Source organism: Providencia sp. PROV201, assembly GCF_028479545.1.
Classification (GTDB): Bacteria; Pseudomonadota; Gammaproteobacteria; order Enterobacterales; family Enterobacteriaceae; genus Providencia; species Providencia huaxiensis.
In genome coordinates, this window is the sequence record NZ_JAMPNW010000005.1 from 115,343 (window position 1) to 173,013 (window position 57,671).

51 protein-coding genes, 1 tRNA gene and 3 pseudogenes (2 of these 55 running past the window's edge) are annotated in these 57,671 nt (G+C 38.7%); 20 read left to right on the forward strand and 35 right to left on the reverse strand.

Annotated elements, in window-relative coordinates; all coding sequences use genetic code 11:
* The 6 genes in view from PR809_RS06060 to xyeA are tightly spaced (at most 46 nt apart) and all read right to left on the reverse strand, a layout consistent with a single transcriptional unit that may run on beyond the window.
* Positions 1 to 1,376, reverse strand: the 5' portion of a protein-coding gene (locus PR809_RS06060; protein ID WP_272524487.1) for a cysteine peptidase family C39 domain-containing protein. 31 nt of this gene lie to the left of the window's left edge; the window shows 1,376 of its 1,407 coding nt (coding positions 1-1,376); the start codon lies at positions 1,374 to 1,376; its stop codon lies beyond the left edge, outside the window.
* A 3-nt stretch (positions 1,377 to 1,379) separates the two neighbouring features.
* Positions 1,380 to 2,597: an HlyD family secretion protein gene (locus tag PR809_RS06065; protein WP_206277112.1), complete on the reverse strand. Its 1,218-nt coding sequence runs from the start codon at positions 2,595 to 2,597 to the stop codon at positions 1,380 to 1,382.
* Between the two features lie 4 nt (positions 2,598 to 2,601).
* Positions 2,602 to 3,009 carry a hypothetical protein gene (locus PR809_RS06070; protein ID WP_206277113.1) on the reverse strand — a complete coding sequence of 136 codons (408 nt, stop codon included), beginning with the start codon at positions 3,007 to 3,009 and terminating at the stop codon, positions 2,602 to 2,604.
* Between the two features lie 23 nt (positions 3,010 to 3,032).
* Positions 3,033 to 3,461: a hypothetical protein gene (locus PR809_RS06075; protein ID WP_272524488.1), complete on the reverse strand. Its 429-nt coding sequence runs from the start codon at positions 3,459 to 3,461 to the stop codon at positions 3,033 to 3,035.
* On the reverse strand, positions 3,458 to 4,627 hold the full coding sequence (gene xyeB, locus PR809_RS06080) for a cyclophane-forming radical SAM/SPASM peptide maturase XyeB (protein ID WP_206277115.1): 1,170 nt from the start codon (positions 4,625 to 4,627) through the stop codon (positions 3,458 to 3,460). The genes PR809_RS06075 and xyeB overlap by 4 nt, the downstream gene beginning before the upstream one ends.
* Positions 4,628 to 4,673: 46 nt before the next feature.
* Positions 4,674 to 4,829 carry a XyeA family cyclophane-containing RiPP triceptide gene (gene xyeA, locus PR809_RS06085; protein ID WP_206277116.1) on the reverse strand — a complete coding sequence of 52 codons (156 nt, stop codon included), beginning with the start codon at positions 4,827 to 4,829 and terminating at the stop codon, positions 4,674 to 4,676.
* A gap of 273 nt (positions 4,830 to 5,102) precedes the next feature.
* Between xyeA and PR809_RS06090 the strand changes: the two are divergent.
* Positions 5,103 to 5,348: pseudogene (locus tag PR809_RS06090) on the forward strand (esterase-like activity of phytase family protein); the annotation flags it as partial.
* Between the two features lie 126 nt (positions 5,349 to 5,474).
* On the opposite strand, the gene PR809_RS06095 reads toward PR809_RS06090, so the two are convergent.
* The 5 genes from PR809_RS06095 to ppiB all read right to left on the reverse strand — a co-directional run bounded on the left by PR809_RS06095 (position 5,475) and on the right by ppiB (position 9,813).
* Positions 5,475 to 6,713, reverse strand: a complete 1,239-nt coding sequence (locus PR809_RS06095; RefSeq protein ID WP_166265625.1) for an MFS transporter — start codon at positions 6,711 to 6,713, stop codon at positions 5,475 to 5,477.
* Positions 6,714 to 6,829: 116 nt separating this feature from the next.
* The gene (purK, locus tag PR809_RS06100; RefSeq protein WP_102139370.1) at positions 6,830 to 7,912 is read right to left on the reverse strand and encodes a 5-(carboxyamino)imidazole ribonucleotide synthase; all 1,083 of its coding nucleotides are present in this window, start codon (positions 7,910 to 7,912) and stop codon (positions 6,830 to 6,832) included.
* Entirely contained in the window at positions 7,912 to 8,427 is a 516-nt protein-coding gene (purE, locus tag PR809_RS06105; RefSeq protein ID WP_166265622.1) for a 5-(carboxyamino)imidazole ribonucleotide mutase, read from the reverse strand. Before purE ends, purK begins: the two co-directional genes overlap by 1 nt.
* A gap of 155 nt (positions 8,428 to 8,582) precedes the next feature.
* Complete coding sequence (gene lpxH, locus PR809_RS06110; RefSeq protein ID WP_166265619.1) at positions 8,583 to 9,308, reverse strand: UDP-2,3-diacylglucosamine diphosphatase; 726 nt, start codon at positions 9,306 to 9,308, stop codon at positions 8,583 to 8,585.
* 10 nt (positions 9,309 to 9,318) lie between these two features.
* Positions 9,319 to 9,813: a peptidylprolyl isomerase B gene (gene ppiB, locus PR809_RS06115; protein WP_166265616.1), complete on the reverse strand. Its 495-nt coding sequence runs from the start codon at positions 9,811 to 9,813 to the stop codon at positions 9,319 to 9,321.
* 267 nt (positions 9,814 to 10,080) lie between these two features.
* Between ppiB and cysS the strand changes: the two genes are divergently transcribed.
* Together cysS and PR809_RS06125 are read left to right on the forward strand one after the other, a co-directional pair.
* Positions 10,081 to 11,469 (forward strand): cysteine--tRNA ligase, encoded by a 1,389-nt coding sequence (cysS, locus tag PR809_RS06120; RefSeq protein ID WP_181490078.1) that lies wholly within the window; start codon positions 10,081 to 10,083, stop codon positions 11,467 to 11,469.
* A 309-nt stretch (positions 11,470 to 11,778) separates the two neighbouring features.
* Complete coding sequence (locus PR809_RS06125) at positions 11,779 to 12,558, forward strand: hypothetical protein (RefSeq protein ID WP_272524489.1); 780 nt, start codon at positions 11,779 to 11,781, stop codon at positions 12,556 to 12,558.
* A 54-nt stretch (positions 12,559 to 12,612) separates the two neighbouring features.
* Here PR809_RS06125 and fruA read toward each other — a convergent pair whose 3' ends face one another.
* The 5 genes from fruA to folD form a co-directional block, all read right to left on the reverse strand.
* On the reverse strand, positions 12,613 to 14,307 hold the full coding sequence (gene fruA, locus PR809_RS06130) for a PTS fructose transporter subunit IIBC (protein WP_102139364.1): 1,695 nt from the start codon (positions 14,305 to 14,307) through the stop codon (positions 12,613 to 12,615).
* 11 nt (positions 14,308 to 14,318) lie between these two features.
* Positions 14,319 to 15,263, reverse strand: a complete 945-nt coding sequence (fruK, locus tag PR809_RS06135) for a 1-phosphofructokinase (protein WP_206275951.1) — start codon at positions 15,261 to 15,263, stop codon at positions 14,319 to 14,321.
* On the reverse strand, positions 15,260 to 16,420 hold the full coding sequence (gene fruB / locus PR809_RS06140; protein ID WP_206275950.1) for a fused PTS fructose transporter subunit IIA/HPr protein: 1,161 nt from the start codon (positions 16,418 to 16,420) through the stop codon (positions 15,260 to 15,262). Before fruB ends, fruK begins: the two co-directional genes overlap by 4 nt.
* Before the next feature lie 434 nt (positions 16,421 to 16,854).
* A complete protein-coding gene (gene ybcJ, locus PR809_RS06145; protein WP_195697592.1) occupies positions 16,855 to 17,067 on the reverse strand; it encodes a ribosome-associated protein YbcJ in 213 nt (70 codons plus the stop codon).
* An 18-nt stretch (positions 17,068 to 17,085) separates the two neighbouring features.
* Positions 17,086 to 17,943 (reverse strand): bifunctional methylenetetrahydrofolate dehydrogenase/methenyltetrahydrofolate cyclohydrolase FolD, encoded by an 858-nt coding sequence (folD, locus tag PR809_RS06150; RefSeq protein WP_102139361.1) that lies wholly within the window; start codon positions 17,941 to 17,943, stop codon positions 17,086 to 17,088.
* A 187-nt stretch (positions 17,944 to 18,130) separates the two neighbouring features.
* Here folD and PR809_RS06155 point away from each other — a divergent pair.
* A tRNA-Arg gene (locus PR809_RS06155) sits at positions 18,131 to 18,207 on the forward strand.
* Positions 18,208 to 18,228: 21 nt separating this feature from the next.
* Here PR809_RS06155 and PR809_RS06160 read toward each other — a convergent pair.
* A pseudogene (locus PR809_RS06160) lies at positions 18,229 to 18,537 on the reverse strand (tyrosine-type recombinase/integrase); the annotation flags it as partial.
* Between the two features lie 371 nt (positions 18,538 to 18,908).
* Between PR809_RS06160 and PR809_RS06165 the strand changes: the two are divergent.
* The gene (locus PR809_RS06165; protein ID WP_102139339.1) at positions 18,909 to 19,247 is read left to right on the forward strand and encodes a hypothetical protein; all 339 of its coding nucleotides are present in this window, start codon (positions 18,909 to 18,911) and stop codon (positions 19,245 to 19,247) included.
* A gap of 210 nt (positions 19,248 to 19,457) precedes the next feature.
* Here the strand turns inward: PR809_RS06165 and PR809_RS06170 are convergent, their stop codons facing one another.
* From PR809_RS06170 to PR809_RS06185, 4 genes are all read right to left on the reverse strand, one after another.
* Positions 19,458 to 19,946, reverse strand: coding sequence for an isochorismatase family protein (locus tag PR809_RS06170; RefSeq protein WP_166265601.1), 489 nt, complete (start codon positions 19,944 to 19,946; stop codon positions 19,458 to 19,460).
* A 323-nt stretch (positions 19,947 to 20,269) separates the two neighbouring features.
* Positions 20,270 to 20,719: a GNAT family N-acetyltransferase gene (locus PR809_RS06175; RefSeq protein ID WP_195697591.1), complete on the reverse strand. Its 450-nt coding sequence runs from the start codon at positions 20,717 to 20,719 to the stop codon at positions 20,270 to 20,272.
* Between the two features lie 25 nt (positions 20,720 to 20,744).
* Complete coding sequence (locus PR809_RS06180; protein WP_206275949.1) at positions 20,745 to 21,476, reverse strand: GNAT family N-acetyltransferase; 732 nt, start codon at positions 21,474 to 21,476, stop codon at positions 20,745 to 20,747.
* Entirely contained in the window at positions 21,457 to 22,542 is a 1,086-nt protein-coding gene (locus tag PR809_RS06185) for a serine hydrolase domain-containing protein (protein ID WP_206275948.1), read from the reverse strand. The genes PR809_RS06180 and PR809_RS06185 overlap by 20 nt, the downstream gene beginning before the upstream one ends.
* Before the next feature lie 298 nt (positions 22,543 to 22,840).
* Between PR809_RS06185 and PR809_RS06190 the strand changes: the two genes are divergently transcribed.
* Positions 22,841 to 23,344, forward strand: a complete 504-nt coding sequence (locus PR809_RS06190; protein ID WP_206275947.1) for a DUF2938 domain-containing protein — start codon at positions 22,841 to 22,843, stop codon at positions 23,342 to 23,344.
* A 306-nt stretch (positions 23,345 to 23,650) separates the two neighbouring features.
* Here the strand turns inward: PR809_RS06190 and PR809_RS06195 are convergent, their stop codons facing one another.
* Together PR809_RS06195 and PR809_RS06200 are read right to left on the reverse strand one after the other, a co-directional pair.
* The gene (locus tag PR809_RS06195) at positions 23,651 to 27,268 is read right to left on the reverse strand and encodes a response regulator (RefSeq protein WP_206275946.1); all 3,618 of its coding nucleotides are present in this window, start codon (positions 27,266 to 27,268) and stop codon (positions 23,651 to 23,653) included.
* 7 nt (positions 27,269 to 27,275) lie between these two features.
* Positions 27,276 to 27,902 carry a response regulator gene (locus tag PR809_RS06200; RefSeq protein WP_102139331.1) on the reverse strand — a complete coding sequence of 209 codons (627 nt, stop codon included), beginning with the start codon at positions 27,900 to 27,902 and terminating at the stop codon, positions 27,276 to 27,278.
* Between the two features lie 578 nt (positions 27,903 to 28,480).
* Between PR809_RS06200 and PR809_RS06205 the strand changes: the two genes are divergently transcribed.
* From PR809_RS06205 to PR809_RS06250, 10 genes are all read left to right on the forward strand, one after another.
* On the forward strand, positions 28,481 to 28,999 hold the full coding sequence (locus PR809_RS06205) for a fimbrial protein (RefSeq protein ID WP_166265585.1): 519 nt from the start codon (positions 28,481 to 28,483) through the stop codon (positions 28,997 to 28,999).
* Between the two features lie 58 nt (positions 29,000 to 29,057).
* The gene (locus PR809_RS06210) at positions 29,058 to 29,765 is read left to right on the forward strand and encodes a fimbrial biogenesis chaperone (RefSeq protein WP_195697586.1); all 708 of its coding nucleotides are present in this window, start codon (positions 29,058 to 29,060) and stop codon (positions 29,763 to 29,765) included.
* Positions 29,766 to 29,862: 97 nt separating this feature from the next.
* Complete coding sequence (locus PR809_RS06215; RefSeq protein WP_206275945.1) at positions 29,863 to 32,442, forward strand: fimbria/pilus outer membrane usher protein; 2,580 nt, start codon at positions 29,863 to 29,865, stop codon at positions 32,440 to 32,442.
* A gap of 16 nt (positions 32,443 to 32,458) precedes the next feature.
* Positions 32,459 to 33,526 carry a fimbrial protein gene (locus PR809_RS06220; RefSeq protein ID WP_206275944.1) on the forward strand — a complete coding sequence of 356 codons (1,068 nt, stop codon included), beginning with the start codon at positions 32,459 to 32,461 and terminating at the stop codon, positions 33,524 to 33,526.
* A 24-nt stretch (positions 33,527 to 33,550) separates the two neighbouring features.
* The gene (locus tag PR809_RS06225) at positions 33,551 to 34,114 is read left to right on the forward strand and encodes a fimbrial protein (RefSeq protein ID WP_166265573.1); all 564 of its coding nucleotides are present in this window, start codon (positions 33,551 to 33,553) and stop codon (positions 34,112 to 34,114) included.
* A gap of 57 nt (positions 34,115 to 34,171) precedes the next feature.
* On the forward strand, positions 34,172 to 34,714 hold the full coding sequence (locus PR809_RS06230; protein WP_166265570.1) for a fimbrial protein: 543 nt from the start codon (positions 34,172 to 34,174) through the stop codon (positions 34,712 to 34,714).
* Between the two features lie 212 nt (positions 34,715 to 34,926).
* The gene (locus PR809_RS06235; protein ID WP_148241599.1) at positions 34,927 to 35,457 is read left to right on the forward strand and encodes a fimbrial protein; all 531 of its coding nucleotides are present in this window, start codon (positions 34,927 to 34,929) and stop codon (positions 35,455 to 35,457) included.
* A gap of 30 nt (positions 35,458 to 35,487) precedes the next feature.
* Complete coding sequence (locus PR809_RS06240) at positions 35,488 to 36,018, forward strand: fimbrial protein (protein WP_166265567.1); 531 nt, start codon at positions 35,488 to 35,490, stop codon at positions 36,016 to 36,018.
* Between the two features lie 213 nt (positions 36,019 to 36,231).
* Positions 36,232 to 36,480 (forward strand): helix-turn-helix domain-containing protein, encoded by a 249-nt coding sequence (locus tag PR809_RS06245; protein ID WP_102140022.1) that lies wholly within the window; start codon positions 36,232 to 36,234, stop codon positions 36,478 to 36,480.
* Between the two features lie 386 nt (positions 36,481 to 36,866).
* Positions 36,867 to 37,844 (forward strand): LysR substrate-binding domain-containing protein, encoded by a 978-nt coding sequence (locus PR809_RS06250; RefSeq protein ID WP_102140021.1) that lies wholly within the window; start codon positions 36,867 to 36,869, stop codon positions 37,842 to 37,844.
* 82 nt (positions 37,845 to 37,926) lie between these two features.
* Here PR809_RS06250 and PR809_RS06255 read toward each other — a convergent pair whose 3' ends face one another.
* From PR809_RS06255 to PR809_RS06270, 4 genes are all read right to left on the reverse strand, one after another.
* A complete protein-coding gene (locus PR809_RS06255) occupies positions 37,927 to 39,105 on the reverse strand; it encodes a M20 metallopeptidase family protein (RefSeq protein WP_195697583.1) in 1,179 nt (392 codons plus the stop codon).
* 572 nt (positions 39,106 to 39,677) lie between these two features.
* A complete protein-coding gene (locus tag PR809_RS06260) occupies positions 39,678 to 41,003 on the reverse strand; it encodes an amidohydrolase (RefSeq protein ID WP_206275943.1) in 1,326 nt (441 codons plus the stop codon).
* An 18-nt stretch (positions 41,004 to 41,021) separates the two neighbouring features.
* Positions 41,022 to 41,498: a hypothetical protein gene (locus PR809_RS06265; RefSeq protein WP_004262394.1), complete on the reverse strand. Its 477-nt coding sequence runs from the start codon at positions 41,496 to 41,498 to the stop codon at positions 41,022 to 41,024.
* A 12-nt stretch (positions 41,499 to 41,510) separates the two neighbouring features.
* A complete protein-coding gene (locus PR809_RS06270) occupies positions 41,511 to 42,299 on the reverse strand; it encodes a DUF3100 domain-containing protein (protein WP_036958500.1) in 789 nt (262 codons plus the stop codon).
* 811 nt (positions 42,300 to 43,110) lie between these two features.
* Here PR809_RS06270 and PR809_RS06275 point away from each other — a divergent pair.
* Positions 43,111 to 43,557: a GNAT family N-acetyltransferase gene (locus PR809_RS06275; RefSeq protein ID WP_166265558.1), complete on the forward strand. Its 447-nt coding sequence runs from the start codon at positions 43,111 to 43,113 to the stop codon at positions 43,555 to 43,557.
* A 76-nt stretch (positions 43,558 to 43,633) separates the two neighbouring features.
* Here PR809_RS06275 and PR809_RS06280 read toward each other — a convergent pair whose 3' ends face one another.
* The 3 genes from PR809_RS06280 to PR809_RS06290 form a co-directional block, all read right to left on the reverse strand.
* A complete protein-coding gene (locus tag PR809_RS06280; RefSeq protein WP_206275942.1) occupies positions 43,634 to 46,597 on the reverse strand; it encodes a TonB-dependent receptor domain-containing protein in 2,964 nt (987 codons plus the stop codon).
* Between the two features lie 25 nt (positions 46,598 to 46,622).
* A complete protein-coding gene (locus PR809_RS06285) occupies positions 46,623 to 48,077 on the reverse strand; it encodes a porin family protein (protein ID WP_102140016.1) in 1,455 nt (484 codons plus the stop codon).
* A 78-nt stretch (positions 48,078 to 48,155) separates the two neighbouring features.
* Positions 48,156 to 48,902: a Slam-dependent surface lipoprotein gene (locus tag PR809_RS06290; protein WP_206275941.1), complete on the reverse strand. Its 747-nt coding sequence runs from the start codon at positions 48,900 to 48,902 to the stop codon at positions 48,156 to 48,158.
* 481 nt (positions 48,903 to 49,383) lie between these two features.
* Between PR809_RS06290 and PR809_RS06295 the strand changes: the two genes are divergently transcribed.
* Positions 49,384 to 50,007 (forward strand): SDR family oxidoreductase, encoded by a 624-nt coding sequence (locus PR809_RS06295; protein ID WP_206275940.1) that lies wholly within the window; start codon positions 49,384 to 49,386, stop codon positions 50,005 to 50,007.
* A gap of 48 nt (positions 50,008 to 50,055) precedes the next feature.
* Here the strand turns inward: PR809_RS06295 and PR809_RS06300 are convergent, their stop codons facing one another.
* Positions 50,056 to 50,592, reverse strand: coding sequence for a GNAT family N-acetyltransferase (locus tag PR809_RS06300; protein WP_102140013.1), 537 nt, complete (start codon positions 50,590 to 50,592; stop codon positions 50,056 to 50,058).
* A gap of 314 nt (positions 50,593 to 50,906) precedes the next feature.
* Here PR809_RS06300 and PR809_RS06305 point away from each other — a divergent pair.
* Positions 50,907 to 51,821: pseudogene (locus PR809_RS06305) on the forward strand (Rpn family recombination-promoting nuclease/putative transposase).
* A gap of 101 nt (positions 51,822 to 51,922) precedes the next feature.
* Here the strand turns inward: PR809_RS06305 and torD are convergent.
* The 3 genes from torD to torC are packed head-to-tail and all read right to left on the reverse strand — an operon-like array spanning position 51,923 to position 56,248.
* A complete protein-coding gene (gene torD, locus PR809_RS06310) occupies positions 51,923 to 52,537 on the reverse strand; it encodes a molecular chaperone TorD (protein ID WP_206275939.1) in 615 nt (204 codons plus the stop codon).
* A complete protein-coding gene (gene torA / locus PR809_RS06315) occupies positions 52,534 to 55,080 on the reverse strand; it encodes a trimethylamine-N-oxide reductase TorA (protein WP_102140010.1) in 2,547 nt (848 codons plus the stop codon). The genes torD and torA overlap by 4 nt, the downstream gene beginning before the upstream one ends.
* Entirely contained in the window at positions 55,070 to 56,248 is a 1,179-nt protein-coding gene (torC, locus tag PR809_RS06320; protein WP_166265540.1) for a pentaheme c-type cytochrome TorC, read from the reverse strand. The genes torA and torC overlap by 11 nt, the downstream gene beginning before the upstream one ends.
* 136 nt (positions 56,249 to 56,384) lie before the next feature.
* Between torC and torR the strand changes: the two genes are divergently transcribed.
* Positions 56,385 to 57,086, forward strand: a complete 702-nt coding sequence (torR, locus tag PR809_RS06325) for a two-component system response regulator TorR (RefSeq protein ID WP_102140008.1) — start codon at positions 56,385 to 56,387, stop codon at positions 57,084 to 57,086.
* Here the strand turns inward: torR and torT are convergent.
* Positions 57,059 to 57,671: the 3' portion of a TMAO reductase system periplasmic protein TorT gene (gene torT, locus PR809_RS06330; RefSeq protein ID WP_442959984.1), read on the reverse strand. It continues 410 nt past the right edge of the window; 613 of the gene's 1,023 nt are visible here — the last part of the coding sequence; its start codon lies off the right edge, out of view — the gene reads right to left on this strand; the stop codon is at positions 57,059 to 57,061. The two genes, torR and torT, sit on opposite strands and share 28 nt — an antisense overlap.

The following is a 57,671-nucleotide window of genomic DNA, read 5'->3' on the forward strand; positions in this document are numbered from 1 at the left end:
GGCGAAATAATTATATCAGTAAGTCTATGACAATGCATAGATATTAAATAGAATTCAGCAATGGCATTAGTGATTTTTACTGTACGTGTACTAATCATATCTGAGTAAAGTATAGAGGCTAATAATATTCCTATTGTCATTTCTGGATCAAAATATAATGCGCCGATAATAAGAATATAAATATTTGAAAGGCCAATTAAAAGCGTGGATATTGTACTGGTTAATAGGTCAAATTTAAATAATTTATTTTTTGTATAAGTGTTTTTAATTACATTATTAATCCATTCTCTTCGACGAACCCCTTCTAAATTGAGTACTTTTATTGTGCTAATTGCCCTAATGGTTTCTAAAAAATGTGATGATTGTATTGAGTCAAATAAAATATTCTCTATTTTAGTTGATTGATAATTAGAAAATGAAATTAACCTTATGATTATGTATATGATACTAATTAATATTGGACCAACAGCTAATATTGGTGAATATAAAATAAGAATAATAGCAGATATAATTATTACAATTACATCCAAAAGAGACTCAACCATATTAGCAGTAAAAGAATCTTGTATTGTACTTAATGATTGAAATCTTGAGGCTATATCTCCGGTATGACGTTTTTCAAAGAAAGGTAGAGTTAGTTTTATTAATCGATTAAAAAAACCCTCTGACCATTTAATACTTAACCTGTAACGCATATTGAGTAATAGCGAAGCACGTAGAATAGAAAACATAGATTTAATTATTAATGCAAATATTACAATGATTCCAACTAGTAATATTCCATTGTGATCTGATGATCTCACTAATATATCAATGGTGAATTGTGTCGCTATTGGTACAGAGACTGATAATATTTCTATCAGTATAGATAAAATTAGTATACTTAAAAATGTAGATAGTAATTTTTTAACACCATGAAATAAATAGAATATGGTAATGTTTTGAGTAAGAGGTTCTTTGTTAAAAGTTTGCTCAGGCCAAGCTTCAATAATGAATCCTGTAAATTTATCTGATAACTCATGAAATGATATAATACGGCGACCTACACTTGGGTCATGTATAATGGATTTATGAGATGTTATTTTAATTAAAACAATAAAATGATTTAATTTCCAATGAAGAATGGTTGGGTTTCGTAATGATTTAAGTTCATCAATTTCTATTCTAGCAGCTCGAGCTGTCATGTTTATTTTTTCAAAAGCAGTAATAACTTCTTGCAGTGTCATGCCATTATTTGTTGTAGTATGGATATTTCTTGCTGATGTAATATCTATATTTTTACCGAAATAACCTGAAATCATTGCCAAACAAGCAAGCCCACATTCGCTGGACTCGGACTGTAAAATCAAAGGTGTTCTCTTTTTTAATGAAAACATAACTCAATTCCTATCATTAATATGGTTTACGTTAAATTTTAGTGGAATGAATAACCACTCCCAAATACGTCTCTTTAGGGTTAATATATCCGCATTTACGTGTACTCCTGCAGGTAGGTATAGTAATTTATTATCAGGAGTAACTAATACACGAAAGAAAACCTTATTTTCTGATAAGTTATTTGGTGTGGTACTTATAGAAATTATTTTTCCTGATATTTTTCCAAACCATTTCCATGGCTGAGAATCGACACGCATAATAACGGTTTGCCCTACATTTAAATATGATTTTGTAGAAGGTGGGGTTAATATTTCTATTAATGCAACCGAATTATTTGGAATTATTACTGCAATTATTTTATTTTCTTCTATTCTTTGTCCATTGACTATATTTAGAGAAGAAACAATACCATCAATAGGTGAGGTGATAATTGATTCAAGATTAGAAGCTGAATTTATAATCTGTTGTTGGAGGTTTGTTTTTTGTTGTTCTATATTTATTGATAATTGGTTTTTTTTTGATTTTATTTTTTTTATTTCATCTGCTATTTGGAGTTTTTCACCAATAGCTTTTTCTATGCTAATTTTATAATTATTTATTTTAAATAATGAGTTGAAATAATCGTTTTCTGCCCCTATACTCTCTTGAATGGTTGTTATACCTTTTTTTCGTGAAATCTTATAAAAATCCATTCTTTCTTTTAAATTAATATTACGTAATAACTCATCTTCTTTGGCTAATTTAATTACTATTATTTCTTTATCTTTGTGGGCGAATCTTTCATATAGATTTTTTTCTTCGTCATCGTGGTCTTTTTTTATTTTAGACTCCATTTCTGATAGTTCTTCAATTTTCATCTTCGAAATCTCAATGGTTTTTATGTCTTTCTCACTTCCGAAATATCTTGTATCGTGAGATACGAATGCTATTACATCTCCCTTACTTAATTTACTTCCTTGATTTATATTTATTTCTTTTATTATTCCGCTTTTTTTAATCGTTATTTCTATAGCAGAAGGTGAATATATTATCTTACCTTTTACTAATACTCTTTGGGAGTAGTTGGAAAAAAATATAAATACTATGAGGGTTAAAGTTGAAAGTAAACATAAAAATACTATTGGTAATATAGATGATGGAAATGCACTGTATCTCCCTATTAATGTTTTTTCTTTATATAATATAGATTCGCTCCTAAATATAGATTTGTTTTTTTTCATGGGATTAACTCTGTATATATAAAACTTTTGTGGCTAGGTCTATCAGTATTATTTTGTTTTTCATAAATGACATTCCAAGTAGCCCATCAAACTCTATGTTTTTAGGAGGAAGAGAGTTTATTGTGATAGCATATTCATTCTGTATGTTGCCTTTATTATCCCTTATTAAGATATTTTGTACATTGCAATCAGAGCTCAAAGCTTCAGAGGAAATTACATTACATCCTAGATGTTTGTTTCTATTTGGAAGCCTGCTGGAAAATATAATAGAGTGTGATGCTGCAGTATCAATAATAAAATTCAATGGTTTACTTTGAGCATATGCAATTATTTTCAATCCTGATTTAGTTTGTTCTATTGGATAGGATGACCAATTTTTAATATATTCTGGTGTGTCTTTTAAAATTATCAATTTGTTTTTTTTAAAATCTAAAATTATTTTTTTTCATAAAAAATACCAAGGCCAACAACTTCTGTTTGAATAATTTTCTCTCCTATGTTAAGCCCCCATGGTTGTAGTTCAACAATTTTAACATTGTTAGAAATTACATTTGAAATAGATAGTTTATCAACAGTCCATGATGTCACATTATTTTCATTTCCTAATATATCCATATATCTATATGGGACTTTATTTTTTACACCTAAACTTTCATTGTTAAATATTTTCTTTATATTGTCATTTTTTAAATGAAAGCCTTCACTGCTTCCCGTATCAAGCATTAATGATAGTTTTTCATTCTCTATTTCTAAATCAATGATAGGGATTCCAATTTTATTATAACTTAAAACCCCTAATTGACTACCTTCACTTGAAAATGATAAGTTAGTGAGTAAGTAAATTGAAAGTAAAGCTCTAATCATGATTTAATTCCTAAATTATCCATAATTAATTCTTCAGGCACCCCTGATTCTAATAAATGCGATGCAGCCCGACTTAATATTTTTTTTATTGAAGGGCAAAACACTGATTTTCTATTAAAATTATCAGCTTTAGAATATCGCTGTATATGTCTACCACCAGAGCATGTTTTTTTCCAAATACAATTAACGCAATCAGAAGGTAGTTGACTATTAATTTGCATATATTTTTCCATTTGCCATGAGCTTAATGTTTCTCTAAATTTGGTTTTTTTTATATTTCCAATAACAGAAAAAATATCGTCATTTGTCCCTCTAAGAGTATCATCTATATAAACATCTCCTTCTGAACTAATAGTTAAAGCAATTATATCATTACTAGTTTTGCTCACTCCCATTGTTGGTGTAAAATCAGATTTTAACATAGACTGAATATTTGTATGAAAATAACGAATATAAATATCATTATTTGAATCTAAAAAAAACTCATCTAAAGCAGAGCAATAAAATTCTGATAAATGTGTTGGATCAATGCATGTATCATGAGTTTCATCAGGTATGAGAAAATCAAATTTAGTACATTCTAATTCATCAACAAAATGCCTATATATATCTTTTCCGCTAACATTGGGATTGGCAACACATAAAATTCCAGGTTGATCTTTAAGTTTTCCTTCTCTCCAAGCATTTTGGAGTAATTTAAAGCCTTTTATAGTGTTATCGTAAGTGCTACGACCTTTTGTATCTAATCTATGTTTATCATTTATATGCTTAGGGCCATCAATAGATACACCTATGCTTATACTATATTTGGAAAATATATCTATCCAATCAGGGTCTATTAAAATAGCATTAGTTTGGCAAGCTAAATATAACTTAGTATTATTGTAATTTCCTGAAATTAATTTCTGACAGGCTGCTATAAATCTTTTTTTGCCCATCATTAATGGTTCCCCACCATGAAAATCAACTTGAATTGATTCAATATCATATTCTGTAGTTGCTTGTTCAAAAAATTCAACTAAATGATTAATAATTTCACTGGAAATAATTGGCTTGGAATTTATTGCAACTTCATTTCCAAGGTTAAATACATAGCAATATGTGCAATTAATATTGCATCTTTCACTGACTTTTAAGATGACTTCTAGATGCTTTATTTTATCCATAGTCTTTCCTTATCTACACGGTAGGGAAAGCCCTACCGTTGATTAGTTATATTTGCTTATCCCAACGTGCAAAAACGTTAACCCAACCTCCTGAAACACTTTCTAGCATAGACTTTACTAATGTTTCACGAGAGCTTCTTTCATTAGATGCCAACTTTACATTGGCATTATTTTCTTTAATCTCTTTACTTAACTTAGACATTGTTTTATCCCATTTTCGAGGCATCGAATTGATGCTTTTTGAATTTAATGTAAAATACAGCTTATGTGTAATTAAAGTTTTATTAAAATGTAGTTTGTTTTTATTTATTAGTGATGCATCACAATGAAATGTTAAAATATACCTCTAACAGGTAGGGTTTTATATGAGTGGTTTTAATATTAATAAAAGTATTTTTTATTATATTATTTATAATAAGTATGGTTGAATAATGAATTTTTGAGAATATTAATAGATATATAACACTGTAAAGTAATAGATAAACAAGCTTATATTGATTTAATGAATATCAAAGACCCAAGTAATATGGCAAGAAAACCATTAAATGATGGCGTGTTTACCTTCCCATTCTTCACCATTGAAAACGTTGATGTGGTTGATAGCGAACACATTATTGTTGGTAATGACAATAACTTTCCGTTCTCATCTAGCCGTGAACCAAATAAAGCGGATGATAATGAATTTATCTTATTAAAAGTCCCCGAGCTGTTAAAACCCTAATTAATTTTGCGCCTCTGTTTGATTTTTCGGAGGCGCAAATAAACGCTATGTTTTGATCCAATATCTGGTCTTAAGCTTATTTTCCCTTTGGTTTCAATTTTTCCCGAGCTAATCACTCGGGATTTTTTATTTGTGATTGAGGGCAGGGGGCTTCATCATCAAAGTAAGCAATAAAATGACGATAACAGGCGCGGCAATAACCAAAAATGCAGGGGTGAAACTGCCTGTTAAGTCTTTGATACCACCGGCAATGAAAGGCGCTAAACAGGCAACGGTTGAGATTAAATTTACCACAGAGAATAGCTCTAGGTATGGGCCTCGACCAAAATAATTTGACAGTAAAACACTGGATGCCAAAAAGGTCATGCCATAACCAATACCAACGCATAACACAAACAAAATTAACCATAGCCATGACGTGGCAATACTGAGGAAAATAACACCTAACACCATGATAATTAGGCTACCGATTAATAGTTTCTTCGGTTCTAACCATTCACCAGCGGCTCCACCAATAAATCTTGAGAATGCATTCACAAATGCCATTGTGCTTAATAATGAAACCGCCACGGTCATGCCAAATCCACGCTCTTCAATATGGGCAACAGCAAAACTGTTAACGGTAATGCCACACCATAAAAACGAGGTATAAGTCGCAGCAATCAAGTAGAACTGCCATGTACGTAGCGCTCTGCCGACTGTCCATACTTCAGCAGTGCGATAAATAGGCTTACTTGCGTCACTAACTTGTTTCTGCATCACCTTTTTTGCGTGCTCTTGCTCTTTTTTACCTTCACGTAGCATGAAAATCGTGATTAACGTGACGATGCTAAGATAAACAGCACATAGAACCCAATGCATGCGCCATGAGCCTAATTGGTTTGATGCGTAAAAGTAAATCCAAGGGCCTGCAACACCCCCCAAGCCCCCGATGGTGAAATATAACCCAAAGGCAAGGGATTGTTTTTCAAATAGCCGCGAAAGTACGTAAGTCCCCGGGACGGTGGCGAGTAAGGTGAAACCAACACCAATTAATGCGGTACCTAAAAAATAGGTGCTAATGGCTTGGGTGGAATAAAGACTATAAAAGCCCGCAACAAAGACACTGGTACCTAGCAATAAAGTAGCCCGTACACCGACTTTACGGATCAACAAAGAAGGGAGAAAACTCGCAAGTCCACAAGTTAAGCCCAGTAGCGTAAAGCCAAACCCAGCTTCGCTCCAGCTCCATTTGAGCTCACTTATCATTTCAGGCAAGACCACGCCAAGAGAGGTAAAGGTTGTCGCGGTGGCTAAAAAATAAACAAGTCCTAACAGAACAAGAATGCACCACTGATAAAAAGGACTAAAAGTCTGCGAGGACATATTGACTCCAGTAATGCCGAACACCTTAAATCAGGATATTTGTTTTCTGGATGACGGCGAAAATAGCATAATGCCCGAAAATAGTTTCGGGCATCGAATAGGGCTATTTTCCCTATTTATTGATGAGAGTACCAGTCTAATTTTGCATTTGCCCACTCAATGCCACTTTTGTACTCATTTGGCAAAAGTGAAGCCAATGCGTTAAGTGTTGCAGATAACTGGTTGTGGTCACTATGAGAAAGGTTTAAATGGCCAACTTTACGAGCAGGGCGTACCTCTTTCTCATACCAGTGAAGGTGAACGAGGGGTAAGCTCAGCCAGTCTATATTTACATCAGTACCGATTAAATTGACCATAACAGCAGGGCTATACACTTCAGGTGACGGCATCGGTAGGTCTAATATGGCACGTAAATGCAGCTCAAATTGGCTAATGGATGCGCCATTTTGTGTCCAGTGGCCGCTATTGTGTACTCGAGGCGCAATCTCGTTAATCAGTAGGTTATCACCCACGACAAAACATTCCATTGCCATTACACCGATATAGCCTAACTCATCCATGACAGCGCTAAGCATGGCTTGAGCTTGTTCCTGCTGCGGGTTAGTCGACTTAGGGAAAGCTACGCTTGTACGTAAAATGCCTTCTTGGTGCAAATTATGGGTTATCGGGTAAAAAACGGATTTTCCCGCTGCGTTTCGGGCACCAATGACAGAGACTTCGGCGTCAAAGGGAATACCTTGCTCAACGATACATTCACCGTAAATTTCAGCGGGTAAGTCTTTTTCATCACCAGGGCGAACACGCCATTGACCACGCCCGTCATAGCCGCCAGTTCTGCGTTTTACAATGAGAAAATCACCGAGTTTGGCAAATAATTCAGGCCATTGTTCGGGGGTTTCTAATAGTGCCCAAGGTGCAGTGGAAAGTTGCAAACTATCAAATAAGCTTTTTTGTGGAAACCTATCCGCTAAACGTGGAAAAATATCACGGTTAATAAAGGCATTATGGCGAGCTAATTCTTTGGTTAGCGGGGTTTCCGGCCAGCGTTCAATTTCCGCGGTGATGACGCTTTGTTGATAAGGCACCGCTTCGGGCTCTGCATCAAGACCAACAGGAAAAACGGCAATGCCTAATGGCTCGCCAGCTTGGCGTAGCATACGGCCTAATTGGCCATTACCAAGCACGCAAACGGGTTTCATTAGGCGTTCCTCGGGTCTGGGTTGTTTAACACATCATTGGTTTGCGCTTCTCGCCATGCGGTGAGGCGATTGAAAATAGCAGTATCACTTATCGCTAATACTTGCGCGGCTAACAGCGCTGCGTTTGCTGAGCCTGCTTTACCGATGGCTAGCGTACCAACAGGAATGCCTTTAGGCATTTGCACGATAGAATATAAGCTATCAACACCACTCAATGCAGCGCTTTGTACCGGAACACCAAAAACAGGGACTAATGTTTTAGCGGCAATCATTCCTGGTAGATGTGCGGCACCACCCGCGCCCGCGATAATCACATCAAAGCCGTTCTCTTTGGCGGTTTCAGCAAAAGAAAATAGTTTATCTGGTGTTCGGTGCGCAGAGACGATTTCGACATGAAAAGGGATTTGGAGTTCTGTTAATACATCAGCTGCGTGCTGCATGGTCGTCCAATCACTTTTCGAACCCATAACAATGGCGATTTTTGCCGCAGATTGAGCAGGAACTTGGGCAGTCATTTGGTGCTTTCCTGTATTGAAAAAAAACATCACCCTGAGGTGGGAAATTGAATTGTCTTGATCATATCATGGTAAAGCAGCAAGGAAAACGTTTGCGTGATTAATAAATAAGCAAACAGTTGTGGGAGATATTGAAAATGGTTAGTCAGGCAAAATTACTCAAAGGGAAAGAAAGTTAGTTCAATGCCTTGCTCGTTAATCACAAAGGCTGAACCTTCGTGGTGCCACGCACCTAATACACCTCGATAATGCAATTTACCACCAATATTTATCTCATGAATGGCAGGCCGGTGAGTATGACCATGGATCATCCATTGCGCTTGGTGCCTTTGTAATGCATCAATAACGGCTTGTGAATTGACGTCCATAATCGACTCGGCTTTCATGCTGCTTGCATATTGGCTATTTTGCCGCATTTTTTGTGCGATACGGCGACGTACGAAGAGCGGGAGTAGTAAAAATACTCGTTGGATCCAAGGCGTGTGAACTTTTTTACGGTAATTTTGATAGGCGGCATCATCTGTGCATAAAGTATCACCATGCAGAATTAAAATGCGCTTACCATAAAGTTCGAGCAATGTTTCTTGTGGGAGTATGGTCATGCCACACTGTTTCGCATAGCGTTTACCAATTAAAAAATCTCGATTTCCATGAATGAAATAGCAGGGAATACCGCGTTCTGTGAGCTGTTTCAATTCATTGGCAACTAGCTGATGCAGCGGATTGGCATCATCATCGCCCACCCAATAATTAAAAAAATCACCGAGAATATATAGGCTTTCGGCATGGATGGCTTGCTGTTGAATAAAATTAATAAAACCGGCGGTGATCGCCGGTTCATCTTCACTCAAATGCAAATCTGCAATGATGTAAGTGGACATGCGTTCAGGTTTACTCGCTGACCGTCACTTTTTCAATGATGACGTCTTCGCGTGGAACGTCTTGGTGGAAGCCGCTACGACCTGTTGAGACACCTTTGATTTTGTCAACAACGTCCATACCTTCAACCACTTCAGCAAACACGCAGTAACCCCAGCCATCAGGGCGTTCTGAACGGAAGTTTAAGAAGTCGTTGTCAGCAACGTTGATAAAAAATTGTGCTGTTGCAGAATGCGGGTCGTTAGTACGAGCCATCGCTAAAGTACCACGGGTATTTTTTAGACCGTTGTTAGCTTCATTTTTGATAGGTGCTTTAGTGTTTTTTTGTTCCATCCCTGGCTCAAAACCACCGCCTTGGATCATGAAGCCATTAATAACACGATGGAAAATGGTATTATTGTAAAAACCTTCACGGCAGTAAGTTAAAAAATTTTCGACAGTAACGGGGGCTTTATCGTCAAACGTTTTGATAACAATGTCACCGTGATTGGTATGAAATGTAACCATAATAGCTATCCTGAATAATTGTTTTTTGTGCGCTAACTTGCGAAAGCGTTGAGATCAGCACGTTTATATCACAGATAAAACCTGACTTGAAGCGGAAGGAAGCTTAGTCGGCCGTTTATAGCATAATAGATGTGTATTAAACCTAATCAATAAACTGAAAAGGAAGCGGGGTAAACCCTTGCATTCTTAAGGTGATCGGGGTTCAATAACATGATATTTTATCGGTAGAAATCGATAATCATTTTTCAAATAAATGGAAAAGTTCAGATGCTACAAATTTTTAATACACTAAGTCGTCAAAAAGAAGAGTTTAAGCCCATCCAAGCAGGGAAGATTGGGATGTATGTGTGTGGCATCACTATCTACGACTTGTGTCATATCGGCCATGGCCGTACATTTGTGGCGTTTGATGCAATTAGCCGCTATTTACGTTATTTGGGTTATGACTTAAATTATGTACGCAACGTCACCGATATTGACGATAAAATCATTAAACGTGCGGCAGAAAATAATGAAAGTGTCGAAGAGCTAACAACGCGTATGTTGGCTGAAATGCATAAAGATTTCGATGCGTTAAATATTTTACGTCCTGATAGCGAACCACGCGCAACACGTCATATTGGTGAAATTATTGAATTAACCCAAAGCTTGATAGAGCGTGGTCATGCCTATGTTGCTGCGAATGGCGATGTGATGTTTGAAGTCAAAACTGATCCAAATTATGGACTGTTATCGCGTCAAGATTTAGAACAGCTGCAAGCAGGTGCTCGCGTCGAAGTTGCTGATGTAAAACGTAATCCAATGGACTTCGTCTTGTGGAAAATGTCTAAAGAAGGCGAACCAAGCTGGAGATCCCCATGGGGCTTAGGCCGTCCAGGTTGGCACATTGAATGTTCGGCCATGAACAGCAAAACGTTAGGCAACCATTTTGATATTCACGGTGGCGGCTCTGATTTAATGTTTCCTCACCATGAAAATGAAATTGCGCAATCTACCTGTGCCCATGATGGCCCTTACGTGAATTATTGGATGCATTCAGGAATGGTGATGGTAGACAGAGAGAAAATGTCTAAATCTCTCAATAACTTCTTTACTATCCGTGATGTGCTTGAGTATTACGATGCAGAAACGGTGCGTTATTTTCTGTTATCAGGCCATTACCGTAGCCAACTGAATTACACAGAAGAGAACTTGAAACAGGCACGTACTGCGCTTGAGCGCATGTACACTGCGTTGCGTGGTACGGATAAGTCAGCTGTGCCTGCAGGTGGTGATGAATTTAAAGCACGTTTCATTGAAGCGATGAATGATGACTTTAATACACCTGAAGCCTATTCGGTATTATTTGACATGGTTCGTGAAGTTAACCGCCTGAAATCAGAAGATATGTCAGCAGCAAATGGTATGGCTGCACAATTGCGTGAGTTAGCAAGCGTGCTGGGTTTATTAGAACAAGACCCTGAAGTCTTTTTAAAAGGCGGTGCACAAACTGAAGATGATGCGGAAGTGGCAAAAATTGAGGCATTAATTCAACAACGCCTAGATGCACGTAAGAATAAAGATTGGGCACAAGCGGATGCGGCTCGTGATGAACTTACTGCCATGGGGATTGTGCTTGAGGATGGGGCACAGGGGACCACTTGGCGTCGCAAATAATACGCGTCATATTTCGCGCTGTGGCGGTGTTGCCATCACTTGGCTACTTGGGTCACATACTTTTGTATGCTCCCCAAGTTATCCGCGTTCGGCGCCTAGCCACAACACGAACTATTTAGCGTATTAATAAGAGTCATATTTCGAATACTAATTGAGTTAAAAAACTTATAAATATTTAAGCGGTTAGATATAGATATCTAACTGTTTTTATTTGGATGGCTAAATTTGAAAGACATAGTTATTCACTTATAAAATAATCGTTGTTAATGAAATATTGTTTAAATTAACAGCGATATTATAGGGAGGATTATGGAATTTAAACCATATAGTGATAGGTATAAACTTGCCATCAAGGAATATAAAAAAACTCATAAAGTTTCAAGTAATGCATCCAAAAATATCACTAGATGCATAAAAGGAATAAAAAATAAAATTAATCAGCCAGTTACGAGGTTTACTCAAAAACTCCGAAACTTTTTCAACCCTTCTCAGAGGGTTGTACCATTAGAACGAACTTTTATTAGTTATATTGGCAAAGTCGATAACTCCTCCCCAAAAGTTACTCCGAATATAGACAAAAAAACAATTAAAAATATAAAGATAAAAGATGCTTCATTGTCTCTTAATGCTCCTAACAAGCCTCCACTAATAGAATGTCTAACAAAGATACTGAAGGAAAAGCCAATCGCTGTTGTTGTCTTGTCACCGACAACTGTTTTTGAAACTCACGGGTATTCATCTTTTTTTAATGTAGGGAAAGTACAAAATTTTGCGGAATTGAAGATAAAACTTTTAAGAACAGCACCAGTAAAGACAATGGATAATTTAATTGTAGATAGTTACAGTATGACTGTTAATAATACTGAGCAAAAATTCATCGCTCCAATGATCCATATTACAAATTGCTCAGGAGTTAGCGATTCTGAAGTGGGGACAAATCAAAAATTTGTTCAATACCTCAGTGAAGTAATCAGAAACCGAGAAAATTTAAGTTTAGATTCATATCAGCATAGTTATATTGAACTAATAGAAAGGCCTTCGAGTAATAATATTATCTTTTTCTCATTGGATAAAAAGCCCCCCAATTAAGGGGGGGAATAAGACTACCAACAGGGACTAGGAATGGAACTTAAAGTTGTGTGATTAAGCGATACTCGCCATTTCTTGTTGGGCTTCTTTAGGTGTCGCTTTTTTGACAATGGCATAAAGCACACCTGAAACCACCGTACCAGCCACTATCGCGAATAAATACATCAATACATGATTAATAGCTCCGGGTATTAACAGCACAAATAAACCACCGTGAGGTGCCATTAGCTGAATACCAAAATACATGGATAGCGCCCCTGTTATTGCGCCACCAATAATGCAAGTAGGGAGAACACGAATCGGGTCTTTGGCCGCAAATGGGATCGCACCTTCTGAAATAAAACATAAACCGAGAACAAAAGAGGCTTTACCCGCTTCGCGTTCAGCAGGTACAAACTTATGTCGTGCTAATAGTGTTGCAACGCCCATTGCCAGAGGTGGCACCATTCCTGCCGCCATAATTGCTGCCATTGGCGCATAGGTTTGTGAACTTAATAGACCGACACCAAAGGCATATGCCGCTTTATTGACTGGGCCTCCCATATCCGTACACATCATCGCCCCTAGAATTGCGCCTAAGATCACCGCATTAGTGGTTCCCATGGTATTTAACCAGTTAGTTAGCCAATCCATTAACCACGCTACAGGGTGGCCAATGACATAGATCATCGCTAAACCCGTGAATAAAGTGGAAATGAGCGGTACGATTAGAATTGGCTTTAACGCTTCCATAGTTTGCGGCAATTTTAATCGGGTACTAATAAAGTGAGCACTATAACCGGCAAGAAAACCGGAAATGATCCCACCTAAGAACCCTGCACCTAAAGTGGTTGCAAGTACCCCGCCGACCAAACCTGGGGTTAACCCCGTTCTGTCAGCAATGGAATAGGCGATATAACCCGATAGTACAGGCACCATTAATGCAAGGGCTGTTTGTCCGCCAATTAGGCTAAGTGCCCAAGCCAGAGAGCCTTCGACATTGGATGCGTCTAAACCAAAAGCAAATGAAAGCGCAGTACATAATCCCCCAGCGACAACCATAGGGAGCATGTATGATACCCCGGTAAGTAAGTGCTTATACACTCCGCGTTTTTCTGTCGATCTACTCGTTTGGGCTGATGTTTTTCCGCTTTGTGGTGTGAATATATTTGCTTCTTCTACTGCTCTATCCATTTCTTGTGCTGTTTTCTTCAATGCGGCACTGGTGGAGGTGCGGTACATTGGCTTCCCCGAAAACTTATCCACATTGACTTCGATATCGGCAGCGACAATGACTAAATCAGCTTGTGCTATCTCTTCTGGCGTAATTTCATTTCCAACCCCGACAGAGCCCCGGGTTTCGACTTTGATATTCCAGCCTCGTTTTTTTGCTTCAGCCTCAAGTGCTTCCGCGGACATATAAGTGTGCGCAACCCCTGTTGGGCAAGCGGTAACGGCTAATACAGAGTAAGCTTTCGCATGCTGCGGCTCGGTAATTTTTTGCTCACACAATGTCGCTTCGTTAATTGCAGATGACAGAAATTCAGCAGGTTGCCTAACAGCGACATCGGGGTGACCGAAATAGACTTTTTTATCTGAGCAATTAAAATTTTCCGGCAACTGAGTATCGAAACAAATCACAATATCTGCATCAGTAAGTTGTTCTGTGAAGGTGATATTTTGTAAGGCAGATACATTTTTTAAGGCATCGATGGCTAGCCAGCAAATAGCAGGGCCTTGCTGGTGGCTTGGAGCGATTAATATTTTCATGTTTTTCATCCTCATTGAGCCGTAAACGGTTGTAAATCAACCTTCGTCATCATATGTGCAAGTTGCGCTCGGTCTGTGATACCGACATTGGGTTGAGAGACAGCAAGTGCAGAAACCGCGGTAGCTAAGCGAAGTGTGTGCTCACTTGTTTGCCTCATCATTAGCCCGTAAATTAATCCACCTACCATTGAATCCCCTGCGCCAACGGTGCTGATAACCTCACATTCAGGTGGTTTAGCAAACCAAGCGCCCGATGAATTGACCCACATAGCGCCTTTTTCGCCTAAAGAAACCACCACATGGGCAATACCTTGTTGTCGAAGTTGATTTGCGGCATTTACGATATCTTGCTGGGTAGGGAGCGGTTTTCCGGCCCAAATTTCAAGTTCACGGTGATTAGGTTTTACTAACCAAGGAGAAGCTTTGAGCCCAGCGACAAAGGCCTCGCGGCTGCTATCAAAAATGACACACATACATTGTTCTCTAAGGCGTAACATCCATTGAGTAAAATCATTTAAATCAATGCCCTGAGGTAAACTGCCACTGACGCAAATCATATCGAACTGACCCGCCCAGCTTAATGAGTCGGTGACGAAACGCTGCCAATCCGCTTTAGCAATACTGAATCCTGAAAAGTTAAAATCGGTAACTTCACCAGTTTGCTCTGTTAGTTTGACATTGATGCGGGTGCGGCCTTCAACAACTTGAAAGCGGTTAGCAATTCCTGTTTCGCTGAAGGCTTTTTGGAAGCCATCTTGATTCTCTTTACCCAAAAAACCACCAACAGTGACATCAATCCCTAAATTTTTAAGTACTTTAGCCACATTTATGCCTTTTCCAGCGGCATGAAGGCCTGCTGTTTTGACTAAGTTCACATCCCCGCGATGAATATCAGGTAATAGCCCAACCAAATCGTAGGCAGGGTTTAACGTGATCGTTGCGACTCTTCTGCTCATGCGACTTTTTCTCCAAGTCCTGAATTGATTGCCTCACCAATGGTATTGATGGCTTCTTGTGCATCTACACCTTCTGCGTGAATGCGTAAACGATGCCCACATTTAGCCCCTAAGCTGACAATTTTCATTAAGCTTCGACCATTTACGGGAGTCGAAGTACCATCAAGATTACTGACTGTAATCGTGCTTTCGAATTGCTTAATAGCAGTGACTAACTGAGTGCTAGGCCGCGTATGTAACCCATGTGGGTTAAGAATGGTGAAGTCCTGAGTTATTCCAGATATGTTTGTATTCAATGAATCACTTTCTGTGTGTGAGTCATCAGGACGCAATAAATCAATTAGTTTGTTAACGTTATCATTTTCGAGAATGAGATTTGCTTCTTTATTTTTCAATAAATTGTTTATTTTTAGTAACAAAGTCTCTATTTGATAATTAGCGTAAGAGAGGGTAATTAGAATGCTGACGGGGTTACCTTGAAAGCTAAATGGTTTTTTTACCGTCGATATCGCAATCGCATTCTCAATGTTTCCGATTGGACTATCACTTAACCAAATACCTTGACCTAAATATGACGGGGTTTGAGTGAGAACTCGAGAAATAAAGTCGGTGCTGATAGCTTCAGCGTTTTGTAGGTTAATAATATTCTGTATTTTCAATGTATTTATATTATCAACTTGAGCACTAACCGTGACCATTGATTCATCAAATTTCACCGGTTGAGTTTGGCGCTCACCCATTAGAAGTTGCTTTAAGGTTTCGGCGGTGTCAGCTTTGGCTATAGCATCAGCGGTGTGTTCATCACTGATTATGTGGGTTAATTGGCGTAGCAATTCGAGATGCTCATTTGATTGAGCGGCAATGCCAATAACAATATAAGCAGTTTGGTTATCACCCCAATCAATACCATCAGGGAATTGAAAGACAGCAAAACCCGTTTTTAATACCTGATCTCGCGTCTCTACTGTCCCGTGTGGGATAGCGATACCATTCCCTAAAAAGGTAGGCGCTTGGGTTTCCCGGTTAAGCATTCCTTGCGCATAACCGCTTTTTGCATAGCCTGCATTTTCTAATGCTTTGGCAACTTGTTCTATTGCATTTTTTTTATCAGATGCAGCAGCTGCAAGGTGGATATCGCTTATTGGTAAGTTAAACATAATTTCTCCTGATTATTATTCGTAGCCGGATCAGCCAGAAGACTTGCAAGCGGATCTGATTATTTGTTAATCATGTTATCGTTAACAAGGTTAGCTGAATCGTTTAATCTTGTCTATGCGATTAACATGTGAAATACAAAAAATGAGATCTAAGTTAAATTTTATAAGGGTGTGATTTGTGTGTTTAATGACAAAGCTGAAGTGGTTGCTGAAATTATTTGTTTATATAAAACAATGAATTAAATTTTCAATATGCGTAATTGTTTAGATGCTTATTACAGAAAAAGTGATCACAGAAAAAATTTGTCTAAAACCTAAAAAAGCATTTTATCGTTCTTACAATAAATATTGTTACTTTGAAGAAAAGGGGGAGGGAGGGCACTATTGGTTTTAGAAAGGAAATAGGCTGAAATATTTCAGCCTATCTAACGGTATTATTCTACAACTCTAATTTTTTCGCTGCCCATTGAAACGATTTTACCCGCGACAATTTTACAGCGTTTACGTGTTTCGACCACGCCATCAACTTCAACTAAGCCATCTGCAATCATGGCTTTTGCCATTGCACCGCTTTCCGCCCAGCCTTCAATTTTCAGCAAATCACACAATTCAACGTGTGGGTGGCCATTTAAATTGAATATATCCATGATAACTCCAAAATTACATTAAATATCGTGGTACTCTTCACATGCCTGAAGGGTGTTTTGAATTAAAGTCGCAACGGTCATTGGGCCAACACCACCAGGAACGGGGGTTATCCAAGCTGCGTTTTTCGCGGCTTCGTCAAAATCGACATCTCCGGTGACTTTTCCGCTCTCTAAACGGTTGATACCGACATCGACCACAATTGCACCTGGTTTAATCCATTCTCCAGGAATAAAATTAGGTTTCCCCACAGCAACGACCACTAAATCAGCATGGCGAACGTGGTGCTCTAAATCTTTAGTAAAGCGGTGGGTTACTGTTGTGGTGCAGCCTGCTAGCAGAAGCTCTAGGCTCATTGGACGACCAACAATGTTCGATGCACCAATAATTACAGCATTTAAACCATAGGTGTTGATACCACAACGTTCAAGCAGAGTAACAATTCCTTTTGGGGTGCATGGGCGAAGGCGTGGTGCACGTTGGCACAGTCGGCCGACATTGTATGGATGAAACCCATCCACGTCTTTGTCTGGGTGAATACGCTCAATGACTTTGACGTTATCAATACCCGCAGGTAATGGAAGTTGAACTAAAATTCCATCAATTTCAGGGTCTTGGTTTAAATCATCAATGAGCTTGAGTAATTCAGCTTCTGTCGTTGTGTCCGGTAAATCATAAGAACGCGAAATAAAACCGACTTCTTCACAAGCACGGCGTTTACTGCCGACATAGATTTGTGAAGCAGGGTTAGCACCGACTAAAATCACGGCAAGGCCGGGAGCACGTTTTCCTTGTTCTAAACGTAATTGTACTTTTTGGGCAACTTCTTGCCGAATTGTCTGCGCAATCGTTTTCCCATCAATAATTTTTGCTAACATCTGTAACTTAATCCATATATGAGACACGGTAATGACTCTATTTTGTCAGAAGTTAACGCCATTGTCAGTTCAAACTATTACATAAAATGAGCATATAGTTATTTTAGTAGCGAAAAGCCATTGACTCAGCGCTCAGCAACCGTATAATTCAACGCCATCAGCCAGATAGGCTGCCTGCATTATCAATGCGCCCTTAGCTCAGTTGGATAGAGCAACGGCCTTCTAAGCCGTAGGTCACAGGTTCGAATCCTGTAGGGCGTACCATTAATTTTCAATCACTTACCATCATTTAAAATTCTCCACTTTTCCTAACTGGGACGTATTTGGGACGCAAGTATCGAAAATATTGTCTATTTGCTTCGCATGTTCAGTTAAAAGATTAGGTGCTAAGTGGGCATATCTTCTCACCATATCCATATCAACCGATTTCCAGCCGCCCATCTTTTGTAGAACTGAAAGCGGGACGCCAGACTGAATCAACCAATTCGCCCATGTATACCGCAGATCATGAAAGCGGAAGTTTTCTATTCCTGCTCTTTTTAATCCTGCATACCAAGCGTTATTATCATCAACACTTATTTTCCATACTGTTGGGGGTATTGCTGGTTATTGCCTGAAATCTGCATCTATCCTAGTATTTGTTTTCTATACAACTGGAGGGGGTGATATGCGTAATTGGCTTGGGTACTTAATATATTTCTCTATTATATTCGCTATAGCAAAATGCACTATGACTATAGCGCCAAATGCCAACATTCCAGGATAATGTTTTATCAATGAAAAATGGAGATTTTCAATGAAACCATGGGATCCTTGGGTTGGGATGACGGTGTTAGTCGTAATTATATTTCTAATAATGTATTGCACTTTGATTATGTTTCCAGGCTATGTGCCACCAGCTAATTAACTTCAATTTGCACTCCCGCTAAGCTAACATGACTGAAACTAATTGATGGAATGGTGAGATGAAAGGATACATAGTTGCTAGCTTGCTAATGATTGCTTGCTCTGGTTTTTATGCACATTCTAGTAATGGTATTGACCCATTAGTAGCAGATGGAAAAAGGTCTAATTATGGTGATTGGGATTTTCTTTATGCTGAAAAAATGAACTATGATTTATGTAAGCTATCAGTAGAGGCTATTTATACATCTGGCGCAATCGATCATAAATTGACATCAATAACTCATTTCGAAAACGCGCACACATTAATAACACAGAGACCAAAAAATGTAGTTAGGATTGATTGCAACGGACATGGTGGAAATATAATGATATTGACCGCTGATTATATTGTTCAATAGTTAATTTATCATTAAGAGACTCTGAAATTAGTGGCTCGTTACTGGCTGGCAATACTCTAATAATGCTCATGAGATAAAAGTAACCACAATATAAATAAGCATTGCGATACCTGCAGGACAATTTGGTCCTCTGAGTGAATATCAATAAGTTACCTCAAAGATAATAGAAAAAGCTACGAGTTCGTAGCCTTGGTGTGTATTTATAGTAATTTAGATAACATTCGTTATTCTAGATAAGCCCCTCAGTGCTACAGTATGGATTACAGGTGAGACGCTTGTACAGCAGTTACCTAATACTGATAATTTATATTTTTTTGCTTGTTCAGAAATAGCAGTAAATAGGACGCAATTTTGAGTCATCATCCCGCATAATTCGATATGGTTAATATTATGGGTTATAAGCAAGTCATTGAGATTTGTTTCATCAAAGGAATTACCATGCTTTTTAGTCACAATCAAATGGCCTGGAGATAAGTTAGTGAGCTTAGAGATAAGTTCACAACCATCTGTTGTTTCATCAAAAAAAGCGGCTCCTTGTGGTGATAAGTGTTGAATAAAAATCACAATATCATCAGTTCTTTCATACTCTGAAATTTTATTGGATATATGCTCCAAAGTAGTATCAATATTCCATAAGGGAAACCGGCCATCAGAAAGATAGTCATTTTGTGCGTCAATAACAATTAATGCCTTGTCCATAATGCCCCATTAATTTTAGTTAAGTTCTATTTGAATATGAAATAGGACGATAGAAATTACAATAATTTTTTAGTGTTAAATATCAATTATAATCGGCAAGATTACAGCAAGGGTTAAGCCAATAACGGTGAGGTTACGCTAAGGTTTAAAGAGGTCACAGTGACCGTTAGTAATAAAAACAATGTGTTACTGCCTATTACTATTGGTCACTGAAACGATGACCAATGAGCGTTAATCTAATTCGTGATAGAGACTTTTTCCCTTAAAAACAAGCAAATATCGATAAATTAATTACCTTACTAAGGCAATTAATACATATTACATCATAGATTTAAATGATAAATATGCTCTCCGTCAATAATATTACCTGTAAATTCAAAGCCAAATGACTGATACAGGTTTTTCGCTACCGTGTTTTTTTCATTAATCCCTAATGTAATAAGCTGGATAGCTTCCGCAGAGAAAAAATCGAGGATTGCTTTGAATGACTTTCGACCTAATCCTTTACCAATAAATTTATAATCAAGCATATATCTACAAAGCATAACTTTTTTTAAATTAGAGCTTGTTGTCTTATACATAAAAAAGCCGATTAAATTATTTTGGAAATATAAGGCTTTTGGGTAAAAATTTGGGAAGTAACTTGCTTCTGCAATTGATGTCGCATTACAGCAGATATAGTCTTCTAATACTGTGGCGATCCCATCTGAATTAGAGGTCAATTCACATACATCAAATAAGTTGTCCTGATCAATATTACTTATAATAATCATAAAGTTATTTTCTCTACTATTGATTCTATATTTCAGCATTAGGGTGAACGATGACATCCCATTTAATATATGGAATTAACCCCAGCGAGTTTGCTAGTGCTAGGGACGCAGTATTGTCTAGCTGGCATCGATATTGTGGTTGATACCCTTTTTCTAAGGCGACTTTACAAATGGCAGAGGCAAGTTCGCGTGCATGGCCTTTACCACGATGCTCAGATAAGGTTAAAACCCCTAAATCAGCGATAGCCAACTTTTCATCATCCCAAGGATACATACTCGCAACGGCAATTAATTGGTCATTGGAAAACAATCCGTATACCAGCCAGTGATCAAGTTCTACGGACGCTCCTTCTAAATCATCTTCACTAGATGCTTCACAGAAAGATTGAAATACGGCGGCATCTATATTTGTTAATACGCGAATATCACTCAGTATTTGTTGTTGTTGTAGTTTTGATAACGCTTCTTGGCTGAAATAAAAAAATTGGTCTGCTCCATGCCATTGTTCCGCGAGGGTATCACGCAATGTTTCTGCAACTTCTCTAGTCAAATCGGGAGTGATAGATAATTTAGCACAGAGCTGTGGATGTAATGAAAGCCAATATTTATTTTGTTCTTGGATAGCGACCGCTAAATAGTCTTCATCAATATGAGCGCTTACATACACGGCTAAATCACTTTGATTTAAATAACATTCGCCTGAAGTTTTTTCTTTCAGCCAATATGCAGCAATATCATTATTTATCAGGGGCATCATGGAATTCCTTATATTGGGTCAAAATGATATCGGTGATCTCATAAGCAATTTTTTGCGTATCTAAATCTTCAATATTTCCTAAAACTGCAACGGTTAAGCCTAAATCAGGTATACGTAGAAAATAGGTGGCATAACCAGCCCATCCCCCAGAATGTTCGAAATGCATTAAGCCAAAGTGTTGTGAAATAATAACTCCATAGGCATATTGCTGGTGATGTTCAATGACTTCACCTGTTCTATTATGGGAAGGTAATGCTTGAAGCATTTTCTCGACTAGTTTTTTACCACCAACTTTCCCACTCGTATAGTTCTCACCCCATTTCATTAAGTCCAAGACATTGGAATGAACAGCGCCATCTCCTGTTTGAGTCCATAGACTTTCGCTTAATTGATAGCCAGATTCAGTATTTTCACGATAACCTCGAGCAATCGCTGTGTGAACTGGATACGATTCAACAATAAAAGTATTACTCATCTGTAATGGTTTAAAAATATATTGTTGGGCGAACTCGTTATAACTTTGGCCACTAACGCGCTCAATAATCATGGATAATAAAAAATAGCCCGTATTACAATAATCAAATTGTGTTCCGACAGAGGTAAGTGGGTGAGGGAAGGCAATTAAATCTGCCAAACTTTCTTCTGGTCCTAAGGCGTCAGAATAATCAATCCCCTTATTCAAGGCCAATTCAATGTAATCAACCATGCCACTAATATGATAAATCAAGTCTTGAATCGTAATCTCATTAGCGTATTTAGGTAATTCAGGAATATATTTAGTAATAGGGTCGTGCAAAGCAAGCTTGTTGTTTTGTTCTAATAGCAAGATAGCAAAGGCCGTGAATTGTTTTGATACTGAGGCTAAATTAAAAATAGTTTGGGGTGTTAATGCTTCTTTTTGTTCCAGCTCAGCAAACCCAAGGTTACCTGAATAGGATACGCCATGGTCAAATTTGGCCATATATGTAAAACCAGGGCCATCAGCTTTAAATTGCTGTTCCCATACTAAAAGGTTTTGTGACGTGTTATTAAATATTGCACTTCTGTTATCTGTGAAAGTACTCACTTTATTCTGCCTTAGACTTTATTTACTGACAATTTGTATTCAATTTATAAAATAGATAATGGTTATGCCGTAGTTGTACTACGATTCATTTTTTTTCGAAAAGCTATTTATGCTATTGGATAAATCAAAGCATGAATGTTACATCTTCAAGTGGACTTTAAGTCAACCTCTATTTCGGTTTTTATTCCATGGGGAGGTGAAAGCATTATTTTACCTTCGTTGTATTCAGCTTTAGCTAATATTACAGACTTATTCGATGGTAAGTAGTGGGTAGTTTTCATAGAACAGGAAATTAATAATGACTTTCTCAATAGTAATTTTAGTGGTTTTTCTTGGGGTGGGAGCAACCATCGTGATGGATTTATGGGCGCTTATCCTTAAACTGTGTGGCCAATCGACGTTAAATTTTTCACTGGTAGGACGTTGGGTAGGATATATGATAAATGGGCAGTTTATACACCGCCCATCAATCGGACAAAAGGCAATAATTCCTGCGGAGAATGCATTAGGTTGGGGTGTTCACTATGTAACGGGCATTATTTTTGCCTTTATATTTATATTATTGGTAGGCGAAATTTGGTTTACATCTCCTGTATTATGGCCTGCGCTACTTTTTGGAATAATTACAGTTGCTGCCCCTTATTTTATTATGCAACCAGCGATGGGAGCAGGTATTGCAGCCAGTAAGATGCCAAATCCTAATAAAGCTCGGTTAATGAGTTTATTATCTCATAGTGTATTTGGTTTAGGTCTTTACCTGACAGGATTAGTTTTACAGCCTTTGTTGACTTATTTTTTGTGATTATCATGAGTTAACCATTTCATTATTCAATCGGAAAAATAATAACTTATTGTCGCTGAGCTTGGTTGGCGACAAAGTTCATTATGTAGAGTGTGACATCCTCGCAGTTCGATAAAATTAAAAGTATCGTGTCTTATGAAGACACGACGATAGAACAAAACTTGTGTATGGAAAACAATTCACCCAGATCCGCTATAAATTACCTCAAGTGATAGAGTGTTTTAATACACTCTAACCCCATACTTCTTTGCATTACCACCAAGGCGCACCCGTTTTCTATTTGTTTGCTAATTATCTCATGAAAATCTAGCACTTAAGTGGCATAGAAAGATATGTTTCAATAGCTTGATTTAAGATTTTAATTGTTCGCATTGTTTGGTTAAATTTTAATATTGCTTCATCAGATATATTACCAGTAAGGAAATACTCTTCTAGTAATTTACACTCCAATGCAATTTTCTTAGCACCAATAATTTGGCTAGAACCTTCTAAACGATGGCAATAATGCGCTAAATTAAGCCAGTCTTGTTTTTCGAATAAACGTTCTGCTTGTTGTATATCTTCTATATTTTCTTGAAGACTTGTTTGAAGTAATTTATTTAATAGCTGTTGGTCATCTTGAGTCAACTGCATTAATGCATCTAAATTGATTAAACTATTTAACATTGGAGGAATGGGCTCTTCTGTATCTTCTTCTATTTGTTGAAGGGTACAGCGTAATAGCAGAGCTTCAATCTGAGATAGACGTAAAGGTTTAAATAGGCAGTCATCCATGCCAGCCTCTATACAGCGTTGGCGTTCTTCTTGCCTTGCATCTGCGGTTAACCCAATAATAATTAGAGTTTGGGAAGATATTTCTCGTAGTTGCCGAGTCAATTCTAACCCATCAATGTCAGGCATATTGCAATCGGTAATTACTATGTCGATTGCATTTTTTTTCCATAATTCTAGGGCTTGTTTCCCGCTCTTTGCTTCAATGACATGATGACCAAATCTTGTTAATTGGCGTACTAATAGCAGGCGATTTGCAGGGTGGTCATCAACGGCAAGTATTCGTAAGCGTTTATTATTTTTTGTGGCCTTATAAAGTGTCGGAAGCGAAACTCTAGTATTTTTCCGATGCTTAACGGGGATATCGATTAAAAATTGAGTACCATGCCCTAATTGGCTGTATAAGGTAATAGTCCCATTCATCATGGATATAAGTTGTTTACAAATAGCTAAGCCAAGGCCTGTTCCTTTATGTTTACTGCTTGATTCAGCTTGGGTATAGGGGGAAAAAATCAATTCTTGTCGGTTCTCTTCAATCCCCATTCCGGTATCAGAAATAATGATCCTTAAAATATTTTGATCATGGTTTTTGGGGAGGTAATTAATGATAATCTCAATCGTTCCTTCGGTAGTAAACTTAATTGCGTTATTAAGTAGATTGGAAATAACCTGACGTAGTCGAAAAACGTCGATATATATTTCATCAGGATGGATAGCATTAAGATGATAATGTAGAGAAATACCTTTCTGTTTAGCTAGTCCTTCAAACAAACGGACAACGGGCGTTGCTAATTCATTACTTTTTACCCACTCAGGAACGAGTTCCAGTTTGCCTGACTCAATTTTTGCCATATCTAAAATATCGCCTATAAGCCCCATCAATGATAATGCGGACTCATACGGTATTTGAATTGATTCCGTAATATCATCTTGTTGATTTTTATTCGTGGCGGCTAATTCTAATAACCCAATAATTGCGCTGATATGGGTACGAATTTCATGGCTCATGATAGCAAGGAAATTGCTTTTTGTTTGGCTTGCATGCTCTGCGCGTTGGCGAGCACTAGAGAGCTCGGTAAGGAGTTGTTCATGTTCAGTTATATCTTGCCAACTACAAATAAGACCAGAAATATTACCTTGGTTGTCTCTATATGCGACGGCTTGATGCACTATCACCCTTTCACCCATTCTGTTTTTTATTTGATAACGTTTAGGTGGAGAAACTAGACTCTTAGGATCATCAAAAAGAGAATACAATTTTTGGTAAATTGCCGATAGCGGGTGTTGTTGTGATGTTAATGAAAGTTGTTTTATGTTTTCATTATCAGGACTGAAAAAGCTCTCCCATGCTGAATTGCTATTTATTATCGTTCCGTTTTTATCAATGACATAAATAGGAACAGGAGTACCATTATAAAGAGTTTCTAAGAATATAGCCTGTTCCTGTAAGCGTTTTTGTGTATATTTTCTTAATCGAATTTCACGATGTAAATAATAATTCCATATTAAAGATGTAATAATAAGAATAGCGGCAATGCAAGCTAATGTGTAGAACTCGGCACGGTATACTGTCCATGTATCCATTTCAACATCTGGTGAGCCTAGCCATTTATTAGTTAATACTGATATATCTCTCGGCGGAATAGAGGCAATTGTTTTATCTAATATACTATATAACTCAGGTTGGTCACGTCCTACGGCAAACGATATATAAGCGGTGTCTTCGCTTAATTGCTCGCTGATTTTTAATCGATTACGAAAATATCGGTCAATCATATAGTGAGCGCTGATAAGATTCTCGATGGTACCATCCACTTTTCCTTCATTGACCATTTGCAAAGCAGAATAGGTATCTTTAGTTTCAATTAATTCCACTTGAGGGTAGTTCTTTGTTAACCAGTCGTGAATTGCATTATCTGGGGTGATCGCAAGTTTTGCTGCCTGAGCAATTTTTTTATGGGCTAATGGTGTGTCCCTAACAATTAAAACAAATGGGGGGAGAACATAAGGGCGAGTAAATAATAATTCTTTATCATTTTTTGAGTTTTTTGTAATTGAAGCAATGAAATCCCCTTTATTTTGTTTTAATAAAGTAATCTCATCTTTTTCAGAGCTTGCTTCAATGACTTTAAAATTAATATTTGTTTTGAAATGGATCAGATTAAGTATATCCGCAGAGAGGCCATGAAATTGTTTTTGTGAGTCAAAAAATGTGAAAGGGGCATTTAGTGAATTAATGACGACTTTTAACTCATTGTGTTGTTTTAGCCAATCTATTTCCTTTTGTGTGAATACAACAGATTGTTTTAGTGCCCATAAATCAGGTTTTGAACTCCAATGATGGAAAATAATATCATGCTGAGCTAATGATATTGAGCTTAAAATGATATCCACAGTACGCTTTAATTGCGCATTTTTAGGGTGAAAGAGAAAGACTGGGCCAATATTTTCATTAGAGAAAATCTCAGCAGTGGATAATGTTGTTGCATAGTGGCGTTCAAGTAAAAAATTAGCCACGATCATTCTGCCTAGGAAATAATCATTTTCACCAAATGCGACGGAAGATAATGCATTTTGTGGTAAAGGAAAACGTTCAATCTTTGCGTCGGGAAAATATTTTTTGATCCATTCATTGCTTGGGTAGCCTTGAACCGTAGCAATACGAGCACCGTGAGGTATTGGGTGCTTATTGGACATTGCCGCTTTTCGTGAAATAAGTACGGGATAATCAGGAATATATGGAGCGCTTTTGAGAAAACCATAGCTTTCGTTTCTTTGTCTTTTGCCATCATCAGCTAACATATCTATCTCACCATTGAGTAGGCCCTGTAATGCCATGTCTCTATCTGGGTAGTAGATGACTTTGAAGCGCAAACCTAAGTTACGCATGATGGTCATAATGCTATCTGCAGAAATTCCTTTATAAATTCCTGATTCTAATACTAAATCAAAAGGGGGGTTATTAGGAGCGTAGACACCAATAGCTAATTCTTGTTTTTCTCCTAGCCATCTCCAATCACGATCATTCAATTCAAATTTTGATGGAAGAATTTCAATTTGGCTATAAAGTCTGACTTCATAAGGTTGGAATGCAGAAAATGAGCAAGGAAATAGACCAATAAGCAAGCAAACTATTAGGATTAGGTTACGCATCGATATATTAATCCAAATTATTGCGTTGAATAAAGTCGTATAGCTCTGCAATATTGTGAAGATCTAATTTAAGCATTAGTCGTCTTTTATAAGTGCTAACAGTTTTATCGCTGATACGCATTTGTTGTGCAATGTTAATGCTTTTCATCCCTTTAGCTAATAAATGTAAGACTTGTAATTCTTTTGTAGAGAGCTCGGCGATTTTTTGTTTGTCATTAAGATGATTATTCGGGGAGGTATCCATTTTATTGAGATTAAGTGGAAAGTAGCCATATCCATTTCTAATCGCATGAATGGCGACATGTAATTCCGTTAAGTTATTGCGTTTACTAATGAAACCACTAGCACCGACACTTGCACAGCGGCGGATGTAATGGTCATCATCTTTTGCAGATAGCACAAGAAGCCCTCCAGTATAGTTATTCTTACGCAATCGTTGCATGACATCAATCCCATTAAGTGATGGGATATCTATATCTATCATGATCAAGTCGGGAGAGAGTGTTTTGGCAAGTTGGATAGCTTCATGGCCATCAGCGGTTTCCCCTACAATGGTCATGTCATCTTTTTCTAATAGTATTCTTACAGCAAGCCGTGCTACTGGATGGTCATCGACTATCAGTACTGTTTTCATGTTTTTCCCTTTCTGGCTAGTAAATTAAAGCGCGATGAACTTAGGTGCAGGTGCCAAATGAAAAATTAATTGTTTTTTTTATTAGTTTAATGAGCGTTTTAATTTGCTGCAATGTATATTTTTGTAATATTTATCTGTCATAAATTTAATAATTAACTTACATAAATTGCTTTTTTGTCTTATTACATTTTATAGCTATTCCTCTCAAAATACACCTATGCACTGTGGCTGTGTTCAGATGTCTCTACTGTTTTACGGAAAATACAATAGAGCTTTCAATTCTTAATAATTAGATTAGCTTAAACCAAACCTAGGAGGTGAATGATATTATTTTAATAGATAATGACAATCATGGAAACTAACTTTACGAAACTATGTTTTTCTCTATTTCACTACATGGAGTGTGTCTGGCTATTTCTATTTAACAGATTAATAGCATAAGGATTAATAAGTTAATGGATTAAACAGGTGCCACAAACATTAATGGGAATTAATGTGGTAGTGATAACCATAATATATTAATAAATTAAATATTTTAACACTGGGTTATATATTGATTCAGTAAAAAGGAATTAGAAATGAAAAAGATTATTGCTACTGCTATTTTTGCTGCGCTTTGTGTTGGTCAAGTTGCGAATGCTAAAGATGGTACGGTTAAATTCGTTGGTGATATTGTAACTGCACCTTGTGAAGTGGCACAAAATTCTTGGGATCAAACTGTTCAAATGTCTCAAGTTAAAACAGCTACATTTGCAGATGCAGGCGCTAAATCAGCGGATAAAAAATTCCAAATTAGCCTACTAAATTGTGATGTAGCTCAGTTCAAAAATGTCGCAGTTTCATTTGAAGGTCAGGCTAACGGTGACGATGCAACCCTTTTAGCACTTGATGGTGGCCAAGGTTCAGCAGAAAACGTAGGTGTTGCTATCTATGATGGTAAAGGTAAAAAATTGGCTTTAGGTACAGCAACAGCTGATACAGCTTTACGAGTTGGTTCAAATACCCTTTATTTCTCAGCAGCTTACGTTTCAACTAAGAAAGATGTGAAAGCAGGTTCTGCTAATGCAACAGCAGATTTTAATCTGACATATAAATAGTATTGATTTCCTTCAGGCCACTATGTTGGTGGCCTGTTTTTTGTTCGAAGGGGATGTAATGATTCTTAATAGCCTTTTTATTAATAAGTTAATACTTATTTTTTTACTCATGTGTTTTAGTTTCTCTATTTATGCTGCGGGTGGTGGTGTTGTTGTCGGTTCCACCCGAGTTGTATTTGATGGCTCCAAGAAAGAAGCTAATCTTAGTTTAAAAAATAATAATGATAAGAGCACTTATTTAATTCAGTCTTGGGTTGAAGATGCTTCAGGGAATAATAAAACTCCATTTATTATAACGCCACCACTTTTCAAACTAGATCCTATTAAAGAAAATATGCTTCGCATTATTCGTGCAGGTGGGGATTTACCTGAAGATCGTGAGTCGGTTTATTATGTCAATGTAAAAGCCATTCCACCTGCTCCAGCTGAAGAAAGTGCTAATACTTTACAACTAGCAATTAAAACTAGAATGAAATTATTCTATAGACCTGCTGGCTTGAAAGGTAACCCAATGGATTCCTATAAGGCTCTAGTATGGAAAAAAGAGGGTGATAAATTGCGTATAGTTAATAACACTCCTTTTTCTGTCACATTAAGTGAAGTGAAAGTTAATGGCAGTGAAATAGATAAAGTTGACCTTGTCCTACCGATGAGCAGCACAGTTTATAAGTTACCTTCAACAGCAAATATGGGTGCTCAGATAATATTTACAACTATCAATGATTATGGCGGCACTTCTGAATTGCAAAAAGCGACACTTCAATAAATAAGGCGTTAATTTTAATAGAAAGATAAGTCGTGTGATACCTTTTATTATTTTTTTATAAGAAAGTTTTGCGCAATATATTAGAGGGAACGAGGGAATGAACAAAATACGATATAGAAAGAAGCTTTTGGCTTTCTCTTGCATTACATTGGGAATATTTAGCGCTTATCCTGTTTTAGCGAAAGAATTGTTTAACTCTCAATTTTTAGAAAATATTAGTAGTAATAGCGTTGCCGATTTTTCTTTATTGTCAAAAGGCAATGTGGATCAATTACCCGGAGAGTATTTGGTCGATATTTATGTTAATGAACAAGCAGTGGCAAAGCAGAATGTAAAATTTAGCACTAGGGAATATAAAGCTAGTCATTCATCTGATGGCGTATCATTAGAACCTTGTATTTCGTATGAGCAATTACAAGCTTATGGTGTCCGTGTTGAGGCTTTTCCTAAATTAGCTCAATATGCGCAAGACCCTGTTCAGTGCAAGCCATTTTCAGCTTTTGAAGAAATTATTCCTTATGCATCATCCCATTTTGATTTTAATCAGCAGAGATTGTATTTGAGTTTTCCTCAAGCATCTTTGACCAATTTAGCAAAGGGAACGATTGACCCATCAATGTGGGATGAAGGGATCCCCGCATTGCTAACAAACTATAGCTTTACAGGGAGTAATTCGACGAATACAGGCAGTCATATTAGTGATAAGTCGAGTGATAGCTATTTTTTGAGCTTACGTTCTGGGGTTAACGTGGGGGCATGGCGCTTACGTAATTATTCAACGTGGAACAGCAGTAATGGTAATAATAGCTGGAAAAATATTAATACCTATCTCCAGCGGTATATTGCTCAGTTGAAGTCGCAAATAATTATGGGTGATACCTATACACCGGGCGATATTTTCGACAGTGTGCAAATTCGTGGTGCACAAATTGGTACTGATGATGACATGCTAGCGGATAGCCTGAAAGGTTATGCCCCCGTGGTACGTGGGATTGCACGTACTAATGCGACGGTGACGATTAAGCAAAATGGATATACCGTTTACCAGAGTTATGTGGCTCCTGGTCCATTTGCTATCACGGATTTGTACCCAACCGCTGCGAGTGGTGACCTTGAGGTAGAAATAAAAGAGTCGGATGGAACAATCCAGAGCTTTATTCAACCATTTGCGAGTGTGCCTGTTTTGCGCCGCCAAGGGCAAATTAAGTATGCATTTTCAGCGGGGCAATATCGAAATGGTCACAGTAGCCAGCGGCCATTTATCACACAAGGCTCTCTGGTTTGGGGGATCCTAAATAGCTTGACCGCTTATAGTGGTGTGCAAGTAGCAGAACGTTACCGTTCTCTGGTGCTAGGGGTTGGTCAGAATATCGGCGATTTTGGTGCATATTCTTTTGATATTACAACAGCTCATAGCGAAGATGTAACACGATATGGTAATGGCGCTACAGGCCAATCTTATCGCTTATTGTACTCTAAATCTTTTGCTAATACGGGCACGGACTTTCGTTTATTAGGTTACCGTTATTCAACGGAAGGGTTTTATACCTTCCAAGAAGCCGTTGAGCGTAGATATCAAGATTGGGATTTTGCAGATGATAGTCGCTATTCTTACCACCGACGCTATCGCCTTGAAGGCACATTAACGCAGCAACTAGGTAAAGACTTAGGGTCTATCTATTTTTCTGCTAACCGACAAGACTTCTGGAAAGGGCAAGGCAAGCAAACTCGATTACAAGTAGGTTATAACAATAACTGGGGCCCTTTAAATTACGGTGTTTCTTATAGTCGAGCAACCTATCCAAACCAAAGAGAAACAGACCAAATTTTCAGTTTTAATGGTTCATTTCCACTCTCTGCGTTATTGCCTAACACATGGGCGACTTACAATATGGTTAGCCAGCGCCATGGGCCAACAACTCACCGAGCGGGGATATCAGGTACATTGCTTGATGATAATAATCTCAGTTATAGCGTTCAGGAGAGCTATGGTTCTAAAGGGCAAGGTAATGGTGGTAGCGCAAGCCTCAGTTACCGAGGTGGCTACGGCAATATGAACTTTGGTTATAACTATAGTAAAGATTCTAGGCAGTTAAACTATGGTGTTGAAGGTGGTGTTTTAATTCACGGAGATGGTGTAACGCTTTCCCAACCAATTAATGAAACTGCAATTTTAGTGAAAGCTTCTGGCGCTGCAAATACCAATGTTACAGGGTATACCGGTGTTAAGACGGACTGGAGGGGGTATGCCATATTGCCTTTTGCTCAAGCCTATCGATTTAACCATGTTGAGTTAGATACAAAAACATTAGGTGACAATGTGGAATTACAAGAAAGTGCTAAGAGTGTTGTGCCAAGTAAAGGAGCGATTTCTAGGGTTGAGTTTATTACTCAGGTAGGGTACCGAGCTTTAATCACACTAAAACATAAAAATGGCACGATGATACCTTTTGGTGCATCTGCACTGCTAGTTCAAAACAACGGGAAAGCAGTTAATAGCTCCATAGTCGGAGAAGGTGGACAATTATTTATGAGTGGGTTACCAGAGAGCGGTCAATTGGAAATAAAGTGGGGGCTTCAGGCTGCACAAGCTTGCCTTGTTAACTATCAACTTCCCGTGGCACAAATTAATAAACCTGTTGCTGGCATTATTCAGATGCAAGCGGAGTGTCAGTGATTTGGGAGATGAGATAATGAAATCAAAAATAAATATGCGCATAATAAAATCTTTATTTATTCCCGGAGCGGTCGGTGCCACTTTACTCATTTTATCTGATATGGCTCTTGCCAGAGGACCATGCAAACCCGTCGGCCCAGTAAAAACTTATAACGCTAATTTAACAGCCCATATAGATGCGGCGTTTAATAAGGTAGGCGGAGAGGTTCTAAAATTAGGGTCTTGGAGTGAGAACTCTGGTTATCAAATAGAGTGTGAGTGCTCTCCTGGAGATAATATACCTGGCACCTATTATTGGGCTGAGTTTGAGACTAAAAGGATGCCGCCGGGACATGCTACGGGGTGGTATAGTCTTAGCGAGTATCTGGATGTTCGTGTGAAAGCAAGTCTTTGGGACCAAACGATTAATGATTCGAGAATACTGGAGATACCTTTTGGTCCCATCTCTAATAATACCAAGGAGGTTTGCCCTCCGAATGGGAAGCTTATAGAAAATATAACCACTGGCTCCAAAGGGGAATTGGATATTTACGTAAAGAAGCCATTTGTTGGTAATACTGTAATCAATTATCCGAATCTTTATATTTTTTTCGCATCTTTATATCATAGCTGGCCAGGCTCGAATATTGCCAGCGTTAGCTTATATGTGAACGTCACTGCTCCACAAGCATGTGAGATTAATGCAGGCCAGAGTATATCGATTCCTTTCAATGATATTCCTCAGCGAAATTTCGTCGCAGCAGGTAAAGGAGTAATGCCCGCTGGTGTAGTACCGCAATCTAAAACATTAAGCATAAAGTGTGTGAATATGGACGCTTATGCAGACTTAGATGTACGCTTTATTGGCACTGCTGACCCAAATAGCACTACTGATGGCTTTAGTACGGATAATAAAGATATTGCTATTGCAATAGAAGGGCCTAATGGTCGCTTAACACCGACTACAGGGAAACTCCCTTTGCAATTAGATGCTAATCAAAATGGTTCGGTAACAATCAAAACCTACCCTTTCAGTAGTACTGGTCTAGCCCCTACGGTTGGTAAGTATTCATCAATTGTAACTGTGCGTTTAGACTTTAGATAATATAAATTAATGGAGATAACTACCATGAGTAAGGCAATGGAGCGTAGTCGTAATTTCCCGTGGTCAACAATGAAAAAAGTGGGTGCTTTATCATTATTGATTGCAGTCAGTGGTGCAGCACAAGCAGCAGATATTACGTTGAATTTTAGTGGAAATGTTGTTGTAACAGGATGCGATATTTCAGCGAGTAGTAAAACAAAAGCGATCGCTTTTGGTACTGTGGATTTAGCTAAAGCCACAGCTGGGGGAACAGGGAGTTCAGCCTTAAAAGATGTGGATTTTTCTTTAGATTTCACTAGTTGTGCGAACCTCAAAAATATTAGTTTAGTCATGGATACAACCAAAGCTGTGACGGGCTTTGCTGATTACTATTCTATTGATGAGGGGGCTGGTAAAGCTGGTGGTTTAGCGGTTGGTATTAAAGGAACAGATACGGCAAAAACGGTCCAGTCACCAGGGAAAGAGGTTTTATGGGCAAGAACAGCAACAGCGAATAATATTCCTTTTAAAGCGACATTATATAAAACAGGTGTAGTAACTGCGGGGGCAATTACTGGGCTTGTAAATGTCACTGTAAAATATAATTAATAGAGTATCCATATTAAAAATATTATTACTAATAATATTGAATTAAGGGCTATATAAATGAAGAAAAATTTTCTATTAGCGCTAATGGGCGTTATGACGGGTATTGCTTTAACTTCAGGCGCACAAGCGGCTGATGCAACATTAACATTGAAAGCAACAATAAAGTTGGCGGGGTGTGATATTTCAACAGGCACAGGCAAAGACCAATTAGTTGATTTTTCCGATGTTACTGTAGTTAAAAATGCAGTTAAAGGAAGCTCAATAGCTAAAAAGGATTTTAATCTGCAATTTCAAAATTGTGCAGATTTGAAAGGTATTGATGTTTCAATGAAAGGTACTGCTGATACTGATATGGCTGGTGGAGAGCTGTTTGCGATTGATAAAGGTGCAAACATGTCTAAAGGCGTAGGTGTTAAAATTATTGCAAAGACAACCGGTGGAGAAAAAGTCCAGAAGCCAGTTGGTGACACGGTTGTTTGGGGAAGCCTTTCAGGGGCTAGCGTGACTTTACCTTATCGTGCTGAATTAGTTAAAACGTTAGATGCGATAACCGGGGGAGATGTTCGTTCAGTTGCCGAAGTTAGCGTAGCATATAAATAAAATACTAATATATTGAATGGTTTTATAGATATTTAAAATAACTGATAACATTGTCGTTTTATTTTCTTAAAACGACAAAGAAAGTTTAGTTTATCTATTTTTTTTGTAGAAGTGATTCAATAATTTATATGCATGTTATAAGGCAATGATTAATTCAAGAACTAGCATCATTATTCGTTAGTTTTGATCTGCGATTATTATTTGGACTGATTATGAAATTATATTCGTACAGGTATTGCTATATTTTTGGCATGGTTTTTTCGCTATGCCCTCTATTTTCATCGGCTAGTGATTTATCGTTAAATTTTACTGGAAATGCAATCGTTACGGGATGTGATGTTGAATTTGGAAATAGTGGTAAGAATCAAGAAATCGATTTTAAAACAGTAACAACGACAAAAAGTGGAACCGGTCTTTCTGGTTTGGTCACTCAACCATTTTCATTAAAACTATCTAATTGTGCGGGAACAATTAATAAAGTTTCCGTGAGTATGTCTGGTAAGGCTGATACCGGCTTTCCTGAATACTTTGCAATTAATAGTGGCACCGGCAGTGCGCAAGGGTTGGTTTATGGTGTGAACGTAAAAGGGGATAAAAATAAAAAGCAAAAACCCGATGGCACAGTTGTTGAGTGGTCATCGACGGCACAGCCATTAGATTATGAAGCCACTTTGTATAAAACAGGGAATGTTGACGGTGGTCTCGCACAAGCGAGTATTGATATCAGTATTGGGTATCAATAAATAATAGTTATTTAATATGGGAGAGAGAGGATGAACATAAGCCGTTTATTTAGGAGAACTGTTTTAGTCGCAGGTATAAGCTTCGTTTCATCAGGAGCACTGGCTTTGGATGCTTCTGTTCAGATTAAAGGCAAAATAAAATTAATGGGATGCGAGGTTGATACCGGATCAAAAGATCAGACTGTTGATTTTAAAAAGGTCAATGTGCCGGTGAGTTATCCTTCTGGAAGTGTTGTAGCTGAGAAACCATTTACGATTAAACTACAAAATTGTGAGTCAGCCGCCGTTGCTGATGTTTCGATGAGTGGTACTCCAGATAGTTTTAATGCGGATTATTTTGCATTAGATTCCACGAGCCAAGATTCAGCGAAAGGAATAGCACTGCGTATTAAGTCCACAAATGGTGAAATTCAGAACCCTTCAGGCAAAGTGGTGACATGGCGTTTCAATTCATCAAGTAGTGAACAATTATTAACTTATAATGGTGCATTAATTAAGACGAGTGATATCACTAACGGTAAAGTGAATGTAAATGCAGAGTTTAGTGTTAATTATCGTTAATTTTAATATAAAACAAAATGGTTTGTTAATTAAATTGATAATAATGGTTTAATAACTTTTATTATATGAGTTTATGATTTGTTTTTATTTGAGAAATATAAGTTTATTTGAAGTTGTAAATCTCGAATACGCTTTTTTATAGCATGTCAGGGCGTTAAATTTTAAGGCTACAACACTAAAAATAATAGTGTCATTATAATTAGGACAGTACGTATGAACGTATATAACACTGAAATTTCTAATAGTTTTATTGGGCAGCAGGTTCGTAAACGCCGTCTTCTTTTCGGTTGGTCTGCGAGTACATTAGGGAAAAAATCAGGCTTGAGCCAACAACAAATTTCACGCTATGAAAGAGGAACACAGAATTTCACTATTTATCGTTTATGTATATTTGCAAATATACTGGAGTGTGATTTAAATTACTTTTTGGGGCGTGAGGCTGATATGAGCTACCCATTATAAGCAGAATATTAAAATTAATAGCTTCTTAAAAGAGAAGCTATTAAAAATAATTATATGTAGACATAATCATTTTTATATTTGATGAAGGCATCAAAGAAGATGGCTATACTAATGACTAATTTTCTCTATACTTATTTTTAATATCTTTCTGTTTTATAAAAAGTATGTTCAGTTTACATATACTGCTATGGTGATAGCGGTATTCTGTCTCTTTGGGGAAATAAAAACGGTATTATTTGGGGATCTTGTGAAAAATGTAAATGCGAGCTCAGCAATGCTAAAAGGATGCTTCTAGCTGGCCGGTTGCTTATGGTATAATAAGCGCACAATACAGCTATATTTTTTAAATCTTATTTTTAGTCCATTTTACATTGGATACCCCAGCAATGAACATTAGTCAGCTTAAAAGCTTTGTTGAAGTGGTCAAAAGTGATTTCAATATCACTAATGCGGCTGAAAAACTGTATACCTCTCAGCCAACGGTGAGTAAGCAACTTAAAATATTGGAAGATGAGCTGAACGTTTCATTATTCAATCGGAAAAATAATAACTTATTGTCTCTGAGCCCGATTGGCGAAAAAGTTCATCATGTCGCGTGTGATATTCTTGCACAGTTCGATAAAATAAAAAGTATTGTTTCTCATGAAGATACGACGATAAAACAGAACTTGCATATTGCAACAACCCATACCCAGATCCGTTATAAATTACCGCAAGTGATTGAGCGTTTTAACGCACGTTACCCTAATATCTCTTTGCATTTTCACCAAGGTGCGCCAGCTCAAATTGCAGAGATGGTGAATAATGGCGATGTGGACTTTGCCATTGCGACCGAGTCGATGCATCTTTATGATGATTTATTGGTAATGCCTTGTTATCAATGGTCTCGCAGTATTATTGTTCCACATGACCACCCATTGGCTCAATGTGAACAGCTTAGGATTGAAGACCTTGCGGGCTACCCACTAATTACCTATGTATTTGGTTTTACAGGGCATTCGAAGCTCGACCAAGTCTTTTATCAACATAAATTAACGCCAAATGTTGTTTTAACTGCCGTAGATACTGAAATTATTAAATACTATGTAAAACGCGGTGCTGGGGTCGGTATTATTTCAACCGTAGCTTTTGACCCAGAGGAAGATAGTGAGGCATTACGCTGTATTGATATTAGCCACTTAGTCAAGCCAAGTTATACACATGTTTGCATTAATCGGCACATGCACCTAAAAGATTATATGTATGATTTTATCTCTCATTACGCACCTCACCTTGACTTGAATTATATTCATCAACCGAACCAATGGGTACCTACAGAACAAAGTGAGAAAGATAGGTTATATAGAGAATTGCCTGAGCTATGACTTATCTGCGGATGATTAAGAAAAAAGCCGAGTAATAGGAGATTTACTCGGCTTTAGTATTACTGTGTGTATTATATTTATTCTAACGAGTGGCAATATTAATAAAAATTTGAGCGCCAATCAGCAAACAGTCGTCATCAACAAAATAAGGGTTTGCATGTAAGTAATTATTAATCCCTTTTGCTTGATTACCACTTCCTAAAAAGTACATGGCACCGAGTTTACCTTTAGTGGCATTGATCATATAACTGAAATCTTCACTTCCAGTCATTGGTTTACCATTTGAATCAATATGCTCAATTGGTAAAAAGGCGGCTGCGGCATCATAAATGACTTTGGCTGCTTGTGGGTGGTTGACAACAGCAGGATACCCGCTGGCTTCCAGTGTTGTTTTAAACCCGCCGGCTTCACTACGAGCCACAATTTCATTGAAGCTGGCTTTTAATATTTTGTCCGTTTCTTCATCCATTGAACGGATGGTTCCGCGTGCCTGAACATGATCTGCCAGCGCATTTGGGATGGTTCCCCCGTTAATCATGCCACAACCAAATACGGCAGGGCTGAAAGGATCGGTTTTTTTGGCAACAATGTAGTCCATATAATCGATGATACGCGTTGCTTCGCGGATAGCATCTAACCCTTTATGAGGGGTTGAGCCGTGAGCAGAAACACCGTGGACATCTAGTGTCCACGCTGAGCCATAAGAGGACATAACCCCTGAATTGAATTTAATATAACCCGTTTCAAAGGCCGCATCATTGTGTAGACCGTAAACCTCGTCAACGCCTTCCATACAGCCCATTTCGACCATTTTGTTAGCACCTGGTATGCGCATATCTTCTTCAGCCATCTGGAAGATAAAACGGACGTTATGGGTGAGTTCAGAACGGTTCTCACTGAGGTATTTAGCTGCTGTTAAGGCGATGGTCATGTGGGTATCATGGCCACAGTTATGAGCGCAACCCTCATGGACAGAACTGTGTTCATTGCACGTTAAATCAGGCATTTCAAGGCCATCGATGTCGGTACGATAGGCAATTAAGCGCTTGGTTGGGTCGACAATCAAATCAGCGGTAAAGCCTGTGTAGCCTTCAAATAAACGAATGTTATAGCCAAAGCTTTCCATCAATTCACGGCAATATTGTGAGGTTTTGAATTCTTGCCCAGACAATTCAGGGATTTTATGTAAATCCTGACGTGTTTTTTTGCTAAACGTTTCTAAAGCAAAGAGCTTTTCACTGATATTGTATTTGTTGGTCATTACGTTTTATCCCGTATATAGAAAGCATTTTTAATGCTGTTAAAGGGCCCCTGGTGTGAGCATGGAATAATGAACAGCGCGCTCATTTAATTTATGTGTATTTTAAAAATTAGATTCAGAAATAGGATGATTTCTACTTCTACTCGTTATTCTTTATCTATCAATTTATAGAGTGAATTTTAACGTGGATATTAAAAAAGTGAGCGTGACGGAGATCGTATTTATATCATATCAGTATTGCATGGCTCATGAATAATAAGGATGGTAATTTATTAAAACAATAATATAAAGAGTGCTTATCTTATTAAGTCTATTTATATCAATAGGTTATGGCTATGTTTTTAATGTTGGGAATATTTGCATTTTAAAGTGAGCATGAGTAGGGTTTAAGTTAAATTTTTTATTTAAAGTAGGGGGGAGAGGCATGATTTTAGGAATTGTTTTAAATGAAATGGCGAATGTAAAAAGAAATTAAATTAATGCGAAGAAAAAATTTTAAAAGTGGGATAAAAGCTAAAAATCATATTCCCCTTATTATAATGAACATAGCAATAAGGGGAATGTTTTAATAATTAGTTCTTAAAAGAGCCAATAAATGAGAGGTATTCCTCTTTGCTCATTAATGGGGTGTAATCAGCTAACATCTCATTAGCTTGGGACGCATCATCAAATAACAGGTCAATAATTGCCATTGCCATCATTTGAGCAGGGCGGATATAGGCCATATCATCATCAAAAACAACGTAATCTTTACCATGCAACCCACCACGAATTGCACCAATCCATGGGTGACTCACTGGCATAATATGTGATAAGTCCCCTGTATCCGTGCTTCCAGTCATGTGCCCAGCAATCCAAACATTTTCTTCGCCAATCAAGCTGTGAGCATTTTGTTGCAATAAACTGTTCAATGTATCGTTGTTATATAATGGAAGGTAACCCGGTAAATCTTTAACTTCTACCTCTGCACCAACAGACATTGCGCCAGCAACAAGTGCGCGAGTAATACGTTCATTCGCATCAATCATTGCTGGGACATTTGACGCTCGAACATAACTTTCCATACGGACATCACTTGGGGTGACATTGACCAAATCACCGCCTTGCGTGATGATCGGATGGAAACGAATGTAATCTCTTTCTTGGAAAGTTTCGCGAATAGCATTTACTCCCATGATCCCCATCATTGCGGCATTGAGGGCATTGACACCCAAGTGAGGTGCTGCCGCTGCATGGGATGCAGTCCCTTTGTAATTAATCAACTTGCCAATAAACCCATTGGTGGTGGTCGACATTTCAATAAAACCAGTATCACGCTCAGGTTTGACGCTGGTTAAATGAATTTGCATTGCCATATCGACATCATCAAATTCGCCAAGGGATATCAGCTCTGGCTTACCGCCGATATAACTAATTTTTCCTTGTTCAATCAGTTTATTACGATAAGCCAGTTCAACATATTCCTCAGCGGGAACGGCGAAAGGAACGACGTCTCCCGCGAGGTATTGCATAGCACCTGACTTAACCAGACCAATAGTCACAGCCATCATATTGGCTATTTGCGCATTGTGCCCACAGCAATGGGCTGCACCCGTTAAATCATCGGCCTCTGGGTGTTCAGCACAAATAATCGCGTCGAGCTCACCAATCACAGCAATGCTATATTTGCTACCTTTTCCACCTTTTAGACGTGCCTTAACCCCTGTTAATGCGAGTTGGTTTCGGTAATTAACGCCTAATGCAGAAAATGCGGCTTCCACTTTTTTTGCTGTTTTCGTTTCTTTGTAGCCTAGCTCTGGCTCTGCCCAAATATCTTCTGCTAATTTTTTGATATCCCCTTTATGGGATGCAATTGTTTCGCAGACGATGGCTTTCAATTGGTCTTTGGTCATTGTCATGGTAAATATTTCCTCTGGTTAGATAACGCCGCTCCATGAAAGTGTCACTTGACCAATAAGTGCAGCGAATAAGAAAGTTCCCGTAAAGACCGCCAGTGAAACTGGGATGATCCGCCATGAAATGGCTTTAAATTTATCAATATCTTTACCGAGTGAAAGACCGGCAAATGCCAGAACTGTCGTACTGATGACAGCGAGTGAAATTTTACCTGTCATTGCGATCATTTCTTTATCGTAAGGGAATAATGGTGAACACAGACCCGCAGCAATTAAAGATACCCAGAAAATCACAGGTAACTTACCTAATGGTGGGATCTGTGCAATTAAGTATGCCACAAATGACATACCCCCTAATAATGCCATGGCGATAAGTGAGTCGCTAAAGACTGCGCCAAAGCTGCCGCGGCCATAAATTGAGCCTCCGAGAGCATCACCCAGTGAAGTGAAGATGATGACTAACACGATGATTATTGCAATTTCTGCCATCTTTTTCATGATCTTATATCCTTATTCTGTATCTGCTGATGCTGTTGCACGTTTTCTTTTGAGTTTGTTGTATAAGAAAGAGGCAAACGGTAAGGAGAAGAAAATATAGATGTACAGACCTAATACTGAAGACATCAAGTTTGCGGAGGATGAGAATGCTTGAATATCCGCAGCATGTTCAGGATAAAGCTCCAATAATGGTGCGACTGACGCAGCTAGCATCGAACCACTTCCGACCCCGGCTCCCATTGCTAAAGCGAGAGGGCTCATAATATCGAGTCCTGCGATAACACTGGCGATGATGCCCATCCAAACGGCTCCGTATAGTGTTCCGCAAATATACATTGCCATAACGCCACGGCCTTCTGGTGAACTTAAACCATATTTGGCTTCGATAATGGCGATATTGGGTTCACGACCAATAGAGTAAGTTGCACCAACGGCTTCACGGCCCATACCTAACATAATGGCAAGGGGTAAACCGAGTAAAATGGTACCGATAAAGTGACCGATTTCTTGCAGGATTAATGCACCACCGGCTTGAATAATTTTTTCCCAAGATGCACCAACGGAGGTGCTTAATTTTGCAATTAAGATAACTAACGCGACACTCATTATAGAGCTTGCGTGTGCCATGTTTTTTTCGCTGAGGATTTTGAATTTTGGAAAACTGATAATACCACCCATCAACATGGAATAAAGCATTGGAAAAACCATAACTAAACTGATTTTAATTTGCCCTATAGCTTCCGAAAGAAGAATGATAAGTAAGCTAACCAAAAGCAACTTACTATCTTTTAATATACCCATAGTGTTACCTTTCATTGGAAATGTTTTTAAGAGTTATTCGTATATATTTATAATAAAAATGCATCATTTTCGTATTCATACTATCCATGAAACTATTTTCTTGACAATATTCCGAAAGTCTCTTAGCCATGCCTAAAAGGCATGGTTAAAATCAATTAATTAAAATTAATTAATAAAAATGTGCTTATTGAATTTCTCTTGCATTTTAATATTAAAAATATTGTTATTTTTCAGTCTGATACAATATTTTATTAAGTTTTTAACATGTTATTTCATAAGTGATTTTGATTTTTAGATGCATTAATGCGAAGAGTTATCAAATACCTAATAAATGTGAGGTTGTTCAGGTTTTATGTATTTTTATATGAAAAGGTTTTATTTTTATTGAGTTTGTATAATGATGAAAATTTAGATTTTATTGGAGTTTATTATTGTGATTCTATCTTTTGGTTTTACTTTCACCTTATTTGTGTTTGATTATTAGTTTAATAAACCAATTTGTTTTTTTAAGGTTTCTTCAAAAAAATTTGATAAATTACAATAATATTGTATTTGGCTGTGATATTTGACTTGGATCCCAATTTTGAATATTCATTAATTAGAAAGCAATAAATGAGTCGAAATTTTATTTTAGTCTAAATGCTGATATTAATGTTATCCGTAACATATCGACTGCTATTTGTTTATTGCGTCTTGAAAAATACAAAGGCACGAATGGCGCGAACAAAAAAGTATTTATTGCTAAATTTATGTTTAGCCATCTTTTTATCACAACGGTATTGTAATTGGTAAATTCTAAAGCAAGGTGTTTATGATTATTACCCTAAAAGATATCACCAAAGACAATTGGGTGGATATCATCTGCCTCGAGATAACCAAAGAGCAGGAAGACTTTGTTGCTCTTAACTCAGAGTCAATCGCAGCCTCAAAATTTTTTGATCATTATATTAATCGAGGGATTTATGTTGATGATGAGCCTGTTGGCTTTGTTCAATATTATTCAAACCATGAAAATGGTTGGCCAGAAGAAGTGTTTATTGACCAATTGATGATTGATATAAAGCATCAACGAAAAGGCTTTGGTTCTCAGGCTATTCCGCTAGTTCTGGAAGAAATTAAAAATTTGGGCAAATATAAGTCCGTATCAATTTGTTATGTTGAAGGCAATGACATGATGAAACCATTCTTTGAGCAGTTTGGTTTTGCAGTTGTAGACCAAGATGAATTCGACGAAACCATTATGCGGTTATTTTTCTGATACTGAAGTGATGAATATCCGCTCCTACTTAAGGTTAGCAGCGGATATTTATAGTGGGTAAATCAACAGCATTTATCTAAAATTGTGCATTTAATCCTAAGCGTAGTGTGCGGCCTGGAGCTGGCATCATACTGCGTGTTAGTGGGTCGATATAATAACGATCAGTTAAGTTGGTTACTAAGAATTCGACATTGATATTTTTATCAATTTGGTAACTGGCATAGGCATCTGCTGTAAAGGTCGGGGTCCAGTGCATTGGGCTATTATTCGCCATTGAATAACTCCCTGGGAATTGCTGCATTAATTTCCGTTCATCTTTATTTTGCACGCTGCTGGTATAACGTAAGCGTGTTCCCACCTCGAGAGTTTCATCCATAAAACGCATGCCGAGGTTAGAGTTAATCGCATATTTAGGCTGTAATTGTGTGCGTAAAAAGCCACCGGGGAAACCTGCGGTGGTGCATTGAGAGATATTATAGCGGTTAGTTGGATCCAAATTAGCGGGTGCGGAGTCATCACAAACTTCATTTTTGAGGCGGTAATCAACACCAATATCCATAAATACCCCACCATTATCGTAGCGGGCCAAAGCTTCAATCCCCGCGGTTTTATGCTCTTTTACTTGAACAAAATTAAGACGTCCATCACGGTCAAATGCATTTTCGATGACAGTATGGTAATAGCCTATTTTCACATCAGCGTGACGTTCGGCACCGAGTAACCCTTGTAAATTACGGGAATAGCCAAATTCTATGGTTTTCGCACGTTCGGGTTTGAATAACATTTTCTCTTTGCGAGCTTCACTTTCCCCTGCAAACCCAATGCTATTTTCGAAAATACTTGGTAAGCGTATCGTTTCGATGTAACGCGCATAAACGCGGTCGTTATCAGACAACCAAATATTGGCACCAAAAGCAGGCGCCCAGCCATGGCTTTTTTGTTTGCCTGAGAATTTCCATTTTTCTTCTTCAGTGAGTTTTCGCTCGATATCATCTGAAGGATGCGAATAACTTGCCCCATAGACGTAAACTTCTTTACCCGTTACTGGGTCGACTGCGCGTGCTTGAGAGTCAAAAGTTCCGTTATGGAAAGGGTTCGTTTTTGTCGTATAGCGCCCGTCTTTATCTGATTTCCATTCCGTGCGGAAATTGACATCTAAAACGCCATTTTCTTCTGGATGTTGAGAGCTATTTCTCTTGGTGATGAAAACAGTATAATTCGTGTCATCAAGCCCTATCGTTTTGAGTAAGATTTGTTTGTTCCTATAGCCACCATTGAAGGGTTGGTAGCCATTTTCAATAGCCTTATTATATTCATCTTGGGTTAAAATTCGGTTGTAATTGATTTGTTTAGCAAGTCGTTCATCAGGGTTTTGAAAGCCTTTGGTTCGATTGCGCATTTGCTCTTTTAAGTAATCATCTTCTGTCCAGCCATCAATATATTTTGCTCCCGCATCCAACTCCAACCAACTCGTTGGGCGATAGTTAAAGTTAAAGGCAATACTGGTTTCTTGTCGATGGCCTTTACGTGGAAGGGCAATAAACGGGCTAGCAGTTTGCGATGGTGGAACGTCATTTGAGTCTAATTTTTCTTTGAGCATTGAACCGCGAATGGTTAAATCAAGATCGGGGGTGAGCGCCATGGTATTGCGTAAATTAAATCCAATGCGATCATTTTCAGAATTAGTTGCTGCGGTATTAATTAACGTGCCATCAATGTTAGGATCTTTGCCATCGCCATAGCCATACTCAAAGGCCCAGTCACGCTCTTTGGGCTCTCGAGGGTAGCCGCCAGAGGTATTGGTATCTCCTACGGAATGCGTCATCCAGATATTCGCATTTAGGTCAATCCATTGGTTATCTTCGGGTTTCCATTTGTATTCGGCATTATAGGCATTGACTGTAAAGTGAGCCAACGGCCATTGTGGTAGCACTTGTTTACCTTCAAGCTCAGCAAATCCTAAACGTGAGGGCATAATTTCACCATAGGTACTTTCACTCCGGCGAAAGCCAAGGTGTAGTGTTTGGTTTTCAGTGAGATATAAATTGGTTTTAACTAAATAGGATTCCAGCTCATTAGAGGTATTAGTCACTTCTTTTCCGGGGAGAAATACATTCGCGGCAAAAGGTAAGTAAGGATCTGGGCCAAGTTGTTGCTGTACTGTTTGTTGTTCATTTAGTTGAACGGATTCTTTATAACGGTGAGCGCCATTTTTCCCTGCAAAATAGTTGCCTTGGCGGCGATAGGCATAGGCAGCCATTAAATCGAATTTTTCTTGTCGAGTCCCAACCGCTATTCTTCCGCCATTATCTTTAAAATTGAAAAATTGTGCATTTCCTCGGGATTTCGGTGTGATGTGGACGACAGGATCGGAGAATACAGAGTTATTATCTTTATAAATCTCTGGGTGATCTCGGTAATCTTCGCCATAACCATAGTGAGGAATACGTTCACGAGTTGAATTACTGCTGGTTTCTAATTTTAAGCTGACACCAAACTTTTCATCTGGAGCGACAACGTCATCTATTCCTAGGGTTCTGATGGCTATCCCACCACCAACAGAGGTTTTTATATCACCAGCAAGAGAACCACTTTTTTCAATCTCAATACTACTAATGAGGTTTGGGTCCACATAATTACGGTTATTTGCCCCATTGTAACCCCGGTAAACTGTTAGTGATTGCTCTGTGCCGTCAACCGTAACAGGAACACGCTCTTGTCCTTGGATCCCTCGAATATTTGGGTCTAACGCACCACTGTTTCTTGCGTCACCGCTATAGACGCCAACTGCGCTATTGAGCACATCCGCGGTACTGGTACCTTTATAACGCTCAACAAGGTCTTTTCCTAAATAAATTTTAGAGCCTTTTGCATCATATTGGTCATCGTAGCCTTGTTGATCACGCTCTTTGATAGTTTTTGCGGAATCTTGGACAGTAATGGTACCGATGTGTTCTTCTTTTTCCCCTAAAGCAATCGATGGAATAAAAAGGGCAGTAATAATTGCAGTAGTAATAGGTGTTAATTTGTATTTATACATAGTGTTTTTCTCTGTGCCATAACGCTTAAAAACGGGTTTCTAACCCAATAGAAATTTCGTGCTGGTGATAGGAGTAAATTCCATCTGCGGAACTGCGATTGTCACGAAAGCGATAACTGGTATAAGGCGTAAATGTGAAAAATGAATAATTTGGAAAATTGAGCCGCGCAAAGTACATCGCTTCACGATCATGGCGTTTCACATTCAGGAGGTAATTGAAGGCTTGAAATTGGCTTTCTCGATAGGTGGCTAGTGCTAATAAATGCACATCAGGTGTAATCACGGTATAGAAGCCGCCTCGGACACCCAACTGGTCATAATCATCACTACGAACTTCTGTGGTGAGACGCGTCGCGTCAGCTCCCAAAAATAGGGAGGTATCTGGGGTGATTCCATAGACACCCGTTAGGTGTAGGCTACTTCGATTACCATCGGCACTGTCATACGGTTTTTGGTAATGAAGCTGTTGGTGATCCGCGGACATACTGAGGATCATGTTTGGGCTGAATTGATAATCAGCTTCAATTTTGCCACCTATCCCTAAATAACGACGCTTTTCATTGACTGTTTTTAATTCAACTAATGGGCCAACGGCGACAGTGGTATTCGCATCATTAAAACGGTATAAAGCAGCTAAAGAGGTGGTATTCTCACTAAATTCGGCATAGTGAGGATAGCGGTCGCCATATGATGTCCCCTTGATTTGCAGCGAATGATGGCCAGAGATAGGAATTATTTTACTCAGGCTCGCGTCATAGGTGAGCCCTGACGACGCGATGGGGTTGTCCATTTTTAATGTGCCACCTGGTACTTCCCAAATTTTATTTTTATCAGGGACTTGGTTAATATTACTGTTATTTTTATATCCGAAAGAGAGACTCCCGCTCCAAGCTGTTCGGTTTTCGATAGCGCTAATAAATTGTTGGATGGTCTGCTTTACACTGGCAGGTAATGCAAGTGTTTCATCGTTGATTAAGTTTTGGAATAAAGCCAAAGACTCCTTATTTTGATTATCGTCAAAATAAGCTCGGGCAAGTTCCAACTTAATGCGAAGAAACTTTGGTGACAGTGCCAGTATTTGTTGGTAGTGGGCAATTGCTTCAGGGTAATGGTTTTGCGTTTTAGCGATTTCTGCTTTTGCAAATAAAATAAGTAATGGGTCCGCATCAGTTAGCTGCTGGTAGCGAGGCAATAAGCGTTGTACGTCTTGAAATTGCCGATGGTTGATTGCCAAATAAATCGCCTGGCCTAAATCTTGAGCGTTATTTTTTAGGGTATAGTTTTCCCCATTTAGTTTGATTGATAGGTCATCTGGGAGTAGCAATTGGTCTTTATGGGGGACAACTGCACTTTTATCACGATAATTTTGTTTATCTTTTTGCCATAACAACTGTTCACGGTCTGTATCCAGACTGGTTGAAAATGCAGAGGGCGCGACCATTGTAACCATGATGGCAAGGGTTAATAAAAGATATTGCATAGGGTTAGCTTCGGTAATAAAGGGCGGTGACCAGCAATGTGTGATGCTTTGTTGTGGTCACCGAGATTGATTTACGGATTACTGGGAAATATTCCCACGGCTTCCCCCAAAGGCCATATCTTTACTGTGGTCGCTGAATTCAGTTACCCCAGCAATATGTTTAGCTTGGTCGCCAAAAAAGTGCCCGCGGGTTTCACCTAATGCGCCATTAAGTGTCGCATCTCCTGCGAAGGTAGCATTATTTTTAATGGTGGCATCAATGTTCGTCGCACCAATATTCCCTGCTAAAGATTTAGTACCAAAGTTAGCTGTCAGGGTACCTGCGGCCATTGCACCTCCGTTATATTGGCTTATTCCTTTAACAGAGTATTCCGCAGTGCCCGCTGTTGGCATATTGGTGGTGATGTCTTTACCTGAGTAGTAAGCCGTGTGTGTGGCGTCATTAACTTGCCCTGTCGATGACCATTCACCGAAATACACTTCAGCATCCGCGACTTTGGCAAAGTTAAATACGCCCATTTTGTCATGTGAACCAGGGCCATTCGGCATGGAAATCACATGCGCTTCATTTCCCTGTTTTTTTGGCGCCATTTTTGTTAGGCCTGAGAATGAAATTATTTTTCCACCATATACAGTTTGCACACCAATACCGGGATCTCCGATAGCGCCACCATGGCCACCATTTGTCCCTTCTGTTTTACCAACGCGCACGGAAGGTTCATTTGGGTTGAAAGGCTGGCTTTGGTCAAAGCCGATCTCAGCAGAAGCGGCAAAAGTGACCCCACTCGTGGCGAATGCTAGGGCGATAATAGTTAACTTTTTCATCGAAATACTCCATTTTTATTAAAGATATTAACGATACTATTGATTAAGAAATTATTATTTCGCATATATATGACGATAGGTATTAAATCAAATAATAATATAAATGCAAATGATAATTCTTCGCATTAACATTAAAATAATTATGGGTATCAATGGAATACTGGTATTTTGTTTGTTGTTAGTTGTTGATATTACGATTTATTTTTGTAATCAATTTGTTGGTTTATCAATTTTTATGATAAGTGTTTTTTTACGAAAAAGTTAAACTAGTCACATTTTAATGAATTTGATTAAATGAATTACATAAAAAACATTAAAGTTAGTGTTGTTTACTTTTCCATCGTTGATGATAGCTATTCGCGGCTTAAATAGATTTAAATAATAAATGCAAATAATGCGCATTATCATCTATATTGTGGTAATTTTAGATTTTTAAATCACAAATAGATTGATGTATCACTCAAAACAAAGGGAGAAAAAAATGGCTCCATGGTTAATTTTTGGCGCGGGTGGAAAAGGTGTTGGTCATCAGATTGCTCAGTTGGCAATAGCAGAGAAACGCCCAATCATCGCAGTTGTACGTAATAGGCAATCCGCATCAGGTTTAGAGGCTTTAGGGGTACAAGTGTTAATTGGCGATGCTTGTGATAGTGAGGTGGTTAAGGCAGCTTGTCATTCCGCAGGAACAACTGCTACGGTTATTTCAACCATGGGAGGCACGCAAGATTACTTAGCTCACCGCACGGTGATTGATTGTGCCGAGCAAGCAGGTATATCTCGTATGGTGCTAGTCACGTCACTAGGTTGTGGAGACTCATGGCCTTATTTGTCTGCTCGGTCACGTGCTGCGTTTGGCCAGGCAGTGAGAGAAAAATCCCTTGCGGAGTCATGGCTACAAACTAGTTCGTTAGATTATGTGATTGTTCGCCCTGGTGGGTTATTACATGGTGAGCCAACGGGAAAAGCAGTTCTTCAACAAGAGGTTGAAGTTCATGGTTTAGTGATGCGCGCAGATGTTGCTTCACATGTTTACCAATTGGCTAAGCAAGAAGAATTGAAAAAACAAATTTATAGCGTGGTACAACCCGGCCTGACACCCGCTTAATAAAACTAATGTTGTTTTTTAGCCTATCTGGCTTTTATCACATATAGGCTACCATTGGTCTCCACTGCGAAAGTCACAATATAGGGGCTGTGAAAAATCAATTAAATTGTTTTTTGACCACCCCATAACACCACCTTCTTCATCCACAGAATGGATATAATGGCCTTGGTTGAGCTCATACAACGGTCCATTCCAAACCTGCCAACCGACAGATTGATATACATGAAAGCCTTCATCTGATGCAGAAAGGAGGCCTAGCTGATAGCAACTGGCAATAATTTGGTTGGTAGCCTGCATGAGTTGTTTACCGATCCCTTGGCGACGGTAGTTTTCTAGTACAGCCATCGCTTCAACATAGCCAACCGTTATTGGCATGTTACCGATTGCCATATGGCGTTGAATAATAGCAACATGACCAACAATCTGTTGATGGTCATAGGCTAAAACATGCATTCCCCCTAAAGCATGCTCGAAATCATCATGGGTAAAATCTTGCTCAAAGCTTTGATATAGCACGGAATACAATGCCTCTCTATTTTCTGTTGAAAGTTGAGAAGTGTGTTTGTGTTTATATTCTATTGTCATTTAGCACCGTGGAATAATTGCAAAGAGGAGAGAATGGAAAAATGGTTAAGCTTGTAGAGTAGTATATCGCTGTTCAAAATAGGTTGTGGTGATTTTAATGTGCTAGTGTTAAAAACTATTTTAGTGCTTTTTAATAAAGCCATCGATATACTTTGTGGTATTACTCAAACGTTATTTTTATTAATATAATATTGACATTATAAATATTATTTCACTCCAAAATTTCGAATTTTATCATATTGTTATACTGAACAGACAATCTAGGTATTTTGCTTTATTGTGTGGTCGTTGCTCTTTTCAATAAGGATTATTGAATGAAGAAAAAAACGACATCAACGATACATGATGCGGCTTTTAAAGGATTTATGGCAAACATTGAAAATGCGCGAGACTTCTTTGAAATTCATTTACCGGAATATATAAAATCATTATGTGATTTCAATACGTTATCGCTGACAAATTCCTCGTTTATTGATAAACAACTTCGCTCGCGGTTATCGGATGTATTGTATTCAGTACAAACCTCTCAAGGGGAAGGGTATATTTATCTTTTAGTTGAACATCAATCAACTCCCGATAAACTCATGGCGTGGCGTTTAATGCATTATGCGTTTTTAGCGATGAATCAGCATATGCAGCAAGGAAAAACAACATTACCCATTGTTGTACCGATATTATTTTACCATGGGGCGCGTTCGCCTTATCCATATACACAACTTTGGACGGATTGTTTTCCATTACCAGGGATTGCACATGAGTTATACACACAACCATTTCCACTCGTAGATATTACCGTTATTGATGATAATGAACTCGTTAATCATCGAAAAATTGCGGTAATGGAATTAGCAATGAAACATAAATATCTTCGGGATGAATTCCAACAGGTACTCCCTCTCTTGGCGAAGGCACTCAATAAACATTATAATAGTGATAATGACATCATAACTATCCTCAATTATCTGTTTATTGCTTTAGACTCGCATAATTTTGAACAAGTTATTCAAGTTTTAGGGGAACAGACAGAAAAGCATAAGGAGACAATCATGAATATTGCGCAACGATTGCAAGATAAAGGACGACAAGAAGGGCTGTAAGAAGGATTTCAAAAAGGCCAAGAAGAGGCAAATATAACAACTGCACGGAATCTTTTGGAGCAAGGAGTTAATATTGATATAATAATGAAAAGCACTGGGCTGAGCCGTGAAAAACTTATTTCTTTACAGTAACTCAGGTGTTATGACTAAGATTTAAAAGGGATATTATTTATTAATATCCCTTTGTTTTTAATAATAGTTGAATAATATATAAATTATTTAAATGGCATCTATTAGGTTTGCTTATCCCATTGAACTAGCGCTAACAACAGCTGACTCAAAGCAGCATAAAAACCAAATTCATCATATCGTTGGCAATTTTGGCTAAATATCGGTAGCCATTGCAGTAAAAGTGACAACGTTTTTAGGCGTAATTGTTCCACTTTTTCTTGCGCCAAATGGGCTTCATTTAATGAAAAATGTAAGTGGCTTAATAGCTCCAAAAAAATTGAAATATGGTCAGAAGGCTCGTTAAATGCCTTACTGGTTTCCATTCCTGCCTCGGCTAATAGGTACTTAATCTGTTCATTACCATGCTCACTGTTTGGATAAACTGAGGCGTAAGGTAAGGCGGATTGCTTATCTGACATTAAGAATAAACTGCAAAAATCTGCGGCTAATTCGAGCTGAGCATCATTTCGCATCATTAGCGCTTGGATTTTTGTTTTAACCTCTTGAATTGGCGAAATTAAAACGGGTTCCTGTTCGATAGCTGTAAACCAATCCATCATTTCGCTAGATTGAAGTTGCGCTATCGTTGCACTATCTAATTCACGTGAGAATAATTGTGCTAACCATGCATAAACACAGGCTATTTGTTCTGACGATAAAGTAATTTCTTTGGTCATCTATTCACCTGTGATGCAGGAACATATTCACATTGAGCCACCATTTCAATTGGCCCATCGAATGCACTGACGTTATCCACTTGCCCTGTGTATTTTTCTATCTCCACGATCGTCGTATGTGCGCTGGTGGCTTGAGCGAGTTGAGAGGTTCCTATATCCAATGTCAATACGTTTGGGTTTCCGTATTTACACAGAGCATTAATTTCTCCACCCTTAGTCGGGTCATACCAAGCTCCTTCATGGATACGAGCAACGCCTTCTGTATATAGGTCCGAAACCACGGCTCCGGCTAACACTTGCCCTCGGTCGTTGAAAACACGAACGATATCACCATTTTGTATACCTCTGGCTTTTGCATCTTTAGGGCTAATAAAGATAGGCTCTTTGCCACTAACGGAATAATATTGGCGTAATACAGGAGATTCGCACAATTGTGAATGTAAGCGAAAATCGGGGTGAGCAGATTGCAAATGTAATGGCCATTTTTTTGAACCAGGGCCACCGTGGGAGCGTTCCGCTTTTTCGAACCACATTGGGTGACCTTGGCAATCATCATATTGCATGTCGGCAATGGTTTTCGAATAAATCTCAATTAAACCACTCGGTGTCCCTAAAGGTTCTAAGTCGGGATCTTCCCTAAACGCTTGATGACGAACAAACATTTGTGGATGTTCAAATTCCACATAGCCTTCTTTTTCCCAGAACGTATCGAAGGATGGTAAATGAATACCACGGCCTTTTCCTTGCTGGCTGCCTTCTTGCCAAATGCGTTTTAGCCAGCCCATTTCGTCTAAACCTTCAGTAAAGGCTTCTTCACGGCCAAAACGACGACATAGATCGCGTAAAATGTCGAAGTCATTACGTGATTCAAACTGCGGTTCAACGAGCTGTTTCATCGCAATAATGCCACGATTTGAGTGGTTACCGTATTGGTCAAGGTCATTACGTTCAAATTGTGTGGTTGCCGGTAATACGATATCGGCAAAGCGACAGGTGGATGTCCATTGATTATCAATAGAAACAACCGTTTCAAGCTTGCGCCAACCCTCAATAATACGGTTAATTTGTTGGTGGCGGTGGAATGGGTTGGTTCCGGCAAATACACACATTTTTAGTGGTGGCAATTTAACCGCTTTACCGTTCCAGTTGATTGTTTTTCCGGGCTCTAAAATCGCATCGATAAAACGAGCAATAGGAATGGTGCTGCTGTAGCCTTTGTAGTCATTGTTATCATGAATGGGGGGCACTTTAGTTGAGCCGGAAAAACCACTTAAAATAATCCCCTGACGGCTTGGTGTTCCCGCGCCATTATAATGCCAGCCGAAGCCAAATCCTCCACCCGGTAAGCCAATTTGACCTAACATCGCAGCTAAAACAACAATCATCCACGACCATTGTTCACCATGTTGCATACGTTGAACGCACCAACCTGCAATGATTTGGGTTCTATCTGCTGCCATTTGGCGAGCTAAAGCTCGGATTGTGTCGGCATCAATACCGCAAATTTCAGCTGCCCATTGTGCATCTTTGGGTTGTCCATCCGTTTTTCCCATTAAGTAGGGAACAAATTGCTCGAAACCGACACAGTATTCTTTTAAGAAGGTTTTATCATGCAAGCCTTCACTGTAAAGCGTGTGGGCGATGGCTAATTGCAGCGGTACATCCGCTTGGGGGTTAATAGCGATATGTTGAACATTTGCACGTCCAAGGTAATCATGAGTTGAGGTGATTATAGGGTCAATACTGATGACTTTTATCTCGCCATTAGCCGCTTTCTCTTTGAGTTGTTCATAATATTCATAAACGTCATGATCAGGACACCACCAGTTAGCTTGTTGGTTTTTAATCAGGTCAGAGCCCCATAATACGATAGTTTTACTATTTTTCAGGACTAGCGGCCAAGAGGTTTGTTGTTCATAAACCTCCATCGACCCAACGACTCGAGGTAAAATGACTTGTGCAGCCCCCGTTGAGTAGTCTCCGCCAGTACTAACACTATTGCCATGCAGGGCAATGGCGCGGGCTAACATACCTGAAGCATTGTGGAGCATCCCGGTTGATTGCCAACCATTTGCAGTGAGCAGCCCACTTGGCCCATAAGTTGTTTGAATACGTTCTAGTTCTTGATAGAACAAATCAAGGGCTTCATCCCAAGAAACACGTACGAAACGGTTATCACCCCGTTGAGAAGTATCACTTAAATGACGTTTACGTAGCCAATCAACACGAACCATTGGATAACGGATACGAGCGGTGCCATGTACATGGTCAGGCAATCCTGCAATCATTTTTGATGGGAATTTATCGTGTTCAAAAGGTTTTGCTTCGATAAAACGGCCATCAACTACAGTGGCGCGAATTGCACCCCAGTGTGACCCAGTCAGAATGCCTTCTTGTACTACCGCAGCTTGTTCGCCAACTGTCGCAGCGCTAGCCTTACGCGGTGTTAATAGGGAAGGGCCTAACATACCTGCCACAGTGAGCCCGCCAAGCTGGAACAAAAAGCGTCGACGAGAAGCTTGAAAAGTTGGATTATTTTTCATTCTGTTCTCCGTTATCACCGTGTGAAGATCCTGCGGTATCAGATGCATTCATTTGTAAGTATTTCAGTAAGGTACGCTCTTCTCGCTTATCTAAACTGGTAAAGCCAATCATACCGTTTAATGTGCCTATCCAACCGTTAGCATCAAAGTGAGCGATATCTGGCGCACCATGGCATTGATTACATGAACCGTTATATAAAGAATCTGCATAAGCCCATATCGGTTTGATATCATTGACCATATCGCCTTGTTGCATCCATGCAGTTGCTTGCAGTTTGCTCCATGACGTATCTGTTGCAGCGACAACGGTGCTTTCTAAATTTTTCACATTTTCTTGAACATCACCGCGTATCGAAGCGACGAAAATTCGCTTACCCGGAAACTCAGATAGAACGCGTTGGCGACCATCGGTTTCTGTCCACCCTGTTATTTCAACTTGTAGCCAATCGCCATCACGTTTTAGAACTTTCACCTCTGAGGCAGGAAGTAACGAGCCTGCGGGGTCTTTATCCCCTTTATTGGCATAAAGAGGTTTAATATCAAGTGAATAAAGAATGTCAGCATCACTGTTTGCTTTCGCTCTTAACTCATCAAATTGTTTACGAAAGCCACTACTCATATCGGGTAGTTGATGGGCAATCCCTTTATGGCAATCAATACAGGATTGATTTTCTTTCGCAGCAATTTGCATTTGGCGAGCCGCTTCTGGGTTTTGTTTTGCGTGATCCATCGAGTCATAATCATGGCAAGAGCGGCAAGTGGCTGAATTATTCTCTTTCATGCGAGCCCACTCGCGTTCCGCAAGTTCGGCACGTTTGGCTTCAAATTTTTCTGGGGTATCTATCGAGTGAGCAATAAATGTTTGATAAATATCATTGCTTGCTTCGAGTTTCCGTTTAATCATGCCTGGAAGGTCGGAGGGAATATGGCAGTCATGGCATTCTGCGCGTACGCCAGATGCATTTTGGAAATGTACAGATTGTTTATATTCTTCGTAAACGGGTTCCATGCTATGGCAACTGACACAAAACTCAGTGGTGCTAGTCACTTTCATCCCAACATGGGGGACAACGATTAACGCAACACCCACTGCAATCCCGACAACGATTAACGTTAGCATTGACCAACGAGCACTTGGTTTTCGCAACGCTCTCCAGAGTTTCCGCATAATAGCCCCTGTAATTATATGGTTTAATACAGGCGATCTTATTGAGTTAATATGAATAGCGGTACTAGCCAGAATGAACAGCTTACGGCAAGATATGAGCAAATATGAACAGATATGAACAGAAGAGAGTGTATCAATGACATCACATCATATTGTGGTTGTTGAAGATGAACCCGTTACTCAGGCTCGCTTACAGGCTTATTTTGAGCAAGAAGGATATCGTGTTTCTGTGACGGGGAATGGTGCGGGTCTACGTGAAATTATGGATCAGCAGGCCGTTGATTTGATTCTGTTAGATATTAATTTACCGGATGAAAACGGGTTAATGTTAACAAGAGCAATACGTGAGCGTTTCACGGTGGGGATTATTTTAGTCACCGGCCGCTGTGACCAAATTGACCGTATTGTGGGGTTAGAAATGGGAGCAGATGATTACGTTACTAAACCTTTGGAATTGAGGGAGTTAGTCGTTCGCGTTAAAAATTTACTTTGGCGCATTGACCTTGCTAAGCCTTCGCAAACCCAAGTTGTTTCTCAAGATAATTGCTATCAGTTTGCGGGCTATTGCCTAAATGTCTCAATGCATACACTCCAATTTGAAAATCAGGTTATCAAACTTACACGGGCTGAATATGAAATACTTGTGGCGTTTGTGACTAACCCGCGGGAGATTTTAACCCGAGAACGTCTGTTACGTATGTTATCTGCCCGACGAGTCGATCACCCTGATTTACGCACCGTGGATGTACTTATTCGTCGTTTACGCCATAAAATCAATGCTGATTTATTAGTAACTCAGCACGGTGAAGGCTATTTTTTAGCTGCCGATGTATATTGATATACGGGCCTAAAGCCTCCAGGGGATAATGAATTGCGTAAGTGTTCACTATCGGCATTTTGTTGAGTAAGCACTAAAATCGGCGGGCTGATATTGTTTGGAACCGGCTGCTCTTGTAGTACTTTGATGGCTTGTTCAATCACTAGCTCACCTTGCCAAACCATCTGGTCGCTGGCGGCCATAATTATTCGGCCTCTTTTTAAGCCTCGGTAGACTTGATGAGACAAGTAAAAAGAAACAATATTCAGTGGTTTCGTTAAGTTACGGCCTTCACCCATTGCGGCCTCAGCGGCAATCGCTGTGCCAACGACAACATTAATATCAGGGTTACGCTCTAACATTTCATGCAACAAATTGCGTTGCACCTCAAGGTCGTTATCCCCTTGTGCGACGTCCACAATTTGTACTTGGCTACCTGCAATAGCTTCTCGGAATCCTTGTTCCATTTCATGGCTGCCACCGGCATTTAATGGCCCTGGCATGAGTAAAACTTTCAATGGCTTGCTTTGGCTCCATTGCACTAAATAGCGCCCCGGCTGATAGCCCATTTGGAACAAAGGTACACCAACACGGGTTTTTACTGTG

What these genes read in the sequence shown, in the direction of transcription:
- PR809_RS06065 (WP_206277112.1), bottom strand. Translation starts at nt 2,597, where the DNA reads ATGAAAAAAAACAAATCTATATTTAGGAGCGAATCTATATTATATAAA.
- PR809_RS06075 (WP_272524488.1), bottom strand. Translation starts at nt 3,461, where the DNA reads ATGATTAGAGCTTTACTTTCAATTTACTTACTCACTAACTTATCATTT.
- xyeB (WP_206277115.1), bottom strand. Translation starts at nt 4,627, where the DNA reads ATGGATAAAATAAAGCATCTAGAAGTCATCTTAAAAGTCAGTGAAAGA.
- xyeA (WP_206277116.1), bottom strand. Translation starts at nt 4,829, where the DNA reads ATGTCTAAGTTAAGTAAAGAGATTAAAGAAAATAATGCCAATGTAAAG.
- PR809_RS06095 (WP_166265625.1), bottom strand. Translation starts at nt 6,713, where the DNA reads ATGTCCTCGCAGACTTTTAGTCCTTTTTATCAGTGGTGCATTCTTGTT.
- purK (WP_102139370.1), bottom strand. Translation starts at nt 7,912, where the DNA reads ATGAAACCCGTTTGCGTGCTTGGTAATGGCCAATTAGGCCGTATGCTA.
- purE (WP_166265622.1), bottom strand. Translation starts at nt 8,427, where the DNA reads ATGACTGCCCAAGTTCCTGCTCAATCTGCGGCAAAAATCGCCATTGTT.
- lpxH (WP_166265619.1), bottom strand. Translation starts at nt 9,308, where the DNA reads ATGTCCACTTACATCATTGCAGATTTGCATTTGAGTGAAGATGAACCG.
- ppiB (WP_166265616.1), bottom strand. Translation starts at nt 9,813, where the DNA reads ATGGTTACATTTCATACCAATCACGGTGACATTGTTATCAAAACGTTT.
- cysS (WP_181490078.1), top strand. Translation starts at nt 10,081, where the DNA reads ATGCTACAAATTTTTAATACACTAAGTCGTCAAAAAGAAGAGTTTAAG.
- PR809_RS06125 (WP_272524489.1), top strand. Translation starts at nt 11,779, where the DNA reads ATGGAATTTAAACCATATAGTGATAGGTATAAACTTGCCATCAAGGAA.
- fruA (WP_102139364.1), bottom strand. Translation starts at nt 14,307, where the DNA reads ATGAAAATATTAATCGCTCCAAGCCACCAGCAAGGCCCTGCTATTTGC.
- fruK (WP_206275951.1), bottom strand. Translation starts at nt 15,263, where the DNA reads ATGAGCAGAAGAGTCGCAACGATCACGTTAAACCCTGCCTACGATTTG.
- fruB (WP_206275950.1), bottom strand. Translation starts at nt 16,420, where the DNA reads ATGTTTAACTTACCAATAAGCGATATCCACCTTGCAGCTGCTGCATCT.
- ybcJ (WP_195697592.1), bottom strand. Translation starts at nt 17,067, where the DNA reads ATGGATATATTCAATTTAAATGGCCACCCACACGTTGAATTGTGTGAT.
- folD (WP_102139361.1), bottom strand. Translation starts at nt 17,943, where the DNA reads ATGTTAGCAAAAATTATTGATGGGAAAACGATTGCGCAGACAATTCGG.
- PR809_RS06165 (WP_102139339.1), top strand. Translation starts at nt 18,909, where the DNA reads ATGAAAGGATACATAGTTGCTAGCTTGCTAATGATTGCTTGCTCTGGT.
- PR809_RS06170 (WP_166265601.1), bottom strand. Translation starts at nt 19,946, where the DNA reads ATGGACAAGGCATTAATTGTTATTGACGCACAAAATGACTATCTTTCT.
- PR809_RS06175 (WP_195697591.1), bottom strand. Translation starts at nt 20,719, where the DNA reads ATGATTATTATAAGTAATATTGATCAGGACAACTTATTTGATGTATGT.
- PR809_RS06180 (WP_206275949.1), bottom strand. Translation starts at nt 21,476, where the DNA reads ATGATGCCCCTGATAAATAATGATATTGCTGCATATTGGCTGAAAGAA.
- PR809_RS06190 (WP_206275947.1), top strand. Translation starts at nt 22,841, where the DNA reads ATGACTTTCTCAATAGTAATTTTAGTGGTTTTTCTTGGGGTGGGAGCA.
- PR809_RS06195 (WP_206275946.1), bottom strand. Translation starts at nt 27,268, where the DNA reads ATGCGTAACCTAATCCTAATAGTTTGCTTGCTTATTGGTCTATTTCCT.
- PR809_RS06200 (WP_102139331.1), bottom strand. Translation starts at nt 27,902, where the DNA reads ATGAAAACAGTACTGATAGTCGATGACCATCCAGTAGCACGGCTTGCT.
- PR809_RS06205 (WP_166265585.1), top strand. Translation starts at nt 28,481, where the DNA reads ATGAAAAAGATTATTGCTACTGCTATTTTTGCTGCGCTTTGTGTTGGT.
- PR809_RS06210 (WP_195697586.1), top strand. Translation starts at nt 29,058, where the DNA reads ATGATTCTTAATAGCCTTTTTATTAATAAGTTAATACTTATTTTTTTA.
- PR809_RS06215 (WP_206275945.1), top strand. Translation starts at nt 29,863, where the DNA reads ATGAACAAAATACGATATAGAAAGAAGCTTTTGGCTTTCTCTTGCATT.
- PR809_RS06220 (WP_206275944.1), top strand. Translation starts at nt 32,459, where the DNA reads ATGAAATCAAAAATAAATATGCGCATAATAAAATCTTTATTTATTCCC.
- PR809_RS06225 (WP_166265573.1), top strand. Translation starts at nt 33,551, where the DNA reads ATGAGTAAGGCAATGGAGCGTAGTCGTAATTTCCCGTGGTCAACAATG.
- PR809_RS06230 (WP_166265570.1), top strand. Translation starts at nt 34,172, where the DNA reads ATGAAGAAAAATTTTCTATTAGCGCTAATGGGCGTTATGACGGGTATT.
- PR809_RS06235 (WP_148241599.1), top strand. Translation starts at nt 34,927, where the DNA reads ATGAAATTATATTCGTACAGGTATTGCTATATTTTTGGCATGGTTTTT.
- PR809_RS06240 (WP_166265567.1), top strand. Translation starts at nt 35,488, where the DNA reads ATGAACATAAGCCGTTTATTTAGGAGAACTGTTTTAGTCGCAGGTATA.
- PR809_RS06245 (WP_102140022.1), top strand. Translation starts at nt 36,232, where the DNA reads ATGAACGTATATAACACTGAAATTTCTAATAGTTTTATTGGGCAGCAG.
- PR809_RS06250 (WP_102140021.1), top strand. Translation starts at nt 36,867, where the DNA reads ATGAACATTAGTCAGCTTAAAAGCTTTGTTGAAGTGGTCAAAAGTGAT.
- PR809_RS06255 (WP_195697583.1), bottom strand. Translation starts at nt 39,105, where the DNA reads ATGACCAACAAATACAATATCAGTGAAAAGCTCTTTGCTTTAGAAACG.
- PR809_RS06260 (WP_206275943.1), bottom strand. Translation starts at nt 41,003, where the DNA reads ATGACAATGACCAAAGACCAATTGAAAGCCATCGTCTGCGAAACAATT.
- PR809_RS06265 (WP_004262394.1), bottom strand. Translation starts at nt 41,498, where the DNA reads ATGAAAAAGATGGCAGAAATTGCAATAATCATCGTGTTAGTCATCATC.
- PR809_RS06270 (WP_036958500.1), bottom strand. Translation starts at nt 42,299, where the DNA reads ATGGGTATATTAAAAGATAGTAAGTTGCTTTTGGTTAGCTTACTTATC.
- PR809_RS06275 (WP_166265558.1), top strand. Translation starts at nt 43,111, where the DNA reads ATGATTATTACCCTAAAAGATATCACCAAAGACAATTGGGTGGATATC.
- PR809_RS06280 (WP_206275942.1), bottom strand. Translation starts at nt 46,597, where the DNA reads ATGTATAAATACAAATTAACACCTATTACTACTGCAATTATTACTGCC.
- PR809_RS06285 (WP_102140016.1), bottom strand. Translation starts at nt 48,077, where the DNA reads ATGCAATATCTTTTATTAACCCTTGCCATCATGGTTACAATGGTCGCG.
- PR809_RS06290 (WP_206275941.1), bottom strand. Translation starts at nt 48,902, where the DNA reads ATGAAAAAGTTAACTATTATCGCCCTAGCATTCGCCACGAGTGGGGTC.
- PR809_RS06295 (WP_206275940.1), top strand. Translation starts at nt 49,384, where the DNA reads ATGGCTCCATGGTTAATTTTTGGCGCGGGTGGAAAAGGTGTTGGTCAT.
- PR809_RS06300 (WP_102140013.1), bottom strand. Translation starts at nt 50,592, where the DNA reads ATGACAATAGAATATAAACACAAACACACTTCTCAACTTTCAACAGAA.
- torD (WP_206275939.1), bottom strand. Translation starts at nt 52,537, where the DNA reads ATGACCAAAGAAATTACTTTATCGTCAGAACAAATAGCCTGTGTTTAT.
- torA (WP_102140010.1), bottom strand. Translation starts at nt 55,080, where the DNA reads ATGAAAAATAATCCAACTTTTCAAGCTTCTCGTCGACGCTTTTTGTTC.
- torC (WP_166265540.1), bottom strand. Translation starts at nt 56,248, where the DNA reads ATGCGGAAACTCTGGAGAGCGTTGCGAAAACCAAGTGCTCGTTGGTCA.
- torR (WP_102140008.1), top strand. Translation starts at nt 56,385, where the DNA reads ATGACATCACATCATATTGTGGTTGTTGAAGATGAACCCGTTACTCAG.